51 protein-coding genes (1 of these 51 cut by a window edge) are annotated in these 56260 nt (G+C 73.3%); 11 read left to right on the top strand and 40 right to left on the bottom strand.

Features of this window, described 5'->3' with window-relative positions; genetic code table 11:
- Window positions 1-475: 475 nt before the first annotated feature.
- The 9 genes from IEZ06_RS27415 to IEZ06_RS27455 all read right to left on the bottom strand — a co-directional run bounded on the left by IEZ06_RS27415 (window position 476) and on the right by IEZ06_RS27455 (window position 10068).
- Entirely contained in the window at window positions 476-2173 is a 1698-nt protein-coding gene (locus tag IEZ06_RS27415) for a sensor histidine kinase (protein ID WP_189239570.1), read from the bottom strand.
- Between the two features lie 246 nt (window positions 2174-2419).
- Entirely contained in the window at window positions 2420-3346 is a 927-nt protein-coding gene (locus tag IEZ06_RS27420; protein WP_189239571.1) for a type II secretion system F family protein, read from the bottom strand.
- A 4-nt stretch (window positions 3347-3350) separates the two neighbouring features.
- Window positions 3351-5345 carry a type II secretion system F family protein gene (locus IEZ06_RS27425; RefSeq protein WP_189239572.1) on the bottom strand — a complete coding sequence of 665 codons (1995 nt, stop codon included), beginning with the start codon at window positions 5343-5345 and terminating at the stop codon, window positions 3351-3353.
- Window positions 5342-6778, bottom strand: a complete 1437-nt coding sequence (locus IEZ06_RS27430; RefSeq protein WP_189239573.1) for a TadA family conjugal transfer-associated ATPase — start codon at window positions 6776-6778, stop codon at window positions 5342-5344. The genes IEZ06_RS27425 and IEZ06_RS27430 overlap by 4 nt, the downstream gene beginning before the upstream one ends.
- A 6-nt stretch (window positions 6779-6784) precedes the next feature.
- Entirely contained in the window at window positions 6785-8008 is a 1224-nt protein-coding gene (locus tag IEZ06_RS27435; protein ID WP_189239574.1) for a CpaE/TadZ family protein, read from the bottom strand.
- 33 nt (window positions 8009-8041) lie between these two features.
- Window positions 8042-8803 (bottom strand): Flp pilus assembly protein CpaB, encoded by a 762-nt coding sequence (cpaB, locus tag IEZ06_RS27440; protein ID WP_189239575.1) that lies wholly within the window; start codon window positions 8801-8803, stop codon window positions 8042-8044.
- Between the two features lie 85 nt (window positions 8804-8888).
- Window positions 8889-9248, bottom strand: coding sequence for a TadE/TadG family type IV pilus assembly protein (locus tag IEZ06_RS27445; RefSeq protein ID WP_268245633.1), 360 nt, complete (start codon window positions 9246-9248; stop codon window positions 8889-8891).
- Between the two features lie 38 nt (window positions 9249-9286).
- Window positions 9287-9466 (bottom strand): Flp family type IVb pilin, encoded by a 180-nt coding sequence (locus IEZ06_RS27450; RefSeq protein ID WP_189239577.1) that lies wholly within the window; start codon window positions 9464-9466, stop codon window positions 9287-9289.
- 227 nt (window positions 9467-9693) lie between these two features.
- Window positions 9694-10068: a response regulator transcription factor gene (locus IEZ06_RS27455; protein ID WP_189239578.1), complete on the bottom strand. Its 375-nt coding sequence runs from the start codon at window positions 10066-10068 to the stop codon at window positions 9694-9696.
- 263 nt (window positions 10069-10331) lie between these two features.
- On the opposite strand from IEZ06_RS27455, the gene IEZ06_RS27460 reads away from it, so the two are divergent.
- Window positions 10332-12239, top strand: a complete 1908-nt coding sequence (locus tag IEZ06_RS27460) for a sensor histidine kinase (protein ID WP_189239579.1) — start codon at window positions 10332-10334, stop codon at window positions 12237-12239.
- Window positions 12240-12365: 126 nt separating this feature from the next.
- The gene (locus tag IEZ06_RS27465) at window positions 12366-12608 is read left to right on the top strand and encodes a DUF7455 domain-containing protein (RefSeq protein WP_189239580.1); all 243 of its coding nucleotides are present in this window, start codon (window positions 12366-12368) and stop codon (window positions 12606-12608) included.
- A gap of 214 nt (window positions 12609-12822) precedes the next feature.
- Here IEZ06_RS27465 and IEZ06_RS27470 read toward each other — a convergent pair whose 3' ends face one another.
- Entirely contained in the window at window positions 12823-15018 is a 2196-nt protein-coding gene (locus IEZ06_RS27470) for a sensor histidine kinase (RefSeq protein ID WP_203872329.1), read from the bottom strand.
- A 283-nt stretch (window positions 15019-15301) separates the two neighbouring features.
- On the opposite strand from IEZ06_RS27470, the gene IEZ06_RS27475 reads away from it, so the two are divergent.
- Both IEZ06_RS27475 and IEZ06_RS27480 read left to right on the top strand, forming a co-directional pair.
- Complete coding sequence (locus tag IEZ06_RS27475; RefSeq protein ID WP_189239581.1) at window positions 15302-16540, top strand: EAL and HDOD domain-containing protein; 1239 nt, start codon at window positions 15302-15304, stop codon at window positions 16538-16540.
- 686 nt (window positions 16541-17226) lie between these two features.
- Window positions 17227-18060 carry a nitroreductase/quinone reductase family protein gene (locus IEZ06_RS27480; RefSeq protein ID WP_189239582.1) on the top strand — a complete coding sequence of 278 codons (834 nt, stop codon included), beginning with the start codon at window positions 17227-17229 and terminating at the stop codon, window positions 18058-18060.
- Between the two features lie 54 nt (window positions 18061-18114).
- On the opposite strand, the gene IEZ06_RS27485 is transcribed toward IEZ06_RS27480, so the two are convergent.
- Window positions 18115-19176: an NAD(P)/FAD-dependent oxidoreductase gene (locus tag IEZ06_RS27485; protein ID WP_189239583.1), complete on the bottom strand. Its 1062-nt coding sequence runs from the start codon at window positions 19174-19176 to the stop codon at window positions 18115-18117.
- A gap of 133 nt (window positions 19177-19309) precedes the next feature.
- A complete protein-coding gene (gene helR, locus IEZ06_RS27490) occupies window positions 19310-21436 on the bottom strand; it encodes an RNA polymerase recycling motor ATPase HelR (RefSeq protein ID WP_189239584.1) in 2127 nt (708 codons plus the stop codon).
- Window positions 21437-21926: 490 nt separating this feature from the next.
- Here helR and IEZ06_RS37330 point away from each other — a divergent pair, with 490 nt between their 5' ends.
- The gene (locus tag IEZ06_RS37330) at window positions 21927-23618 is read left to right on the top strand and encodes a histidine kinase N-terminal 7TM domain-containing diguanylate cyclase (protein WP_189239585.1); all 1692 of its coding nucleotides are present in this window, start codon (window positions 21927-21929) and stop codon (window positions 23616-23618) included.
- Between the two features lie 68 nt (window positions 23619-23686).
- Here the strand turns inward: IEZ06_RS37330 and IEZ06_RS27500 are convergent, their stop codons facing one another.
- Window positions 23687-24148 (bottom strand): VOC family protein, encoded by a 462-nt coding sequence (locus tag IEZ06_RS27500; protein WP_189239586.1) that lies wholly within the window; start codon window positions 24146-24148, stop codon window positions 23687-23689.
- 161 nt (window positions 24149-24309) lie between these two features.
- Here IEZ06_RS27500 and IEZ06_RS27505 point away from each other — a divergent pair, with 161 nt between their 5' ends.
- Window positions 24310-25332, top strand: coding sequence for a helix-turn-helix transcriptional regulator (locus IEZ06_RS27505; protein ID WP_189239587.1), 1023 nt, complete (start codon window positions 24310-24312; stop codon window positions 25330-25332).
- Between the two features lie 110 nt (window positions 25333-25442).
- On the opposite strand, the gene IEZ06_RS27510 is transcribed toward IEZ06_RS27505, so the two are convergent.
- Together IEZ06_RS27510 and IEZ06_RS27515 are read right to left on the bottom strand one after the other, a co-directional pair.
- The gene (locus IEZ06_RS27510; RefSeq protein WP_068904064.1) at window positions 25443-25919 is read right to left on the bottom strand and encodes a chemotaxis protein CheW; all 477 of its coding nucleotides are present in this window, start codon (window positions 25917-25919) and stop codon (window positions 25443-25445) included.
- Window position 25920: 1 nt separating this feature from the next.
- On the bottom strand, window positions 25921-28209 hold the full coding sequence (locus tag IEZ06_RS27515) for a chemotaxis protein CheW (protein WP_189239588.1): 2289 nt from the start codon (window positions 28207-28209) through the stop codon (window positions 25921-25923).
- 648 nt (window positions 28210-28857) lie between these two features.
- Between IEZ06_RS27515 and IEZ06_RS27520 the strand changes: the two genes are divergently transcribed.
- Window positions 28858-29094 carry a hypothetical protein gene (locus IEZ06_RS27520; RefSeq protein WP_189239589.1) on the top strand — a complete coding sequence of 79 codons (237 nt, stop codon included), beginning with the start codon at window positions 28858-28860 and terminating at the stop codon, window positions 29092-29094.
- An 85-nt stretch (window positions 29095-29179) separates the two neighbouring features.
- On the opposite strand, the gene IEZ06_RS27525 is transcribed toward IEZ06_RS27520, so the two are convergent.
- From IEZ06_RS27525 to IEZ06_RS27535, 3 genes are all read right to left on the bottom strand, one after another.
- Entirely contained in the window at window positions 29180-30778 is a 1599-nt protein-coding gene (locus tag IEZ06_RS27525; protein ID WP_203872393.1) for an ATP-binding SpoIIE family protein phosphatase, read from the bottom strand.
- Window positions 30768-31481, bottom strand: a complete 714-nt coding sequence (locus IEZ06_RS27530) for a class I SAM-dependent DNA methyltransferase (protein ID WP_189239591.1) — start codon at window positions 31479-31481, stop codon at window positions 30768-30770. The genes IEZ06_RS27525 and IEZ06_RS27530 overlap by 11 nt, the downstream gene beginning before the upstream one ends.
- A 340-nt stretch (window positions 31482-31821) precedes the next feature.
- The gene (locus tag IEZ06_RS27535) at window positions 31822-33069 is read right to left on the bottom strand and encodes a hypothetical protein (protein ID WP_189239592.1); all 1248 of its coding nucleotides are present in this window, start codon (window positions 33067-33069) and stop codon (window positions 31822-31824) included.
- A gap of 1180 nt (window positions 33070-34249) precedes the next feature.
- Here IEZ06_RS27535 and IEZ06_RS27540 point away from each other — a divergent pair.
- A complete protein-coding gene (locus IEZ06_RS27540; RefSeq protein WP_189239593.1) occupies window positions 34250-34939 on the top strand; it encodes a CHAP domain-containing protein in 690 nt (229 codons plus the stop codon).
- Window positions 34940-35075: 136 nt separating this feature from the next.
- On the opposite strand, the gene IEZ06_RS27545 is transcribed toward IEZ06_RS27540, so the two are convergent.
- From IEZ06_RS27545 to IEZ06_RS27615, 15 genes are all read right to left on the bottom strand, one after another.
- The gene (locus IEZ06_RS27545; RefSeq protein WP_189239594.1) at window positions 35076-36671 is read right to left on the bottom strand and encodes a DUF2334 domain-containing protein; all 1596 of its coding nucleotides are present in this window, start codon (window positions 36669-36671) and stop codon (window positions 35076-35078) included.
- Between the two features lie 319 nt (window positions 36672-36990).
- Entirely contained in the window at window positions 36991-38586 is a 1596-nt protein-coding gene (locus tag IEZ06_RS27550) for a DUF2334 domain-containing protein (protein WP_189239595.1), read from the bottom strand.
- Window positions 38587-38776: 190 nt separating this feature from the next.
- A complete protein-coding gene (locus tag IEZ06_RS27555) occupies window positions 38777-40012 on the bottom strand; it encodes a glycosyltransferase family 2 protein (protein ID WP_189239596.1) in 1236 nt (411 codons plus the stop codon).
- Window positions 40009-40338: a hypothetical protein gene (locus IEZ06_RS27560; RefSeq protein ID WP_189239597.1), complete on the bottom strand. Its 330-nt coding sequence runs from the start codon at window positions 40336-40338 to the stop codon at window positions 40009-40011. Before IEZ06_RS27560 ends, IEZ06_RS27555 begins: the two co-directional genes overlap by 4 nt.
- A 1184-nt stretch (window positions 40339-41522) precedes the next feature.
- A complete protein-coding gene (locus IEZ06_RS27565) occupies window positions 41523-42608 on the bottom strand; it encodes an EscU/YscU/HrcU family type III secretion system export apparatus switch protein (RefSeq protein WP_189239598.1) in 1086 nt (361 codons plus the stop codon).
- On the bottom strand, window positions 42605-43360 hold the full coding sequence (locus tag IEZ06_RS27570; protein WP_189239599.1) for a flagellar biosynthetic protein FliR: 756 nt from the start codon (window positions 43358-43360) through the stop codon (window positions 42605-42607). Before IEZ06_RS27570 ends, IEZ06_RS27565 begins: the two co-directional genes overlap by 4 nt.
- 13 nt (window positions 43361-43373) lie before the next feature.
- On the bottom strand, window positions 43374-43649 hold the full coding sequence (gene fliQ / locus IEZ06_RS27575) for a flagellar biosynthesis protein FliQ (protein WP_068904043.1): 276 nt from the start codon (window positions 43647-43649) through the stop codon (window positions 43374-43376).
- A gap of 30 nt (window positions 43650-43679) precedes the next feature.
- Complete coding sequence (gene fliP, locus IEZ06_RS27580) at window positions 43680-44567, bottom strand: flagellar type III secretion system pore protein FliP (RefSeq protein WP_189239600.1); 888 nt, start codon at window positions 44565-44567, stop codon at window positions 43680-43682.
- Window positions 44567-45106: a flagellar biosynthetic protein FliO gene (gene fliO, locus IEZ06_RS27585; protein ID WP_189239601.1), complete on the bottom strand. Its 540-nt coding sequence runs from the start codon at window positions 45104-45106 to the stop codon at window positions 44567-44569. Before fliO ends, fliP begins: the two co-directional genes overlap by 1 nt.
- Before the next feature lie 52 nt (window positions 45107-45158).
- Window positions 45159-45887: a flagellar motor switch protein FliN gene (gene fliN, locus IEZ06_RS27590; protein ID WP_189239602.1), complete on the bottom strand. Its 729-nt coding sequence runs from the start codon at window positions 45885-45887 to the stop codon at window positions 45159-45161.
- The gene (locus IEZ06_RS27595; RefSeq protein ID WP_189239603.1) at window positions 45887-46798 is read right to left on the bottom strand and encodes a flagellar motor switch protein FliM; all 912 of its coding nucleotides are present in this window, start codon (window positions 46796-46798) and stop codon (window positions 45887-45889) included. Before IEZ06_RS27595 ends, fliN begins: the two co-directional genes overlap by 1 nt.
- 242 nt (window positions 46799-47040) lie before the next feature.
- Window positions 47041-47499 carry a flagellar basal body-associated FliL family protein gene (locus IEZ06_RS27600; RefSeq protein ID WP_189239604.1) on the bottom strand — a complete coding sequence of 153 codons (459 nt, stop codon included), beginning with the start codon at window positions 47497-47499 and terminating at the stop codon, window positions 47041-47043.
- 27 nt (window positions 47500-47526) lie between these two features.
- On the bottom strand, window positions 47527-48429 hold the full coding sequence (locus IEZ06_RS27605; RefSeq protein WP_189239605.1) for an OmpA/MotB family protein: 903 nt from the start codon (window positions 48427-48429) through the stop codon (window positions 47527-47529).
- Window positions 48429-49205 (bottom strand): motility protein A, encoded by a 777-nt coding sequence (locus IEZ06_RS27610; protein ID WP_068904030.1) that lies wholly within the window; start codon window positions 49203-49205, stop codon window positions 48429-48431. The genes IEZ06_RS27605 and IEZ06_RS27610 overlap by 1 nt, the downstream gene beginning before the upstream one ends.
- 2 nt (window positions 49206-49207) lie before the next feature.
- A complete protein-coding gene (locus IEZ06_RS27615) occupies window positions 49208-49498 on the bottom strand; it encodes a flagellar FlbD family protein (protein WP_189239606.1) in 291 nt (96 codons plus the stop codon).
- Window positions 49499-49698: 200 nt separating this feature from the next.
- Here IEZ06_RS27615 and IEZ06_RS27620 point away from each other — a divergent pair, with 200 nt between their 5' ends.
- From IEZ06_RS27620 to IEZ06_RS27630, 3 genes are read left to right on the top strand one after another with little or no spacing between them, the layout of a single operon-like run.
- A complete protein-coding gene (locus tag IEZ06_RS27620) occupies window positions 49699-49923 on the top strand; it encodes a hypothetical protein (protein ID WP_189239607.1) in 225 nt (74 codons plus the stop codon).
- Window positions 49920-50231, top strand: a complete 312-nt coding sequence (locus IEZ06_RS27625) for a hypothetical protein (RefSeq protein ID WP_189239608.1) — start codon at window positions 49920-49922, stop codon at window positions 50229-50231. Before IEZ06_RS27620 ends, IEZ06_RS27625 begins: the two co-directional genes overlap by 4 nt.
- 32 nt (window positions 50232-50263) lie before the next feature.
- The gene (locus IEZ06_RS27630; RefSeq protein ID WP_189239609.1) at window positions 50264-50539 is read left to right on the top strand and encodes a ribbon-helix-helix domain-containing protein; all 276 of its coding nucleotides are present in this window, start codon (window positions 50264-50266) and stop codon (window positions 50537-50539) included.
- 78 nt (window positions 50540-50617) lie between these two features.
- Here IEZ06_RS27630 and flgF read toward each other — a convergent pair whose 3' ends face one another.
- From flgF to IEZ06_RS27665, 7 genes are all read right to left on the bottom strand, one after another.
- Complete coding sequence (gene flgF, locus IEZ06_RS27635) at window positions 50618-51457, bottom strand: flagellar basal-body rod protein FlgF (protein WP_189239610.1); 840 nt, start codon at window positions 51455-51457, stop codon at window positions 50618-50620.
- 1 nt (window position 51458) lies between these two features.
- The gene (locus IEZ06_RS27640) at window positions 51459-51911 is read right to left on the bottom strand and encodes a flagellar hook assembly protein FlgD (RefSeq protein ID WP_189239611.1); all 453 of its coding nucleotides are present in this window, start codon (window positions 51909-51911) and stop codon (window positions 51459-51461) included.
- Window positions 51912-51947: 36 nt separating this feature from the next.
- Window positions 51948-53249 carry a flagellar hook-length control protein FliK gene (locus tag IEZ06_RS27645; protein WP_229798772.1) on the bottom strand — a complete coding sequence of 434 codons (1302 nt, stop codon included), beginning with the start codon at window positions 53247-53249 and terminating at the stop codon, window positions 51948-51950.
- Between the two features lie 20 nt (window positions 53250-53269).
- A complete protein-coding gene (locus tag IEZ06_RS36730; protein WP_203872324.1) occupies window positions 53270-54232 on the bottom strand; it encodes a C40 family peptidase in 963 nt (320 codons plus the stop codon).
- Window positions 54229-54666 carry a flagellar FliJ family protein gene (locus IEZ06_RS27655; protein ID WP_189239613.1) on the bottom strand — a complete coding sequence of 146 codons (438 nt, stop codon included), beginning with the start codon at window positions 54664-54666 and terminating at the stop codon, window positions 54229-54231. The genes IEZ06_RS36730 and IEZ06_RS27655 overlap by 4 nt, the downstream gene beginning before the upstream one ends.
- A gap of 119 nt (window positions 54667-54785) precedes the next feature.
- Window positions 54786-56090: a FliI/YscN family ATPase gene (locus IEZ06_RS27660; protein ID WP_189239614.1), complete on the bottom strand. Its 1305-nt coding sequence runs from the start codon at window positions 56088-56090 to the stop codon at window positions 54786-54788.
- Window positions 56087-56260, bottom strand: the final stretch of a protein-coding gene (locus IEZ06_RS27665; RefSeq protein WP_189239615.1) for a FliH/SctL family protein. 492 nt of this gene lie beyond the right edge of the window; the window shows 174 of its 666 coding nt (coding positions 493-666); the start codon falls outside the window, past its right edge; its stop codon occupies window positions 56087-56089. The genes IEZ06_RS27660 and IEZ06_RS27665 overlap by 4 nt, the downstream gene beginning before the upstream one ends.

Raw genomic sequence — 56260 nt, forward strand, 5'->3', positions numbered from 1 at the left:
GGGTCAGGGCGGCGGCGGTGGTCAGGGCGCGGGCGGCGAAGCGGGTGGTGAGGGTCATGGAAGCGGATGTCCTTTGCTGCGGCGACGAGGTCTGCGGCCGGTGGTGCCGGTGGCCGGTGCGGGCCCGTGTCGTAGCGGCCTACGACATCCAGTAAGCCGCCTGGACGTAGCGGTGCCAGTGCGGGACGGGTGCAGCCCGGTTGCCGGGACCGGGAAGTTCTAAAGTCCCGAAACCACCGGGGATCCCGGACCTCTCACGCGCCCGGGAACCGCGCCGTTCCCCGGGGGAGGCGGCGTGGCGCACGGGCCGTTCCCTGGGGGAGGCGGCGTGGCGCACGGGCCGTTCCCTGGGGGAGGCGGCGTGGCGCACGGGCCGTTCCCTGGGGGAGGCGGCGTGGCGCACGGGCCGGGCTCCCGATGACCGCGCGCTCGGGGCGGGAGACGCGGGTCCGGGCCGCCCGGGCGGCCTCCCGGGTCATGGCTGCGGTCCGGCGGCGTCGGCGGCGTCGGTGTCGGTGTCGGGGCGGGCGACGGGCAGGGTGAAGAAGAAGGTGGTGCCTCCTGCGGGCCGGGCTTCGGCCCAGATGTCACCGCCATGCCGGGTGATGATGCGCTGCACCAGGCTCAGGCCCATGCCGACGCTCTGGTAGGTGCCGGTGGGGTGCAGCCGCTGGAAGGGCGCGAACAGGTCCTCCAGCTGGCCGGGGTCGGGCGTGACGCCGTCGTCGTGGACGAGGTAGGTGGAAAAGCCCTCCGGTCCGGGCCGGTGCCCGACCTCGATATGGGCGATCGCCCTCTCCCGGGTGGATTCGACGGCGTTGTCCAGCAGGGTGGTCACCGCCTGCCGCAGCAGGGCGGGATCCCCCTGGCAGGGCGGCAGCTCGGCCAGGTCGAACCGGATGTCGCGGCCGGTCCGGCGCTCGGCCAGGTCCGCCCACACCTGGCCGGTGAGCGCGGCCAGGTCCACCCGCCGCAGGTCGACCTGACCGCGCTGCAGCCGGGAGAACGACAGCAGGGCGGCGATGAGATCGGCCATCCGGTCGGCGTTGGAGCGGATCTTCTCCACGAACAGGGCCGCCTCCTCGGCGGACATCCGCCCCGGGTAGTGCTCGGCGAGGACCTCGGCGTAGGCGCTCATCGCGGTCAGCGGGGTGCGCAGGTCGTGCGAGATGCTGGCGGCCAGCAGCTCCAGTTCGGTGTTGAAGGCGTGCAGTTCGGCGGCCTGGCGGCGCAGCTGCCGCTGCCCTTGGCGCCGCCGGTGCGCGATGTGCCCGATCGCCGCGGCGGCCACCAGGCCGAAGAGCGCGGCCGCCAGCAGGACGACCCCGAAGCGCCGCTGCGTCTCGTCCGCCGGGGCGTAGAGCCTGCGGTGCGGGGCCTCGGTCACCAGCCGCCAGCCGCCCGGCCAGACGGGGGCGGAGGTGTAGTGCCAATCCTCGCCCGCCGCGCGGTAGTCGCCGGCCGGGCTCCGCTCCAGCGCCGCGGCCAGGGGCGGGACGAGCCGGGACAGGGAGACGACCTGCGGGCCCAGGCTTCTGGTGGCGGCCACCACGTTGCCGAACCGGTCGACCAGGTAGGCGTGGCCGCCGGGGGGGACGACCGCCTCGCGCAGGTAGTCGCCGAGCGGGCTGTCGGCCGCGACGAGCCCTCCGGAGAAGACCCGCCGCCCGTGGGGGGTCGGGAACGGCACGGCGATCGCGGTGAGGGAGCGGCCGGGGACCACCACCGACGCGTACACGTCGGAGACGGTGATCCGGTCCCGCTGCAGGGCCAGGCGGACGTGCGCCAGGTCGTCCGTCAGGTCCCGGCCGACCAGGGCGGGCTGCTGCGGCCAGGAGAGCAGGACGCGGCCGCGGTCGTCGAACAGGATCATGGACGTGTAGCCCAGCCCCGCCCCGAACACCTCCAGCCGCTCCTGGCTGACGGTCCGGTCGGCCAGGGCCCTGGCGGCGTCCTGCCGCTGCCTGGTCGCGAGCCCGGTCAGGTAGGACCGGGTGAAGGCGGCCGCGACCTGGGTGCGCTGGGCCAGGCCCCCGTCCTCGGCGGCCCGCAGGAACCGGCCGGCCCACGTCCACGTGCCCGCCGCGAGCGCCACCAGCAGCAGCCACACCACCGGGCCGATGAGCACGGCGAACCGGCCGCGCAGTCTGCTCTGGCTGTCGGCCTCGGCCACGGCACCTCCGGATCCATCGCGACCTGACATTCCCGTGCCGCTCGGCGGACCGGCGACCGGCTCGCCCCGGGCGCGAAGACGAGGACGAGGACCAGGACGAGCCGATGATGACACTCGGTAACAGTCGAACACACAAAGCCAACCACTGCTCCCACGGGTCGGACGCCGCCTCCGGCCGGTCCGGGAACCCTCGTCCGAGGGAGCGCGGACCGCCGGCGGCGTCACGGAGTGGGCCGGTCCGGCCGCTCAGGTGCCGAGGAGCTCCATGATGCGCAGGGCGCCCGGGCCGATGATGATCACGAAAAGGGCGGGGAAGAGGCAGAACAGCAACGGGAAGAGGATCTTGATGGGGACCTTCTGCGCGGCCTCCTCGGCGCGCTGGCGGCGGCGCAGCCGCATCTCCCTGGACTGCTCGCGCAGCACGTTCGCGATCGGCACGCCGAGCTCCCCGGCCTGCACCACCGCGGCGGCGAAGCCGCGCAGCTCCACCACGGTCGTGCGGCCCGCCATGGCCCGCAGCGCGTCGCTGCGCGGCTTGCCGATCTGCATCTCGCGCAGCACCCGGGCGAACTCGCCCGCCATCGGCCCCTCGGCGTTGGACCGCACCTGCGCCACGGCCGCGTCGAAGCCCAGGCCCGCCTCCACGCTGACGGTGAGCATGTCCAGCACGTCCGGGAGGGTCCTGGCGATCTCCTGCTGGCGGCGCACGCCGAGGTTGTAGACCAGCAGGTCGGGCAGGAGGAACCCGGCGGCCGCGCCCGCCGCCGCGCCGATGAGCGCCCCGGAGCCGCCGAGGCCGGAGCCGTACAGCGGGCCCAGCAGGGCGCCGCCCGCCAGACCCATGCCCTTGGCCTGCATGACCCGCTCGGCGGGCCATTTCGACGGGTTGCCCGCGTACGACAGCGAGCGGTGCAGCCGGGCGACCAGCCCGCCGGGGGTGAGCCGGCGGCCGAGTTCGCCGAACCTGGCGGCGAGCGGGCGGAGCACGCGGTCGGCGAACGGCTCGGCCGCGGGCTCGGGCGGTGCCGCGCCCGCGCCGTAGACGTCCTCGACGGCGGCCAGCCGCGCCGCCGCCACCCTCCGCCCGCCGCGGCCCGCGGTCAGCGCCCTCCAGGCGAGCACGACGGCGCCGATCAGCGCCCCGAACCCGGCCATCAGCGTCAGTGCCCCCACCGGCTCAGACCTCCACCTTGATCAGGCGGCTCATCCAGAAGGCGCCGACGGCGACCAGCAGCACCGCGGCGCAGAGCATGACGACGCCGAGCGGCTCGGTGTAGAGGGGGCGCACGTACTCCCCGCGGATGAGGAACATCCAGGCGCCGATGCCGATCGGCAGCGCGATCAGGACGTAGGCCGACAGGCGGCCCTCGGCGGTGAGCGCGCGCACGTGGCGGCGGAGCCGGGCGCGCTCGCGCATGGTGTCCACCGCGGTCGCCATGATCTCGGCCAGGTTGCCGCCGACCTCGCGCTGGATGCGGATGGCCATGACCAGCCAGGACAGGTCCCGGCACCGGGTGCGTCCGGCGGTCTTCTCCAGCGCGTCCTCCAGGTCGACGCCGAGCCGGGTCTCGGCCAGGGCCCGGCCGAACTCGGTGCTGACGGGTTCGGCCGACTCCCGTACCAGGGCGGCCAGCGCCTGCCCGAGGGAGAATCCGGAGCGCAGCGAGCCGACGACCAGCTGCAGGGCGTCGGGCAGGTGCTCGGCGAACAGCCGGGCCCGCCGGTCCGCCCGGTGCCGCCGGTACAGCTCGCAGCCCGCCCAGGCCGGGCCGGGCCCGAGCAGGATCCCGGCGGCGGGGGACAGCAGCAGGCCGAGCAGGAGGGCGCCGCCGAACGCCACGCCGACCCGCAGCAGCGTCCACTCGTGGGGCAGCAGCTTCATGCCCGCCTCCTCGAGCCGGGCGGTGATGCGCTCGTGGCGTCCGCGGGCGCGCACCACCTTCTCGGTGAGGGCCAGGGCCGCGCCCGGCACGCCGAGGACCGCCCCGCCCGCCGTGCCGGGGCCGCCCGCGGGTACGGCGCGGCGCTGCGTGAAGCGCTCCAGCTGGGCGAGCCGGTCGGCGGGCAGGCCGCGCCGGGGCCGGGCGAACGCCGCGGCGGCCGCCGCCAGGGACAGCAGCAGCGCGGCGCCCCCGGCCGGATAGAGCCAGGCGGGCGGCCCGGCGGGGGCGGTGACGGCCGCGGGCGGAGCGGCGGAGGGGGCGGCCCGGGGCCCGGCCGCGAAGGTCACGGCCGTGGTCGCGTTCGCGGCCTTCCCCGCGGTCCGCACCTCGACGGTCAGGCGCGCGGTCCGGCCGGCCAGGGAGCCGGGCACCCGCACGGTGACCCGGACCGGCGCGGAGAACGAGGCCGCCGCCGACAGGAACGCCGCCGCCAGCTGCCCGCCCTCGGCGGCGCGGCGGACCCGGCCGCTCCCGGACGCGGCCAGCCGCCGCAGCGCCTCCTCGTCGGTCCCCGCGCCGAACGCCACCACGTCGACGGGGACCGGGTCGCGCCGCAGGTGCAGGGCGAGCAGGTTCAGGGAGGTGCCGGAGGCGGTGTCGGCCCCGTCGGACAGGACGAGCAGCCGCCGGTCGCCGCCCCGGCCGGCCAGCAGCTCCCGGCCGGCGGCGACGCCGTCGTACAGGGCGGTGCTGCCGGACGCCCGCAGGCCGCGCACCGCCGCGGTGAACGCCCCGCGGTCGCCGGTGGGCTCCAGCAGGGTCTCGGCCCGGTCGCCGACCCGCACCAGGCCGAGCCGGACGTCGGCGGGCACGGCGCGGGCGTAGCGGAGCGCGGCGTTGCGCGCCTGGGTCATGGCCGGACCGGACATCGAGCCGCTGGCGTCGAAGACGATCACGACGCTCCTGGCCGGTCCGGGCGCGCCCGCGGTCCCCGCCGGTTCGGTGGTGGCGGCCAGCCGTACGGCCCCGGCGCGCACGGTGATCTCCGCCTCCTCCAGGGAGACGCCTTCGGGCAGGTCGCGGGCCGTCAGGTAGAACTCCGCCGCGCCGGGGACGACCCGTACGGCGCTGACCGCCAGCGAGGGATCGTCCGCCGCCGCGGTGCCGGAGAGCGAGGACGCGGCACCGGGTGCCGCCGCGGCGGGTCCCGGCGGCAGCAGGGCCAGCACGGCCAGTACCGCCGGCACCAGGCCGAGCGCGACGGCTCTCGCCGCGGCCGCCGGATTCACCGGGCGCCGCCGAAGAGTCCCGGCGGGATGGTGACGCCCGCCTTGGCGATCTCGTCGAGGAACGACGGCCGCAGCCCCGTGGGCACCAGCGTGCCGCGGTAGCGGCCCGTCTCGTCGATCCCGGCGCGGTAGTCGAAGGCGAAGATGTCCTGGAGGGTGATGATGTCGCCCTCCATGCCGGTCACCTCGGTGACGTGGGTGATCCGGCGCACGCCGTCCTTCATCCGGGTCACCTGCACGATGACGTCGACGGCGGAGGCGATCTGCTCGCGGATCGCCCGCGCGGGCAGGTCCACCCCGGCCATCAGCACCATCGTCTCCAGCCGGGCCAGCGTGTCGCGCGGCGTGTTGGCGTGCACGGTGGTCAGGGAGCCGTCGTGGCCGGTGTTCATCGCCTGCAGCATGTCGAGCGCGGCGCCGTCGCGGACCTCGCCGACGACGATCCGGTCCGGGCGCATGCGCAGCGCGTTGCGGACCAGGTCCCGGATGGTCACCTCGCCCCGGCCCTCGGTGTTGGCGGGGCGCGACTCCAGGCGCAGCACGTGCTTCTGGCGCAGCTGCAGTTCGGCGGCGTCCTCGATGGTGACGATGCGGTCGCCGGCCGGCACGAAGCCCGACAGCACGTTGAGCGTGGTGGTCTTGCCCGAGCCGGTGCCGCCGCTGATCACCATGTCGAGGCGGCCGCGCACGCAGGCCTCCAGCACCTGGGCCACCGGCCGGGTGAACGTGCCGAAGGCGATCAGATCGTCGACGGTGTAGGGGTCGGCGGAGAACTTGCGGATGGTCAGCAGCGAGCCGTCCAGCGCGATGGGGGCGACGACGGCGTTGACCCGGCTGCCGTCCGGCAGGCGGGCGTCGACCATCGGGCTGGCCTCGTCGACGTGGCGGCCCACCCGCGAGACGATGCGGTCGATGACGCGCCGCAGGTGGGCGTCGTCGGTGAAGCGCGCGCCGACCTCCTCGATGCGCCCGGCGCGCTCCACGAAGACCAGTCCGGGGCCGTTGACCATGATCTCGGTGACGTCGGGGTCGCGCAGCAGCGGTTCCAGCGGGCCGTGGCCGAGGATGTCGTCGGCGACCTCGGCGGCGACGCGGGCCCGGTCGGCGGCCGTCAGCGGCGTCTCCTCCGCGGCCAGCACCTCGCCGATGGTCTCGCGCACCCTGCGCCGCAGGTCGTCGTCGTCGCCCATGTCGGCGTACATCTGCGGGCCGAGCACGTCCAGCAGCGCCTGGTGGGCGCGGCGGCGCACCTGCGCGAGCGGGTCCTCCGGCCCGGCCTGCGCCTGCGCGGGCGTCCCGGTCCCGTCCCGGCCGTTCCGCGGCCCGGGGTCGGCCCGGTGACCGGTGCGGTGGCCTGCGCGGTGGTCGGCGGGGTGGCCGGTCTGCGGGGCGCCGGCGGCCTGGCGCCGGGCGATGCGGTCGCCGAGTCCCATCCCGTGTCACCCGCCCTTGCGCCGCAGCAGTCCGCGCCGCCCGCGCCCGCGCCGGGGCTCCTGCGCCGGTGCGGCGTGCAGGTGCCGGACGGCGAGGTCGGCGACGGCGCGGCTGACCGGGTGGGCCGGGTCGCCGGCGGCGAGCGGCACGCCCCGGTTCAGCGAGAGCGGAACGTCCGCGCTGGAGGGGACGTGCGCGTGCGGCGGGACCTTCAGCACCCGCTCGACGTCCTGCGGGGTCAGCCCGACCGGTGAGCCGGACCGGTTGAGGGTCACGACGCGCCGCTCGGCGGGCTGGCCGAGCAGGTCGAGCGTCTCCAGCGCGATGCGGGTGTTCTTCAGCGTCAGCACGTCGGGCGCCGAGAGCACCAGCAGGTGGTCGGTCAGGTCGAGGGCGGCCAGCACGGGGTCGGAGAAGTGCGGGGGCGTGTCGACGACGACGTAGTCGAACATGCCGCGGGCCAGCCGGAGCACCTCGCCCACCAGGGCGCCGTCGATCTGCTCGCCGTCGGTGGGGCGCATGGGCGCCAGCAGCGTCTCCAGACCCGGCCGGTAGGGGGTCAGCAGCGAGCGCAGGCCGGTCTCGTCGAGCCGGTCGGCCATGGCGACGGCGTCGGCGAGCCCGCGCTCGGGGGTGAGCTGCAGCGCGATCGCCACGTCGCCGAACTCCACGTCCAGGTCCACGAGCAGGACCCGGTGGCGGCCGTCGGCGGCGAGCGTCACCGCGAGGTTGGTGGCGATCGCGGTCTTGCCGCAGCCGCCCTTGGTGGCCAGCACCGTGACGATCCGGCCTGGCCGCCCGCCGGGCCCGCCCTCCGCGCCGGCGGCCGGGAGCGCGCCCGGCGCGCCCGGGGCGTTCGGCCAGGGGGCGGCGGCCAGGTGCCGCGACAGTTCCAGCGAGCGCTCGCACGCCTGCCGTACGGCCTGCGGGTCGCCGGGGTCGGCGATCTCGCGGATCCCGGCGCGCAGCGCCTCCCGCAGCAGGGCGGGGCCGGCGTCGGCGCGCAGCAGCACCACGCCGGTCGCCGGGCCGCGCAGCCGCTGCTCGGCGGCGAAGGCCGTCGCCTCGGCGGTCCCGGCGCCGGGGCCGAAGACCACGAGCGGCTCGCCGGGGTCGGCGGCCAGGAGCGCGGCCAGCTCGTGCGGGTCCGCCGCGATGCGGGCGGGCGGGTCCAGGAGCGCGGCCAGCCGCGCCGCCTCGGCGGGCCGCGGCTCGTACAGGACGGTCAACGCCGCCTCCCTCCGGTGGTGCCGCCGCTCCGGTCAGCGGAACAGCGAGCGGTTGTCGACGCCGGCGCCGGGGCCGACGTCGGTGGTGTCGGTGAGCAGGCCCAGGTAGAGGGTGCCGGTCTGGGCGGCGTGCACCAGCCGTTCGGCCTCGTCCTGGTTGACGGCCACGGTGACCAGCAGGGTCCGCTCCACCTCCTGCTCGGCGGTCTCGGGCGCGGCGGGGCGCGGGCCGACGGCCAGCACCTCGACGCGGGGCAGCAGCACCCGGGTGGCCCGGTTGACGGTGTGCCCCTCGGCGAGCCGGTCGCCGGAGGGCACGCCCTGCTCGCCCTTGAGGACGTTGAAGGTGTCGAAGACGGCGACCCGGGTGCCGGGGCGCACGTAGCCGGCGACGTCGGCGGCGGCGCTCAGCTCCACCGCGACGGCCATCCTGCCCTCGGGGATCTCCAGCCCTCCGGCGGCCGGGCTCGGCTCGGCGAACGCACCGCGCAGCAGCAGCTGGCGCGGCTGGATCTCCGCGGTGACCCGCAGCGCGTCCAGGGAGGCGTCGAGGGCGCCCAGCGCGTCGGCCGGGACGGTCTCGGCGGGCATCCGCACCGCTTCGGCGTAGCCGCCGGTGCGCACGCGCTCGCCGGTGGTCCCGGCCGGGATGCGTTCGGCGGCGACCAGTACGGTGACCGCCTTCTTGCCCGCCAGCGCGCGGGACTCGGCGCCGGAGACGTAGGAGAGCACCGCGGCGGTGCCCAGCGCGGCCAGGGCCAGGGCGGCCAGCAGCATGAGGAGCCGTGACCTCACCGGCGTGCCCGCCCGGACGGCGCCGCGGCGGAGGCGCCCGCGAGCCCGCTCGCGAACGGGCTCGCGAACGGCCTCGCGGGCGGGTTCAGCCGAGACATGGCATGACTCCTCTGCCGGACAGGGTCACCGGCCCGTCCAGGCCGCCGCCGAACATCGTGGCGAGCCCCGCCACGGGGGTGATGAACTCGAAGGCGTGCCCGACCTCGACGACGGCGTCGGCGTCGGGGCCGGGAGTCGCGGAGCAGCCGGTCGCCGTGACCGTCAGGGGTGACAGGCCCTGCGCGGCCGACCGCACGCGGGGCCCGGCGGAGTGGCCGAGGGCCACGGCCCTCGCACCCTCCCGGGCCGCCTCGGTGAGCGTGATCTGGGCGTTGAACATCCGCCCGAAATCGATGATCGCGAACAGCAGGAACAGGATCACCGGGAGCATCAGCGCCGTCTCCACGGAGGCGGCGCCGCGCTCGCCGGAGGAGCCGCCGACGGTCAGCCGATCTGCCCGAGGATCTCGTTGAACTTCAGGTCGAGGCCCTGGCCGAGCAGGATCACGGTGCCGACGATGACGGCGGCGATGAGGGCGACCATGAGGCCGTACTCCACGGCGGTGGCGCCGCGCTCGGAGTCGTCGCGCAGGGCCTGGAGCTTGAGCAGGAGACGGGTGGTCATGGGTCACTCCTCCGTGAGTCACGCGCGGTCGGCGGCAGGACGCCGCCGACTGTTGCTTTCCGTAAGGTGACCACTACGGTAAGTCCTGTTTTGTTGCGAAAATGGTTATAAGACGGGTGCAGGTTGGTTGCACGCTACTTTTCGCGTTTGATTACCCACGAACCGTAGTCGGGTCCGCGCGGCGAGGCTTCCGGGACGGCGGTCCGGGGCCAGGGACGGGAGCGGGCTCAGGGACGGGAGCGGGCCAGCAGGGCGCCGACGCGGGCCGCCAGCTCGCGCGGACTGAACGGCTTGATCATGTAGTCGTCGGCGCCCGCCCGGAAGCCCTCCTCCACGTCGGCCTCCTGCGCCTTCGAGGTCAGCATGAGCACCACCACGCCCTCCATGCCGGGCATGGCGCGCAGCCTGCGGCACACCTCCGGTCCCGGCAGGCCCGGCATCATCCAGTCGAGGATGACCAGGTCCGGCCGCTCCTGCTCCAGCGCGGCCAGTGCCTCGGTCCCGTCGTTGGCCGCGCGCACCGTGTGGCCGCTCTGCTCCAGCCGGAACACGGTCAGGTCCCGGATGTCGACGTCGTCCTCGACGATCAGAATGCCAGCCATGATCAACTCCACGACGGTTCGCTGCCGGGAACTGCCCCGATCGGCGGTTCATACCCGGTCCGGCGCTTTTAGCCGCAGCCCGGCCGGTCCCGTGATCCTCGACCGGCTCCCGCCGGTCCCGCGGTCCTCAACTGGCCCCCGCCGCGTCCGATGGACAGGAAGAGGCGTCCTCGGCCGGACGCCGCCTGCGCCGTACCCGACCGGCGGGGCGGCGGCGCCGCGGAGGAGGGCGCCGCCGCCGTCCTCCCGCCGATAGGACCACCATGCCTCTGCCCGTTGTGCGCCGTCTCCGCCGGCCGGGCCGCACCGGCGGCGTGGTCCCGGCCTGCGTCCTGCTGGTGTCCGGACTGGCGGTCTCCTTCCTGATGGCGGTGACCCTGGCGGGCGCGCAGGGCCGGCAGGCCGACGAGCGCATGGACCGCCACCTGGAGGCCGTGCGCGCCGCCGTGGCCGGGGAGGCCTACCGGCGCGCGGAGACCCTCGGCCACCTGGCGGCCTCGGTGGGCGTGCAGGAGGACCTGACCGCCCAGGACTTCGAGGCGCTCACCTTCCGGCTCGCGTTCCGGGGGATGCCCGGCATCACCGACGTGGGCTACGTCGTCTCCGTCCCCGACACGCAGGTGCAGGCCGTACAGCGGGCCTGGCGGCGCAGGGGGGCGGCGAACCTGAGCCTGCGGCCGGTGGGCACCGCCGAGCACCGGTTCGTGGTGCTCGACCGGAGCCTGGACACGGTCTCGCCCGCTCTCGGCTCGGACCTGATGGCCGCCCGGGAGCCCTCCGAGGCGCTGGACGCCGCCCGCGCCGGCGGGCAGGTCACCGCGAGCCGCGCCTACGTGCTGCTCCGGGACCGGATGCTGCCCGCCGCCCGGCAGCAGACGTCGTTCCTGCTGGTCGCCCCGGTCTACGGCGCGGGCGACGCGCCCGACGCCGGGCTGCTGCGCGGCTGGCTGGCGATGGGCGTGCGGGGCGGCGACTTCATCGACGGCACGCTGCGGCAGGTCTCCCAGGGCAGGGTCAACGTGACGCTCTCCGACGTCTCCGTGCCGGGCGGGGAACGCCCGATGGCCACCGTACGGGCCGGGGAGCCGCTCGCCGGCGCCCGCCTGCACCGCGAGACCAGCATGGACGTCGCCGGCCGTACGTGGCGGCTCCAGGTCGACCCCACGACGGGCCTCGTCTCCGCCGCCGAGCGCCGCCTGCACCTGGTGGTCCTGGTCGGCGGGGCGGTGATCAGCCTCCTGCTGGCCGGTCTGGTGCTGATCCTGGCCACCTCGCGGGACCGGGCGCTGGCGCACGTGGAGCAGGCGACCGCGGCGCTGAGGGCCGACATCGCCGAGCGCCGCCGGGTGGAGGCCCGGCTGCGCGAGCGGGAGACCGAGCTGGAGAGGTTCGCCGCCGTCGCGGCCCACGACCTGAAATCCCCCCTCACCGTGATCGCGGGCTACTCCGAGCTGGTGGAGGACCACCTCGCCGACGGCGCGGGCGAGCAGGTGAGCGGCTGGCTGCAGCGCATCCGGGGCGGCACGGGCAGGATGCAGCGGCTCATCGACGACCTGCTCGCCTACGCCGGGGCCGGGGACGCCTCGCTGGAGCCGGCCGAGGTCGACCTGGAACGGCTGGTCGCCGACATCGTCATGGACCGCACCGCCCATCTCCGGCACGACCGGCCGCACATCGAGATCGGCCGCCTGCCGGTGGTCACCGCCGACCCGGCCCGGCTCCGGCAGGTCATGGACAACCTGATCGGCAACGCCGTCAAGTACGTCCGGCACGGCACCGTGGCGCAGATCGACATCAGCGCCGAGCGCGACGGGCCGATGTGGCGCGTCACGGTCGCCGACCACGGCATCGGGATCGCCCCGGACCAGCGCGACGCCGTCTTCGCCGCCTTCGGCCGGGCGCGCGGGAGCGAGGGCTACCCGGGCACGGGGCTGGGGCTGGCCATCTGCCGCCGGATCGTCGACCACCACGGCGGGGAGATCCGGGCCGAGGAGAACTCCGGAGGCGGGACCCGCTTCGTCTTCACCCTGCCGGTGGTCCCCGGCGTCCCCGGCCGGGACGCGCTCACCGAGGACGGGACCGGCGGCGCCGGCGGCGGTCCCGGGGGCGGCTCCGACGGGGGCGCCGACGGAGGGCCGCTGTACTCCGCCCCCGGACCCGACCGCCGTTAGGGCGGGCGGCCGCGGCGGCGGGCGACCGGATCGGCGCACCTTTCTCAAGTGCCGCCGCGGGCGGCCGATGGTAGCGGGGACCGACTCCGTATGACTCGAAGACCTAGAACCGCATGGGGGGCAGTGATGACGATCACGGCTGAGATGATTCCGCAGACCGACCCGCTGCAGATCGCTGACCGGTGTGACCAGTGCGGAGCTCAGGCGTTCGTCCGTGTCGTCTTCCGCCGGAACAAGGACCTCCTGTTCTGCGGGCACCACTACAGCAAGCACGAGCCGGCGCTGATGACCTCCTACCCGTACGCGGTGGTCTACGACGAGCGCCGCAGGATCAACCAGAAGCCGAGCCTGTCCGCCAACGCCGACTGAGCTCCGCACCGGCACCGGGCCCGTCCCGGCCGGACCGCCGCCGGGCCCTCCCGGCCGGCGCACCGTTCCTCCCGGCCCCCGGCCGGCGCCGCTCACCCGCGGACGCCGCCCGGGGGCCGTCCGGCGTCCGGCGGCCGGGGACTCTCAGGGGCCGTCCGGCGTCCGGCGGCCGGGGACTCTCAGGGGCCGTCCGGCGTCCGGGGGCCGGGGACTCTCAGGGGGCGGCCGGCAGGGTGAAGTGGAACCGGGTCCCGCCGCCGGGGTTGTCCCGGGCGCCGATGGTGCCGCCGTGGCGTTCCACGATGCGCTTGCAGATGGCCAGGCCCAGACCGCTGCCGGTGTAGCCGGCGGTGTGGTGGGCGCGGTGGAAGTTCTCGAAGACCGCCTCGTGCTGCCCGGGCGGGATGCCGATGCCGCGGTCGGAGACCTCGACGCGGACCCACCCCTCCTCCTCCGCGGGCCCGGCGGTGACGGTGATCTCCGGTACGGCGCCCGGCGCGACGTACTTGGTCGCGTTGCCGATCAGGTTGTCCAGCAGCTGGCGCAGGAGCACCGGGTCGGCCTCCACCCTGGGCAGGTCTCCGACGTGGAAGCGGGGCCGCGGCCGCTGCTCCCTGCCCGCCGCCGCGTCGTCGCCGCCGCGCGTGGCGATGACCTCCCGCACGGCCTCCCCCAGGTCGACCGGGACCGGGGACAGGGCCGCGGCCCGGGAGACGCTGTGCGTGAGCAGGTCGTTGATCAGGTTGCGCATGCGGGCGGAGGCGTGCCGGATGCGGGCGATGCTCTCGACGGCCATGTCCGGCGCGCTGCCGGGCACGGTCTCGGCGGTCTCGTCCAGGACGTCGATCCAGCCGTCCACGGCCGACAGGGGATTGCGCAGGTCGTGCGCGACGACCCCGGCGAACGCGGCGAGCTCGTCGCGGTCGCGGCGTTCGGCGGTGACGTCGTGGAAGACCACCACGACCGCGGCCTCGCCCTCGACCCCGGTCCCGATGGGCAGACGGGTCGCGCTGACGCTGAACATGCGGCCCTCGGGCATGGCGCGGTTGCGCACGAGCAGGTCCACGGCGCGGATCTCCCGGCCGGCCAGGGCCTGCCGGTACGGCAGCTCCGCCTCGTCCATGGGCGTGCCGTCGGGGTGGAACAGCCCGAAGTGCCCGACGTCGACGCCGGCCGTGCCGGGAGCGGGGGCGTGGACGGGGACGGGGACGTCGGGCGGTCCCAGGTCGTCGAGCAGGCCCGCGGCGGCGCGGTTGCGCATGAGGAAGCGCCCCGCGGAGTCGATGACGACCAGCCCGTCGTGCATGGCGTCCACGATCGTGGCCAGGAGCCCGGCCTGCGCGGAGGCCGACTCCTCGGCGGCGGCGAGCCGCCGCAGGAGCGCGTCGCGCTCGTCGCGGCCGAGCGCGAGCGCGAGCCCGACCACGGCGACCATCGCGACGAAGGCCTGCGCGACGAACGCCCGGACGGGCGGCGAGCCGATCGTCGCGAACGGGCCGTGCCCGTACAGGGTGAACAGGATGGCGGTCGCGCCGACGAGCAGGTCGTGCAGGACGACGAAGGTCGTGTTGAAGCGCAGGCCGGCCCAGACCGTCACCACGAGCAGCGGGAACGCCAGGGGCAGGCCGTGGTTCAGGCCGAACGCCACGACGTACGCCGTGGCGGACGCCAGCACCAGGGCCGCGTACTCGGCCTTCCGCCACCGGGGGGCCGTGCGCAGCGCGTCCCGCGCGGCGGACCAGGCGGAGCCGGGCCCGGGGCGCAGGGGGTGGACGCGGAACAGCGCCGCCAGGCGCAGCCCGACCCCGCCGATCAGCACGATGCTGACGATGTTGCGCGCGATCCACACCCACGTGCCCAGCCACGACACGTGGGCGCCGATCAGCCACATCCCAGCCGAGACGACGGCCGCCCCGCAGAGCGTGGCCCCGGCCGCGGCCTGCAGCAGCCGCCACAGCTGCCGCACCCGGACGAGCTCGCCCAGGCCCTCGGCCGCCCAGGACTCCGGGGATAATCGCCCGAACAGGATCAGGAACGCCCCCACCTGGGCCAGGTTGGCCGCCGCGAAGCAGGCGGCGAGCCCGAGGGGGGCACCGGTCCACAGGTTGGCGGCGAACGTGCACACCGCGAACGCCGCCAGGTCCGGCCACCGCCTCCGGACGCGGCGCTGCGCCAGGAACCACAGCACCGACACCCCCGCGGCGGGCCACACCAGGCTGAGGGTGGTCCCCTCGATCAGGGTCATCCGGCCGGCGAGCGTGGCCGCCAGGTACAGCGCGGCGAACACGGCGGTACGGCGCAGCGCCGCCCCCGGCGGCACCCCGCCCGCCGGACCGGGCCGCGGTTCCGGCGACCGGTCCGGTCCGGCTCCGCGCCCGGCGAGCGGTCCTGCCTCGGTGTGCGATGCCACAGAGGTCTCGTCCCCCGGAGCGGGCCGCGGTAACGGGACGGCCCGGGCCGCAGGCCCGCCGGGGACGGGAGCGGTTCCGGAGCGGACCGGGAGCGGGACCGGCGGCGACCGGAGCGGACCGGGAGCGGGACCGGAGCGGCCGGTCGTGTCCGCGGCCGACGCCCCGCCCCGTTCGGGCCGCCCCGGTAGCGTCGTCAGTCCGCGGAACCGCCGATCTGCGGGCCGTACCCCATTTCCTGCGGAGATTCCTCACATGCAGCCCTGTCCCGACGATGAGAATCACATGCATCTCGCCGACGCGCCGGTCGACAGCGGCTGGCACCGCATCCACATCGGACGCCAGCCGATCCACGACGGGGACGGCGCCCTGGTGGCGTACGAACTCCTGTTCCGCTCCCATTCGCAGGCCAAGGGAGCGACCGCGCGCGGTGCCGAGGCGACCAGCCAGGTGATCGTCAACGCGTTCAGCGAGTTCGGCCTGGAGCGGCTGGCGGGGCCGAACCTGTGCTTCATCAACCTGACCCGCGAGTTCCTCGTGGGCGAGCTGCCGCTCCCGTTCGACTCCGGATCCGTCGTGCTGGAGGTCCTCGAGACCGTCCGGATCGACGACGAGGTGATCGAGGGCGTGCGCCGGCTGGCGGCGCAGGGCTTCGCCATCGCCCTGGACGACTTCGTGCTCGGCAACGACCACGAGCGCCTGCTGGAGGTGGCCTCCTACGTCAAGCTGGAGGTCTCCGGGATCGACCCCGAGCTGCTGCGCGAGCGCATCGCGGTCTGCCGCGCCTACGAGGGTCTGCACCTGGTGGCCGAGCGGCTGGAGACCGAGGAGGACCTGGAGTTCGCGCGCGGGCTCGGGTTCGAGTTCTTCCAGGGCTACCTGCTGGGCCGGCCCCGCGTGCTGTCCCTCGACACGCTGGAGCCCAGCCGGCTGCGCCACCTGGAGCTGATCAGCAAGCTCGCCGACGAGGACACCGACATCGATGAGATCACGGAGATCATCAGCTCCGATCCGGCGCTGTCCTACCGCATCCTGCGCGCCGCGAACTCCGCCGCGACCGGCCTGTGGAGCGAGATCTCCTCGATCAACGACGCGGTCGTGATCCTGGGCACCCAGCGCCTGCGGCACTGGGTGACGCTGATGCTGCTCAGCGACGTCGTGGGCGTCGACGGCGACGTCGACAACGAGCGCATGTCCCACGTCCTCATGCGGGCCCGGCTGTGCCAGTTGCTCTCCCGCTCGCTGGGCCTGCCCAGCGACAAGGCCTTCACGGTGGGGCTCCTGAGCGGCATCGCCGACCTGCTGGGCGTGCCCGCGGAGGAGCTGATCGCCCACCTGGCGCTCAGCCACGACGTGTCGTTCGCGATCGTCGAGGAGGGCGGCCCGCTCGGCAGCGTGGTGACCACCGCGCGCGCCTACGAGTCGGGACGGCTGCCCGAGGCCGACGACGCGCACGGCGAGGACCTGGCGCACGCGTACCTGAAGGCCGTCGACTGGTCGATGAACATCGTCACCGGCGTCTGAGGCGGCGGGCCGTACGACCGGTCCGCGCGCCGGGCCGTACGACCGGTCCGCGTGCCGGGCCGTACGACCGGTCCTAGCGCCGGGAGGACGCCGGAGGCTCGCCGGCCGGTCCTCCGCCGCGCCGGGCCGAATCGCTCCGGAGCGGCTTTCCCCGGGACGTGTCATCCGGCATTCCGGAATCCGCCGTGTCGTATCCGGCGGGAAATTCACGTTGCCTCAGGGCGTTTCCGGCATTAAGGTCATCTCTGTGACTGCCGGGTCGGCCATGGGCCACAAGCGAGTGGGGCACCCGGCCGAGGCGTGAGCGCTCGGCCGGCCAGAGGCCCGCCTTTCTTCTTTTCTCCCGCGCTTTCCGCGCGACGTCTCCGCACGCCCTGCCGCGATGTCCCGCCGTGCGCCCGTCCCGCCGTCCTCCGGCGGTTCACGGGCCTGCCGGCGAGGCGATCCGGGGCGGGGCGATCCGGCGGCGGGCGTCACCGGCGCGGTGACGGGCCCCGGTGGCCGGACGATCGGTGCGTTTCCTGCTGTTGCCTGATTTCCGGGTCCTCGCGTACATCCGCATATCCCCGAATTTCCCGCACCGCGGCCGAGGCCGCCCGCGATGCGCCTTCCCCGCCCGCCGGGCGGTCATTCGCCATGCCCGCGCACGGCCCGCGGAACCATTTCCCCAGGAGAAGAAACAGAGAATGCCGAACGATTTCAACCAGCAGGTCATCGAGGAGTTCCGCGCCAACGGCGGACGGGTCGGCGGTCCCTTCGAGGGCGCCCGGCTGCTCCTGCTGACCACCACCGGGGCGCGGTCCGGCACCCCGCACACGACCCCGGTCGGCTACCTTCCCGACGGCGGTGAGCGGGTCCTGGTCATCGCCTCGGCCGCCGGCGCGCCGAAGCACCCGGCCTGGTTCCACAACCTGGTGGCCGACCCGCGCGTCACCGTCGAGGACGGCGTCTTCACCTACGAGGCGGAGGCCGTCGTGCTGGAGGGCGCCGAACGCGACCGCGCCTTCGCCCGCGCGGTCGAGGCCGACCCCGGCTGGGCCGCCTACCAGGACCGGACGTCGCGCGTCATCCCCGTCGTCGCCCTGCGGCAGGTCGCGTTCAGCGGCATGCCCGCGCCGTCGTGGGGCGAGACGCTGAGGCTGATCCACGGCGCGTTCCGCCGGGAGCTCGCCCTGATCCGCAAGGAGGTCGCCGAGTCGGGCCCCGGGCTGGGCGCCCAGCTCCGGGTGAACTGCCTGACCTTCTGCCAGGGCCTGCACCACCACCACACCAACGAGGACGCGGGGATGTTCCCCGCCCTGGCCGCGCAGTACCCCGAGCTCGCCCCCACCATGGACCGGCTGGACCGGGAGCACCGCAGGATCGCGGCCCTGATGGAGGAGCTGCAGCGGGTGCTCTCCGGCGACGGCCCGGACCCCAAGTCGGTGCTCTCCGAGGTCGAACGGCTCGCGGACGAGCTCGAGGCGCACCTGGCCTACGAGGAGGAGCAGCTGATCCCGCTCCTCGACGGCGCGGCCTGACCCGGCCCGGCGACCGGCGGCCGGGGCGGGCCGCCCCGCCGGTCGCCGGCCGGGTCACAGGCCGTGCCGGCGGTCGCCGGGCACGGGCTGGGCGACCTCCCGCCCGGCCTCCGCGGAGGAGGCGGCGCGGCGGGCGGCGACGGCCCGGCGGGTGGCCTCGGCGATCAGGTCGGCGTTGATCGCCGCCCCGGCGCGCACCCCGGCGGCGGCGGCCGCGATGACCGTGTCGGTCAGGGTGGTGACGTTGCCGGCCACCCATACCCCGGGCACCCGTGTCGCCCCGGAGGGGTCGGCGTCGATGCGGTCGCCGACGACGTGCCCGGCCATCTCCGCGGCGACGGGTTCGAGGCCCAGGCCGGCCAGGACGCCGCCGCGGGCGGCCAGCCGGGCGGTGGTGACCACCGCCCGGCACGGGACCGTCCGGCCGTCGGCCAGGGTCACGCCGGTGAGCCGGTCGCCGGTCACCGCCAGCCCGGTCACCTTCCCGTCCACCACGGTGACGTCCCGGGCGGCCAGCTGCTCGTACTCCTCGGCGGTGAACGCGGGCGCGGTGTGCTGGAACAGGGTCACGTCCCCGCTCCACTGCCGCCACATCAGCGCCTGGTGGACCGCGAGCGGCCCGACGGCCACGACGCCGATCGCCTGGTCGCGCACCTCCCAGCCGTGGCAGTACGGGCAGTGCAGCACCTCTCGCCCCCACCGCTCGGCCAGGCCGGGCACGTCCGGCAGCTCGTCGACCAGGCCGGTGGTCACCAGCAGCCGGTCGGCCACGACCGAGGACCCGTCGTCCAGGCCGACCCGGAAGCCGCCGTCCGCCAGGCGCTCGGCGGTCACGGCGGTCCCTTCGGCGATCTCGCCGCCGTAACCGGCCACCTCCCGGCGGCCCGCGGCCAGCAGCTCCGCGGGCGGCAGGCCCTCACGCCCCAGGTAGGTGTGGACGCCCTCCGCCGGGGCGTTGCGCGGGCTGCCGGAGTCGACGACCAGCACCGACCTGCGTGCCCTGGCCAGGGTCAGCGCCCCGCTCAGCCCGGCGGCCCCGCCGCCCACCACCACGACCTCGTAGCGCCGCCCGCCGCGGGCGGCGGCGCCCTCGACCCGTTCTGTTCTCTCGTTCATGGCAAGCACCTCCGTTCACCGGAGAGCATCCGCCCGCCCGCCACGTTCCGGCAAACTTTGTTGCCACTATGGCAAAAAGATCGACCGGCCGGTCGCCTGCGGGCCCGGCCGGACCCGCAGACGACCGGGGACGTCAGGGGCTCGTGAGGACGACGAGCCGCTGGGTCGCCCGGGTCATCGCGACATAGCGGTCGACGGCTCCTTCGACGCCCTCGCCGAACTCCTCCGGGTCGACGAGGACGACCAGGTCGAACTCGAGCCCCTTCGCCAGCTCCGGGGTCAGCGACCGGACGCGGGACGTCTCCCGGAACCCGGGGTCGCCGATGACGCAGGCGGTCCCGTCGGCATGCGCGGCGAGCCAGGCGTCAAGGACCGGCCTCAGCTCCGCAGCGGAGCCGTACGCGACGGGGACGCCGCCGCTGCGGATGGAGGTCGGCACGTTGGCGTCCGGGAGCGCGGCCCGGATGACCGGCTCGGCCTCCGCCATGATCTCCTCCGGCGTCCGGTAGTTGATGTTCAGGGAGGCCAGGTCGATCCGGTCGAACCCGACCCGCTCCAGCCGTTCCCGCCACGACTCGGTGAATCCGCGCCTGGCCTGGGCGCGGTCCCCGACGATGGTGAAGCTCCGGGACGGGCAGCGCAGCAGCAGCATCTGCCACTCCGCGTCCGTCAGTTCCTGGGCCTCGTCCACGACGATGTGCGCGAACGGGCCGGCGAGCCGGTCCGGTTCGGTGCCGGGCAGCTCGGTCTCGTCGACCAGGGCGTCCTTCATGTCCTGCCCGCGCAGCATCGACATCACGAGCATCTCGGAGTCGTCGGCCTCGATCAGGTCGTCGACGACCCGCGCCATGTGCTCGCGCCGGGCGGCGACGGAGGCCTCCCGGCGCCGCCTGCGCCGCCACGCCTCCGGGTCGCCGAGCCGCTGCCGCGCCGCGTCCAGGAGCGGCAGGTCGGACACCGTCCAGGCCTGGGCGTCCGCGCGCTGCAGCTTGCGGACCTGGCCGGGATCGAGCCAGGGCGCGCACATCCTCAGGTAGGCGGGCACCGACCACAGGTCCCCGACCAGGTCGGCCGCCTCGATCAGCGGCCACGCGCGGTTGAAGACCGCCAGCAGCTCCCGGTGGCGCAGCAGCGACCTGCGGAGCAGGTCGGCCGGGACGTCGTCGTCGTGCTTGTCCGCCAGGATCGTGAGCAGCTCCTCCCAGATCCGGTCGCGCGCCTCGTTGTGCGGGGTGCCGGGTTCCGGCGCCTCGAACGCCTCCGCCCAGTCGGCGGCGCTCAGCCGGACGTCGGCCCAGTGGGTCGTGACCGTCATCGCCTCGGTGGGCGGGTTCTCGTAGAACCTGACGGCCGGCTCGATCGCCTTGACCATGTCCGCGGACGACTTCAGGCGGGCCGCCTCCGGGTCGGCCTCGACCGCCGCCGCGGCCCCCTCGGGGACGAGGTCCCGCAGGGTGCAGGTCTGCACGCCCTCCTCCCCGAGGCTGGGCAGGACGTCGGAGACGTAGGCCAGGTAGGGCCGGTGCGGGCCGACGAACAGCACGCCGCCCCGGCGGTGCCCCAGGCGGGGGTCGGAGTAGAGGAGGTAGGCGGAGCGGTGCAGCGCGACGACGGTCTTGCCCGTGCCGGGGCCGCCGTCGACGACCAGGGCGCCGCGGGAGCCCGCGCGGATGACGGCGTCCTGGTCGGCCTGGATGGTGGAGAGCACGTCCCGCATCCGTGCCGACCGGTCACCGCCCAGGCTGGCGATGAAGGCGGACTGGTCGTCGAGCGCGGCGTGCCCTTCGAACCCGTCCGAGGTGAACACCTCGTCCCAGTAGTCACTGATCCGGCCGCGGGTCCAGCGGTACCTGCGGCGGCTCGCCAGCCCCATCGGGTCGGCGTGGGTGGCTCCGAAGAACGGCTCGGCCGCGGGCGAGCGCCAGTCGACCAGCAGCCGCCGGCCCGCGCTGTCGGTGAGGCCGAGCCGCCCGACGTAGACGGGCTCGGGGTCGTCCGCGCCGACCATGCGCCCGAGGCACAGGTCCAGGCCGAAGCGGCGCAGCGTGCGCAGGCGGGCGGTCAGCCGGTGGATCTCCATGTCCCGGTCCACCGCCTGCCGGCCGCCTCTGCCGGGCGCCCTGCGCTCGGCGGCGAGGCGGTCGGACAACTCGGCGATCGACTGCTCCAGGCTCTCCGCGACGGCCGCGAAGTGCCGCTCGTCGCCGGCGACGAGCGCCGGATCGGCCTTGGCGGACAGATGGCCGGGAAGGTCGAACACGCCGGTGGCCGGAGGGCTCGCGGCATCGCCCCGCCTCGGGGCCGCCCCCGCCGGTCCGGCGCCCCCGCGTCCATGTGCCGACTGCGGAACACGCACTTCGTACCCCCGTTTTCTCGCAGGTCCTGGCATCGGCCGCCCATTCTGCGGCATGCCCGGGGCCTTGCCGCAAGCCCCCGGGTGCGCTATAGGTTGAGAGTGGAAAGGAGTGAACACTCCCCTTTCCCCTCATCGTCCGCCCCGGGCGGACGGTCCCCTCCCGAAGCCGCGGAGTCCCCTCGCAATCGCGAAGCCGCGGAGTCCTCTCGCGAAGCCGCGGCGCGCCGTTCCGGCCCGCCGCCGCAGACCCGGAGGACCACCGAATCCCACCCTCCGTGCCGGTCCGCGCACCGTGTGTCCACCGCGACGCCGTCAATCCCTCATGTCGAGGCGCGGACGTGCCGATGGGAGTTCGCATTTCCGGCAGGCACAGCGGTGAGAGGAGGCGGCGGCGATGGGGGAGCCGTTCCGGGCCCTGCTCTTCATGCTGTCGGCGGTGGTGGCGTTCGTCGTGGCCGCGGTCGGCTGGCGGCGCAGGCGCGTGACACCGGCGGTGGGCACCCTGGCGGTCGTCGCCGCGGGCATCGGCGTGTGGTCCACGGCGGACGGCCTGCTGGTGCTCAACGAGGACCTCGAAGCCCTCCAGTCGCTGCTGATCATCAAGTTCGCCGCCGTCTGCGCCATGCCCGCGGGTTTCCACTGCCTGTCGCTGGCCGTGGTCGACCGCGCCTGGCGGCTGTCGCGCCGTACGGCCCTGTGGCTGGCGGTCGAGCCCGCGCTCGTCCTCGCCGCGCTCCTGACCAACCCCTGGCACCACTGGTTCATCGCCGTCCTGGACCCCACCGGCCTGGGGGTCGACACCGGAACCGGCGTCGGCCCGCTGTTCTGGGCGCACACCGCCTACAGCTACGCCCTGCTCGCCACCGGCGTCGGCCGCCTGTTCGGAGCCTGGCTGCGCGGCTCCCGCCTCCATCGCGGCCTGTACGGCTCCACCCTGCTGGCCACCGTCCCTCCCCTCCTGCTCAACGTGGTGAGCACGCTCGGCGTCGTCCGCGTCGACTACCTGACCCCGGTCGGGTTCTGCGTCACCACGGTCGTGGTCTACTGGTCGCTGGTCCGCCGCTCCCTGCACGAGCTCGTGGCCGTGGAGCGCACCCACGTCTTCGACATGATCAGCGACATGGTCCTGACGGCCGACCTCTCCGGCCGCATCCTCGACCTCAACCCGGCCGCCGACCGCATGCTCCGGAAGCTCGACCCCCGCCTCCCCGCCCGCCTCGCCGGCACCTCCGCCGCCGACGTCTTCGGCGCGATGCCGGTCGGCGACGGCATGGAGGTGGACCACACGGTGGTGGATGCGGGGGGGTGTGGGGTGGATCTGAATGTGCGGGTCAGTGCGTTGGTGGATGCGCGGGGTCAGCGGGTGGGGTGGGCGTTCGTGGGGCGGGATGTGACGGCGTTGAACGCGCAGCGGCGGGCGTTGGTGGAGGCGAATGCGCGTCTTCAGGAGCAGGTGGTGATGATCGAGGCGTTGCGGGCGGATCTGGCCGAGCAGGCGGTGCGGGATGCGTTGACGGGGTTGCACAACCGGCGGTTTCTGATGGAGGCGCTGGGGCGGGAGATGCGGTTGGCGGTGGCGTCGGGGGAGGCGTTGAGTGTGGCGTTGCTGGACATCGATCATTTCAAGCTGATCAATGATCGTTATGGTCATGGTGCGGGTGATCAGGTGCTGGTGCGGTTCGCGAAGTTGGTGGGGGGGCGGATCCGGGCGGGTGATGTGGTGGCGCGGTACGGGGGGGAGGAGTTCGTGATCGTGTTGCCGGGGGCGTCGGGGGAGCAGGCGTTGGAGCGGGTGGAGGAGATCCGGGTGTGGGTGGCGGCGGGGCGGGTGCCGGCGGGGGGTCATACGTTGTCGGTGTCGTTCAGTGCGGGGGTGGCGGCGTTGTCGGGGGGGATGGATGCGGGGGAGTTGCTGCATGCGGCGGATGAGGCGTTGTACGCGGCCAAGCGGGCGGGTCGTAATCGGGTGATGCTGGCCGGGACCCCCGCGGCCCCCGGTGATCCCGGGGCCTTGACCGGGGTGGTCGTGAACGGGGCGGCGGTTGTCGGGTCGGGGAACGCGGCGGCGGAGACGGCCGCGGCCTGAGCGTCCGGCGGTACCGCCTGACCGTCCTGCCCGGCTTCCCCGACCACCGTGACCACGACCGGGCCGCGTCAGTCCAGGCAGAACTCGTTGCCCTCGGGGTCGGTCATCACGATGAAGCCGGCGCTCATCGGAGGAGCGGGCTCGAAGCGGCGCACCCGCTTCGCCCCCAGCGCGACGAGCCGGTCGCACTCGGTCTCCAGCGCCGCCATCCGCTCCTCTCCCTGCAGCCCGGGAGCCGCACGGACGTCGAGGTGGACGCGGTTCTTGCCGGCCTTGTCCTCCGGCACCCGCTGGAAGAACAGCCGCGGGCCGTGCCCGTCCGGGTCCTCGATGGCCGACGCCGAGTTGTGCTGCTCCTCCGGCACGCCGGCCCGCGCGAGGAAGTCGTCCCACGCGGCCAGCGGGTCGGCGCCCTCCGGCAGCTCGACCCCGGGCGGGCCGGGGTGCACGTAGCCCAGCGCGTCGCGCCAGAAGGACGACAGCGCCCGCGGGTCGTGGGCGTCGAAGGTGACCTGGATGTGGCGGCTCATCGTGTTGCTCCGTCCGTGGCGGGTCTCGTGTGCGGTCAGGCGGCGGCGTCCGGTTCAAGCCGGTTCAAGCCGGTTCAAGCCGGGTCCGTCCGCGTCCGTGACGTCATCCTGACACGCCTGGCGGACAGAATCGGTCCGCTATCTCTGGCAAAGTGGATCACATGGACGCGACGGGCGATGAGGGGCGGGGCACGACGGAGCGGGTGCTCACCCTGCTCGGACTGCTGCAGCAGCGCCGGCTCTGGACCGGCCCCGAGCTCGCCGACCGGCTCGGGGTCACGCCGCGCACGGTACGGCGCGACGTCGAGCGGCTGCGCACGCTCGGCTACCGGGTCCAGGCCGGCCAGGGGGTCGGCGGCGGCTACCGGCTCGGCCCGGGACAGGACCTGCCGCCGCTGCTCCTCGACGACGAGGAGGCGATCGCCACCGTGCTCTCACTGCTCGCCGGTGCGGGCGACACGGGAGGCGCGGTCGCCGGCTCCGGAGACGCCGCGCTCCGCGCGCTGACCAAGCTCGACCAGGTGCTGCCCGCCCGGCTCCGGCAAGAGGTGCGCGCGCTCTCCGGCGCGGTGGAGTCCTTCGGCGGAGGCCGTACGCCCGTCGACCCCCAGGTGCTCATGACGCTGGCCGGAGCCTGCCGTGACCAGGTCGAGGCCGGTTTCGGCTACCCGTCGGGGAGCGAGGTGCTGCCGCGGCGGGTCGAGCCCCACCGCCTGGTCGCCTCCGACCGGCGCTGGTACCTCCTCGCCTACGACCTCGACCGCGACGGCTGGCGCAGCTTCCGCGTCGACCGGATGACCGAGGTGTCCGCCCGGACCTGGCGCTTCCGCCCGCGGGCGGCGCCCGACGCGGCGGCGTACGTGCAGGAGGGTGTAGCGAGCCGGGTCTACCCGCACCGGGCGCGCTTCCTCGTGCACGCGCCGGCCGACGCGGTGCGCGCGCAGGTCCCGGCGTCGGCGGCCGTCGTGCGACGGCGGGGGAGCGGGCGGTGCGAGGTGCTCAGCGGCGGCGGCAGCCTCGACTCCGTGCTCATGCACGTGCTCGCGCTGGGGCACGACTTCGAGGTGATCGAGCCTCCGGAGCTCCGGAGGCGCTGCCGCGTGCTGGCGCAGAAGCTGCTGTCGGCCGGCGCGGCGGCCCCGCCGGAGCCGGATACGGAGGAGCCGGGCGCGCAGGAGCCGTGAGCCGCGGCACCGCCGGCGGAACGACCGCGGGGCGCGGGCGCACCCGAAGGTGCTCCCGCGCCCCGCATCCCTGAAGGGGCCGCCCCCCGCAGGCCGTACGGCTCGCCGCCTCAGGCCGAGCGCGCCATCCGCGCCTCGTCGGCGTGCTGCGCCGGGACCGGCACGGTCGTGTCGGCCGCGCGCCGCGCGTCGAGGGCCAGCATCAGCCGGTCCTCCAGCTTGAACGTGCCGACGATCAGGTGCCGGTAGGCGCCCGCGAGGGTGTCCGGCGGCGGCTCGAAGGCCTCGTCGTCGAGCTCGATGACCTCGCCGATGCGATCCACGAGCAGGCTCACCCACTCGTCGTCCACCGAGACGATGACGTTCATCGCCGGGACGCTCAGGTCCCGGGGCGGCAGGCCGAGCTGGACCCGCAGGTCCACCGCGTCGATGACCTGACCGCGCAGGTTGAACAGCCCGCCGACCGAGGTCGGGGCGAGCGGGACACGGGTGTACTCGTGGAAGCGCAGGACCTCCTGCACCTGGGCCACGTCGACCCCGAAGAGCTGATCGGCCACCTCGAAAGTGGCGTACTGGCGACTGGGCATCTCAGGCTCCCACCATGGATTCGGACATCTCCGCGTAGAACCGGGGGTCGGCGGCGAGGATCGCGCGCCGCACGTCGAGCAGTTCGGTGACCCGCTGCTGGATCACCGCAGAGCCGGTCAGGCCGTCGTCGTCGAGGTCGCTGCGCGACTCGATGTGGTCCTCGACGATGTCGACGATCTGCTGGACGACCAGGGCGACGCTCCGCCCCCGCTCGGTGTAGACCACCGCGGGCACGGTCTCGCCCTCCTCCACGTCGTAGCAGCCCAGCAGCGAGGCCAGGCGGATGACCGGCAGGATGTGGTCGCGGTACTGGACCACCTCCCGGCTGCCGACCCGCTCGATCCGCTGCACCGGGAACTCCTCCAGGCGGGTGACCATGTCGAGCGGGATCGCCACCCGGCGCTCCCCGATGCCGGCGATGAGCAGGCGCTCGATGTGGCTGTCGCGGGGACGGGAGTCGGCCTGGTCGACCTGGGCGCGCTCGACGGCCTCGGCGGCCAGGTGCGCCCGGCGGGCCAGCGACGGGATGTCGAGGATCAGCGCGACCTTGCCGTCGCCGACGATGGTGGACCCGGCGTAGACGCCGACGTCCTTCATCCGCCCGCTCAGCGGCTTGACCACGATCTCCTCGGTGTTCAGGACCCGGTCGACGACCAGGCCGAAGCGCCGGCCGTCGGCCTGCAGCACCGCGATGTAGACGTCGCGGTCGCTGTTGCGGACCGGCAGGCCCAGCGTCTCGTCCAGGCGCACCAGCGGCAGGAGCTTGCCCCGCAGCCGGTAGACCGGCGCACCCGACACGTGCTCGATCGTCTGGCCGGACTGGCCGTCCACGAACACCAGCTCGTCCACGCCCACCTGCGGGATGGCGTAGCGCTCGGCGCCGCACTCCACGGTCAGGGCCTGGATGATCGCCAGCGTCAGCGGGATGGTCAGCCGCCACGTGGTGCCGGCCCCCAGCGTCGAGTCGACGTCGACGGCGCCGCCGATCTGCTCGATGTTGGTCTTCACCACGTCCATGCCGACACCGCGGCCGGAGACGTTGGTGACCTTCTTGGCGGTGGAGAAACCGGGCCGGAAGACCAGCGCGATGATCTCGCGCGAGTCCATCCGGGAGAGCTGGTCGCGGGTGACGACGCCGCGGTCCAGCGCGGTCTGCGCCACCCGGTCGACGTCGATGCCCGCGCCGTCGTCCTTGATCTCCACCACGACGTGACCGCCCTCGTGGGCGGCGCGCAGCGTCAGCGTGCCCTGCGGGTCCTTGCCCTTGGCCACGCGCTCGGCGGAGGTCTCGATGCCGTGGTCGACCGCGTTGCGCACCAGGTGCGTCAGCGGGTCCTTGACGGCCTCCAGGAGGCTGCGGTCGAGCTCGGTCTCCTTGCCCTCCATCGCCAGCTTGACCTGCTTGCCCATGGCGCCGCTGAGGTCGCGCACGACGCGCGGCAGCTTGGACCAGATGTGGTCGATGGGCTGCATGCGCGTCTTCATGACGCTCTCCTGCAGCTCACTGGTGATCAGGTTCAGCCGCTGGGTGGTGCGCACCAGGGCCGGGTCGGAGATCTCGCTGACGCCGCGCACGATCTGGTTGCGGGTCAGCACCAGCTCGCCGACCAGCCGCATCAGGGTGTCGAGCAGGTCGACGTCCACGCGGATGGAGCTGTCGGCGATGCTGCGCTTGTTGTTCTGGCCGGTGGGCTCGTCGGGGGCCTGGCCCTTGGCCGCGCGGACCGGTACGGCCTCGACGGCCTCCACGGTCTCGGCGGCGGGGGCTTCGGCCGCCTCCGCCTTCTCGGGCGCCTGCGCCGGCGCGGCGGGCTCGGCGGACTCCACGACTTCGGCGGCCTCGGCGGGCTGCGGGCCGGCCTTGGGCGCCGGAGCGGCGGCCTGGGCCGGCTTGGGCGCGGCCGGGTCCTCGATGCACGCCGCCACCATGGCGATGACCGGCTCGACGTCGACGTCGCCCTCACCGCCGTTCTCCTCGATCGAGCCGAGCAGGGTGCGCACGGTGTCCACCATGGCCAGCAGCGCGTCCGCGCTGGCGGGGTTCATCCGCTGGGCCCCGTCCCGGAGCCGGGACAGCAGTGACTCGCCCGCGTGGGTGAGCGTCTCCAGGCGGTGGAACGCCAGGAACCCGCTTGTGCCCTTAATAGTGTGGATAGTCCGGAAAATGCTGGAGAGCATCTCCCTGGAGCCCGGGTCCTGCTCCAGAGCCACCAGGTCCCGGTCCAGCTGATCCAGGTTCTCGTGACTCTCGACCAGGAACTCCTGGATGATGTCGCCCAACTCGTCCACGACGTTCCTCTCCCTCTCTCATACGCAGCCCTTCCATCGGCCTCCGCCGACGCCACCTGAGGAAGACCGGGAACCGGAACCGCCTTGTCCGCCACCTTTTCCGGGTTTCCCTCAGGACGCCGGCCGGGATGCCGATGCGGGGTCATCGAGCCTCTCGCTCGAGCCCGCGACGGCCGCTCCGGCGGCCGCCGCCCGCAGCGGCAGGGACGCCGCACGCGGGGGAGCTCCCGGGTGCCACGGAAGGGACACAGGATGCGCCGCAACGGCGATCGATCGCACCGGCGTGCCCGCGCGACGACCCCCACCGGTCCGCCGGCCCGCGCACTGCCGTACGGCACGGCCCCGAGCGCCGGAGCCGTCACCGCCCCGCGCCCGGCCTTCCGCCCGGCCGCCCGTCACCCCGCCCGCCCCGGTCCCGGTCCCGGCCCGCGGAGCGTCCGGATTCCAGGCCACGGCCTGCGACCTTCGACGCACCGCCCCTGAAGCGTGCCCGGTGCCCGTGGCGATGCCCCGCCGCAGGCACCGGGCGCAACCAATCCGCGCCCGCAGCGCAACCGGGAACGTGACCCGGATCACAGTCAATGGCACTAGATTGAAGCGTCGACGGAGAGCCATCCGACGCCAGGCGGATGAGGAGATGACGACCTGATGACCATCGAGCTGAACAACACCGTCCGAGCCGAGGCTCTGGCCCTCGCGCCGGTGTCCGCCTCCGTCCTGCTGGACCGCGCGGACGCGGACGCCGTGATCTCCCAGGCGATCGTCCTGCACGGCGGCGAGGAGGGCTGCGCCGCGGCGCTGGCCCAGGAGTTCGGGGAGCACCCGGAGCTGGCGGTCCAGCGGATGCGCTGGGCCAGCTCCATCGTGGGCCGGCTCTACGGCTGATCGCCTCTCGTTGTGCGACCCTTCCGAATTTACAATGTAAAGACGTGAGGGTCGCACAACCGTTTTCCCCGCCCGGCCGGGGAGCTCAGACGGCGCAGGTGAACCAGACGGTCTTGCCGCCGGCGACCCGGGTCGAGCCCCAGCGCTCGGCCAGCCCCGCCACGACGTGCAGGCCCCTGCCGGACTCGTCGAGGTCGCCCGGGGAGCGCAGCACCGGGAGCCGGTGGTCGTCGTCGCCCACCTCGAACAGCACGACGTCGGTCAGCACCAGGCGCACCGAGACGAGCCGGGTGGCGTGCCGGCAGGCGTTGGCGACCAGCTCGCCCGCCGCCGCCTCCACCCGCCCGCTGAGCCGTTCCAGCCCCCACTCGCGCAGGGTCCGCCGGACCAGCGCCCGGACCTGGCCCGGCGTCCGGTTGTGCGGTTCCAGGAACCAGCCCGCGACGTGCTCGCTGGGGATGCCCCGGAACCGCGCCATGAGCAGGGTGACGTCGTCCTCGGTCCCGGCGGCCTGGGCCATCAGGGCGTCGCACGTCTTCTCCAGCGGGCCGTCCGCGGCGGCGGCCGTGGCGCGCAGCCGCTCCAGGCGGTCGCCGATGTCGCCGCCGCGGCACTCGACCAGCCCGTCGGTGTAGAGCACGAGCGTGCAGCCGTCCTCCGCCGCGATCTCCGTGGTCTCGATCGGGGGCCGGCCCAGGCCGATCGGCAGCCCGGTGGACGGGCCCGGGTCGAGCAGCTCCGCGGTGCCGTCCCGGCGCACCAGGACGGGGGGCAGGTGGCCGGCGCTCGCGATGGAGCAGCGCCGCACGACGGGGTCGTAGACCGCGTAGAGGCAGGTCGTGATGGAGTCGTCGGCCAGGCGCCTGGCGATGTCGTCCAGCGAGCGCAGCACCTGGTCGGGCGGGAGCTCCAGGGCGGCGAGGGTCTGCACCGAGGTGCGCAGCTGAGCCATGATCGCCGCGGCCTCCAGGCCGTGGCCCATGACGTCGCCGACGACCAGGGCGACCCGGCAGCCCGAGAGCGGGATGACGTCGAACCAGTCGCCGCCGACCAGCATCCGCTGGTCTCCGGGCCGGTAGCGGTGGGCGAGGTCCACGCCGGGCAGCGGGGGAGGGGGCACGGGCCGCAGGCTCTGCCGTACGACCTCGGTGACGGCCTCGTGGGCGAGCTCCACGTGGGCGTGGTGGACGGTCAGCGCGGCGACGGCGGCGAGCTGACCGGCGACCAGGGCGTCGGCGCCGTCGAACGGCGGCCGGGCGGGGCCGCGGGTCAGCACCGCACCGCCCACCCGCCGTCCTCGGGCCTCCAGGGGTACGGCCAGCGCGTGCGTGCCGGGCCCGGTGTTCCGCCCGCCGTCCTGGTCGCCGGTCCGTGTGCCGGGGGAGGGACCGGCGACGACCGCCGCGAGGTGCGCGGCCGGGTCCGGGGTGCCGGGGGCGCCGGTGGACAGGGCGGCCGCCCGGTGGTGGCCGCCGGGCGGGCGGCAGGCGGGTCCGGGCGGGTCCGCCAGGTGCACCAGGGCGGCGTCGGCCAGGTGCGGCACGAGCTCCGCGCAGAGCCGCCGGGCGGCCGCGGCGGGGTCGTCCGCCTCGGCCAGGCGTGCGGTGGCCCGGTGCAGGAACACCAGGGCCGGTGGTACGGCGGGCGGGATCGGGGGGCGTTCCGGCGCCGGTTCAGCCGCCACGGCGCCGGCAGTTGAGGAAGAGCTGGACTTCGGGCGGGGCCTGCGTGGTGGCGGGGGCGTAGGAGATGGTGTCGGTGCCGAGGACCTCGAAGCCGGCGTCCTCGACGACGGCGCGCAGGTCGTCGCGGAGGTATCCGGTGACGCGCACGGGGGCGCCGAGGAACTGGAAGCCCACGTCGTCCATGTCGATCTCGACCATGGACAGGGAGAGCAGCCCGCCGGGGACCAGCAGGCCGTGCAGGCGGCGCAGGGCCGTCGCGATGTCGCGGCGCGGCAGCATGAGCAGGGAGAAGAAGGCGACGGCGGCGTCGAAGGAGCCGGTCCCGCCGCCCGGGTCGTCGCGGAGGGCGCCGTCGGAGTCCAGCAGGTCGGCCTCGAGGAACCGGGCCCCGGGCACGTTCTTGCGGGCCAGGTCGAGCATGACGGGTGAGATGTCGATCCCGGTGACGGCCATCCCGGCGTCGGCCAGCTGCCGGGCGGTGGGCAGCCCGGTCCCGCAGCCGGCGTCCAGGACGCGGGATCCGGGCGGCAGCCTGCGCAGCAGCCAGGCTCCGGCCCGCTCCTGTCCCTCCTTGTGCGGGAAGGCCTCGTCGTAGCGTTCTCCGATGCGGTCGAACGCCGCGGCCTGCAGCGCGCGGTACTCCTCCCGTCCCGGCTCCGGCGGGGCGCTCCCCGGGGTGGATGCGGAATCTGACTCGGCCATTTTCCCGCCTCGTTCGTCTCGGAGTCCTCTGGACCCAAAGACATAGTGGATCTTGGTTGCCGAGTCAACATATTCTCCCGTAAATGGCCGATTCAGGCCTTTGTCCGGTCAACGGGGTTCGCACTCCGGTGCGGTCCGCCCGCGGAGCGCACCGGGAGGCAGGAGGAGGTCGCGCCGGGTGCGGGGGCGGACGGGCCGCGCCGGGAGGGTGCGCCCGCCGCGGTGCCGGGTCGCCCGCGCCCGGTCGTCCGGCTGCTCCGTGCACTGATGCCATATCTGGACATTTACGATGATGGAGCCTTTACAAGGTAGATTTACACCGTTCGGGATAAGCGGTGCGTCACGAGACCGAAGCTCCGATCGCCGCGTCGGCCGCCGGAACCGGAGGGCCCCAGCCGCGGCGGAGCCGGTCGGTGCCGGGCCGGGAGGCCCGTGAGGGGGCCTGCCGGGGGACGGAGGCCTTCCGGCGCTCCCGGGAGGCGGCGGCGACGGCCTCCAGCCGGGCCCGCAGCGGCCCGATCAGCTCCGCGGGCGGGTCCACGCGCCGGGCCTCCAGCCGGGCCCGCTCCTCGGCCCTGGCGGCCTGCTCGGCCCGGCGCCGACGGTCGGCCCTGGCGATGACCTGGGACGGCAGCGGCGCGGCGAGCCGGCCGGTCTCCTTGTCGAACCAGGTCGAGACCCGGTGGCGGACCCAGCCGACGAGGTTGCGCGGCGGGTCGGTGTTGATCCACGGCCGCCCGTCCGGCCGGTGGTTGATCACGTACTTGGCGTCGGCGAGGGTCGCTCCGGCGGCGAAGAGGGGGCGCAGCAGCGACCGCAGGTATTTCGCCGACAGGCCGCGCAGCGTCTGGTCCTCGTAGCGCAGCCGCTCGCAGGCATCGAGTCTGTCCGATTTTCTCCCCGGCGTGACGGTGTTCGACCAGAGCCGCTCGGGTTTCGTGGCCGGAGGGCTTGCGCTCGGCCGTCGCGGTCGTGTATCACGCGCGTCGCGCGCGCTTAGGGGTTCACTTGCTCGCGGTGAAAAACCTGAAACCCGGGGGGTGCAATTTTCGCGCACAGCCAGCGTTTCCACAGGCCAGGGGGCCTCTTTCCACTCCTCCTGGGACATGGCGGGGAAGGGCTCGCGGATCATGGGCTGGGGCTCGGGCTCGCGGATCAGCTCCGCCACCTGCTCGTCGTCGAGCCCGAGGGTCCGCAGTGCGTCGATGGGGATGGTGAGGAGGTATTCGGCGGCGAGGTTGCCGAGGCCGTCGTCGAGCAGGCCCCGGAAGGTGCCGGACCGGTAGCGCGGGGTCGAGCCCTCGGTGATCTGCAGCAGGTAGCCGCGCTCCTTGGCCCAGGCCAGCCTTCCGGCGAAGGTGCGGCGGCAGACGCCGGCGTCGTTGGCCATGACGCTCCAGGTGCCGCCGCGCTTGGGCGAGGTGATCATGTGTCCGTCGATGCGGACGGCGAGGGCCCGCATCGTGGCGTTGGTGTTGCGCCACCAGTCCGTGCGGCGCTGGGCCTCCTGGGGGTCGGCCGCGACGGCGGCGAGCCAGAGGTCGACGGAGGGCGCGACGATCAGGTCGCCGCCGACGATGTTCAGCATCCGGCGGACACGCCGGGGAGTGTTTTTGCCAATGGGGGACATAGAAAAGCGAAACCGTATATTCTGGGGGACGGGTCGAGATCGGGACACGCGGAGACGACAGTTTCCGGGCGTCACTGGCCGACCCGGGGACTCATCGTCTATGGTGGTCTCCAGGTGTAAAGACCCAGACGACATACAGAATCGAGCTCGGAACGCAAGGGCGCGATCCAGAACCGTCTACGGCGGTCCAGGGCCGACGCCGGTGCGAAACGATTTCGAACCTGGTCATCTGGTGTGTGTATTGGGGAAGTCCCTCGCGTACGGTTTCTGAGGCCTGGTAGCGCGGGGGCTTCCGCATTTATGGGCCGCTGTCGATCAGCGGTCGTAGATTAACCCTTCAGGGTCTCCCTCCGTGTGCAAACGGTAAAGTTCACGCCGCTGCGTGCTGCCGTCCCTCGATGAGTGGGAGCGGCTCCTGAGCCACCGGTCGCGGAGGCGGGGCCAGAACGTAGTCATGCTCACGTGCGAGCACCGTGACGATGTACTCGTTCACAGAACATCCGCGCTGCTGGGCGGAGGCTTTGATGTCTCCGAGCAGGTCTACGGGCACCCGCAAGGGGTGCTGCTTCACAGGTCCCCACTTCGGATCAGGTCCGCGTTTGCTTCCACTCATGACTGCAGTTATATCGAATTGGCGAATCTCCGATGGAGCAGTTCCCCCGGCGCGTCGCGAAAAAGATTCGATGTTCTCCGGCCTGGGTCCCGAGTGCTCGCATCAAAGGTGAATCGCATACCTTTTAGCGATTTTATCCATACGTCCCGTTGTGCGCTTCCCGGTCTGGAGGGCGCACCGGGCGCGGGCGGGCTCGTGCCGGGGCGGCGGCCGTTCCCGTCCGCCGCCCCGGCGTTCGCGGAAGGCCTCCGCCCCCTTCTCCGCGGGCGCGGGCGGGCGCCCGCGGCGGATCCGGGAAATCGCGGCCGCCGGGCGGGAGAAAGGCGGTCATCGGCCGTTCCCGGACGGATCTGAGGGCTTCTCGAGGGCGGCAACCGTTCTGCACCTTGCGTGCACTTTGTGTGCTACATCCGGACGGCTTACTGGAGGGAGTCGACCGGACGACGGTCGCAACGGCCTGAAAACCCGAGCACCGCCCTCCGGCCGAGGGATGACCTGCACCCTGACGAAGGATCTTCTCTTCCCATGACTGCCACCACCGCCCGCACCCGCACCTTCACCGCCGCCCTCGGCCTGGCCCTGGCCGCCGGGACCGCCCTGACCACCGGTACGGCCCACGCCGACACCGCGCCGCAGGCCCCGGCCCCCGCGCAGGCCCCCGCGCAGGCCGCGGTGAAGGCCGCCGCCGCGGCTCCGGCGCAGCCCCGGGCCGCGAAGCCGCAGGTGACGGCGGACGACCTGCTGAAGGTCGCCCGGACGCAGGTCGGCGTGGAGGAGAACTCCGACGGCGGCGGCACCAAGTTCCACAAGTGGTACATGAAGTCCCAGCGGGCGCAGGAGACCGTCGAGCGCGACGGCGGCAGCGTCAAGGCCTACTCCGACGCCCCCTGGTGCGCGATGTTCGTCTCCTGGGTCGGCGAGCAGACCGGCATGCGGCCCACCGTCGGCTGGGACGCCTACACCGTCACCTACGCCGAGTGGTTCGAGGCCAACGGCAAGTGGGGCAAGAAGGCCACTCCGGGCGCGGTCGTCTTCTTCGACTGGGAGCAGGGCGACGACCTGTCCGGCATCGACCACGTCGGCCTGGTCAAGAAGGACAACGGCGACGGCACCATCTCCACCGTCGAGGGCAACACCGGCAACGGCAAGGTCGAGGAGCGCGTCCGGCCCAAGTCCCAGGTCGCGGGCTACGGCTACCCGCAGTACGCGTCCTGACGCGGCGGCACCGCCGCGGAACCGGGCGGCGAGGCGGAACGCGGGGCTTCCCGGGACGGGGATCCGCGCGGTGCGCACAAGGGGGAGGGGACACGGCACACGCCGTGTCCCCTCCCCCTTTTCCCGCCGCCGGTGCTCACATCGCGGAGGCCGGCACGAAGGTGTAGCCGAGCTTCTTGACGCCGTCGACGGTCTCCAGCAGCCACTTGGTGCCGAGGTAGGGGTGGTAGAAGAAGCTCGCCACCCCGTCGCGCACGGCGAGGTTGGCCCGGGCGGCCTTGACCAGGTCGGCCGGGAGGACCACCGGGTGGTTGTTGAAGGACTCCGGCTCGATGTTGCCGACGTTCTCCGGGATCACCTTGGAGCCGTAGACGTCGGTGACGGTGTAGGGGAAGAACTGCCCGGCCATGTGGTCGTACTGCGGCGCCGTGCCCGACAGCGTGCCGGCGAAGTAGAGGCTGCGCTCGTAGCGGGCCTTGAACCCGGCCCGGCGGACGGCCTCGTAGTCCACGGCGGACCCGGCGTAGTGCGGGAACTCGAAGTACTGCGGCACCGGGAGCCGGGCGGCGCGGAACTCCGCCTTCATCTTCTCGATCCGGTCCGCCGCCCAGGCGGGGGAGTCCTCGGCCACGGGGCCGTCGTAGCGGACGTAGTTCTGCTCGTCGACGTGCGCGGTGTAGAACTCGAAGTCGTCGCCGCTGGTGCCGTTGTAGGGGTTGGGCGCGTCGGTGTACTGGTGGGTGTAGCCGTGGGCGATCATCGTGCCGCCGTTGGCGAGCATGTACTTGATCGCCGCGACCACCAGGGGGCGCTGCCGGAGCGCGACGGCCTTGCCCGGCTCCTTGTAGACGGTGTAGACGCCGAAGGAGTAGGGGATCTTCCGGCGCTTCAGCTCGACGGCGATCTTCATCAGCTCGGCCGGCTCGGCGTTGGGGCCGATGTCCTCCAGGCGGAGCAGGGCCCGGTGGCGCTCCTTGGTCTGCGGGGCGAGCGCGTCGAACAGCAGGTCGGAGAAGACGAGGTAGCGGTCGGAGGCGGTGGTGTAGGCGAAGGGGATCTCACCGATGTAGGTCAGCTCGCCCGAGCGGATCGCCCACGGGATCCGCGTGCCGTCCTCGCGCACGGCGGTGGCCAGCACCTTGGCCTTGGTCTCGTCGATCGAGGCGTAGTCCATGATGCCGGAGGCGTTGCGGCCGTCGCGCGACAGGTCCCTGCCCTTGTAGACGACGCCCTCGACGGTGCTGAAGTCGAACTGCGACCACATCCAGCCGTAGTCGGCGGCGAAGGTGGGGGTGGAGGCGGTGAGCTGCCAGATGTTGTTGTTCATCCAGATCACCGGGCGGTCGGCGTCGCGCACGTCGGCCAGGAACGCCTCGGGCAGCGGCTCGTCGTAGGTGGAGCCGACGTAGACCACCGCGGTGTAGGCGTCCATGGCGCCGGCGGTGTACGCCGAGACGGGCAGCGCGGCGAACGTGCCGAAGTGCCCGGTCAGGTTGGCGGTCTGGGCGGCGTACAGCTCGCCCAGCCAGCCCCACTGGCCGGTCGTGTCGTACAGCACGAGCGTGGAGCGGCCGGTGCCGGCCAGACCGCCGGTGAAGGCCTTGGCCCTGGCGGACGCGGCGGAGGCGGAGGCGGCCGGCGTCGCGAGGCCGGTGGTGAGCAGCAGCACGGCGCACAGCAGGGCCGCCAGCGCGGGCGGGACGGCCCTGCGCCGGAGGGATGAAGCGGGCATACGGGAAGACCCCCACAACGAAGCGAGATCGACGCCGCCGGGGCGTCGCATGACAGGGTGTGGGTTCGGTCTCGCCATTGGCTCCCCGGAACGGCTAGGCGGCCGAATTCCTACGTGCGCCGTCAGGCGCCGTTGAGGCCGTCCCGGATCATCGCTTACCCCGTGAACTACCGCGGCATATGCCCCTACCTGCGGGTTCTCGTTCAGAGTAACTTTCGGTCACCAATGCGGCAAATCGATCACCGCGTTCTTCACCCGGAGTGACAGGGCCGCACGGCGGCCGCGCGGTGGCCGCCGTGCGCCCGGTCCTCGGTACGGCCTACATCGCGCTCGCGGGCACGAACGTGTAGCCCAGGCTCTTGATCCCGTCGATGATCTCGCCGAGCCGCCCGGTGCCGAGGTAGGGGTGGTAGAAGAAGCTCGCCACCCCGTCGCGGACGACGAGGTTGGCCTCGGCGGCCTCGACCAGGTCGGCCGGGAGCACCGACGGGTGGTTGTTGTAGCCGGTGGGGATGAGGTTGCCGAGGTTCTCCGGGATCACCTTGGAGCCGTAGACGTCGGTGACGGTGTAGGGGAAGAACTGCCCGGCCGAGTGGTCGTACCGTACGGCGGTGCCCGACAGCGTGCCGGCGAAGTACAGGCCGCGCTCGTAGCGGGCAGTGAAGCGCGAGCGCACCGCCCGGTAGTCCTCGGCCGACCCGGCGTAGTGCGGGAACTCGAAGATCGTCGGCACCGGGAGGCCGGAGGCGCGGAACTCCGCCGCCGCGGCGTCCAGGCGGCCCTGCGCCCATTCGAAGGAGTCGCCGGCGACGGGGCCGTCGTAGACCACGTAGTCCTTCGCGTCGACGTGGGTGGCGTAGAACTCGAAGTCGTCGCCGCTGGCGCCGTTGTAGGGGTTGGCCTCGGTGCCGTACTGGTGGGTGTAGCCGTGCATGATCATCGTGCCGCCGTTGGCGAGCATGTACTTGATCGCCGCGACGACCTCGGGCCGGTCCCGCAGCCGGATCTCGACGTCCTTCTCCGGCTCCCGGTGCAGGGCGTAGACGCCGAAGGAGTAGGGGACGCCGCGCTTCTTCAGGTCGGCGGCGATCGCCATGAGGTCGGCGGGGTCGGCGGCGGGGCCGATGTCCTCCAGGCGGAGCAGGGCCCGGTGGCGCTCGGCGGTCTCCGGGGCGAGCACGTCGAACAGCAGGTCGGCGAAGGCCAGGTAGCGGCCGGCCGTCACGGTGTAGGCGAAGGGCATCTCGCCGACGTAGGTCAGGTTGCCCGAGCGCACCGCCCAGGGCAGGCGGACGCCGTCGGTCCGCACGGCGGTGGCCAGGACCTTCGCCTTGGTCTCGTCGAGCGCGGTGTAGGCCATCACGCCGGCGGTGTTGGCGGTGTCGCGGGCGAGGGTGCGGCCCTTGTAGACGACCGTGTCGATGGCGCCCTGGTCGAACGAGGACGGCGCCCAGCCGTGGTCGGCGGCGAAGGTGGGACTGGAGGCGGCCAGCTGCCAGATGTTGTTGTTCAGCCAGACCACCGGGCGCACGGCGGCGCGCACGTCGGCCAGGAACGCCTCCGGCAGCGGCTCGTCGTAGGTGGAGCCGACGTAGACCACGGCGGTGTAGGAGTCCATCGTGCCGGCGGTGTAGGACGTCACCGGCAGCGCGGTGAACGTGCCGAAGTGCCCGGTCAGGTTGGCGGCCTGGGCGGCGTACAGCTCGCCGGTCGGCGCCCACTCACCCGTCGTGTCGTACAGCACGAGCGTGGAGCGGCCGGTGCCGGCCAGACCGCCGGTGAAGCCGCCCGCCCGGGCGGTGGCCGCGGACTGCGGGGCCGAGCCGGCGGCCAGGAGCAGCCCGGCGGTCAGCGCCGCCAGCACGGTCAGGGCCAGCGCGCGGAGGCGGGAGCGGGAGCGGGGCGATGCGGTCATGTCAGTCCCGGGACGAGGCGGCGGTCGGGTGGTCCGGTCCGGCGGCCGGATGCGGCGGCACGGGCCGGGGAGCGGTGTGGAGGCGGGGGCGGGGGGCGGTCCGCGCCGGGATGCGGCCGGGTGCGGTGCCGGGGAGTACGCCGGGGGGAGCGTGCGGGGCGGAGGCGGTCCGCGCCGGGTGCGCTCCGCGTCAGGTGCGGGCGGTCTTGAGCCAGGTCTGGCGGCCGGAGAGGGCGCGTCCCACCGCCCACCAGCCGGCGGCGAACCACTGGTAGCCGTAGAGCACGAACGCGTGCCCCAGCAGCAGGGAGCGCAGCAGGCCCAGCTCGCGGTCGCGGCGCCAGTACACGTAGCCGTAGATCAGGCCGACGCCGAAGGAGAGCGCGTACCAGGCGGCGAACACGGCGGGCGAGACCACGCTCTGCCCGGCCTGCAGCGAGGCCAGCGCCAGGGCCGCGCCGGAGGCGAGGAACGCCAGCGGCAGCAGCGAGGTCAGCAGCAGGAACCACGGGCTGAGCAGGTGGTAGACCAGGTCCGGCGCGGCGGCGAACGGCGCGCGGCGGATGACCAGCGGCAGCAGCCTGCCCGCCTGCAGGTGGCCCTGGAACCAGCGCGAGCGCTGCCGTACCAGCCGCCTGGGCGACAGGACCGCCTGCTGGTGCACGGCGGTGGTGTGGCAGAACCGGTTCTGCCAGCCGGTGGCGAGCATGCGCACGCCGAGGTCGAGGTCCTCGGTCAGGCAGTCGCTCCACGGGTCGGCGCCCAGCCGGGTGAGCGCGCTCAGCCGCATGAACTGGCCGTTGCCGCCGAGGCCGACGCTGCCCAGGTGGCGGCGGCCGTTCTGGAAGACGTCGGTGTAGACGACGAACTCCATGTCCTGCAGCCGGGCCAGCAGGCCGGTGTGCCGGTTGTACATCCGCACGCCGACCTGGACCGCGCCGGTGCCGGGGTCGGCGAAGTACGGCGTGACCTCCTGTAGGGCGTCGGTGTCCAGGCGCCCGTCGGCGTCGAGCACGCACACGACGACCCGGTCGGGGTCGCGGCCGGCCAGCAGCCCGGAGTCCAGCAGGTGGGCCAGACCGGCGTTGAGGGCCGCGCCCTTGCCGCGGCGGGCGTCCGGCAGCGTGCGCTGCAGCAGCCAGATCCGGCCGTCCTCGGCCGCGGCGGCGCGGACGATGTCGGCGGTGGCGTCGGAGGAGGCGTCGTCGACGACCAGCACCGCGAGGTCGCCGGGCAGGCCGCGCAGCCGCTGCAGGCTGGCGGCGAGCACCTTCTCCTCGTCCAGGCAGGCCATCAGGAAGACGTAGAACGGCGCGGGCCCGGCGGACCCGGGGCGGCGCACGCCCCGCGACAGCACGAACATCACGCAGGTGTAGCCGAGCCCGAGCACGATGACCGCCGAGCTCAGCCAGAGCAGGGGGCTCATCGCAGCAGCTCCGCCACCTGGCTCTGGCCCTCGGCGCCGGCGGCGGCGGCGCGGCGGGCGCGGCGGTCGGCCCGCGGCAGGGCGCGGCGGCGGCGGGCGGCGTCGACGCCGCGCAGCACGGCGCCGGCGGCCAGCAGGACGGCCATGGCCAGCAGGAAGAGACCGAAGCCCGCGCCGGTGATCATCAGCAGGGTGCGGGCCACGTCCGCGGCGGGGGACAGGGCGGCGTCGGCGGCGGAGGAGCCGGAGTGCAGGGGCGGGAGGGCGACGGAGCCGGCCACGCTCATTCCGGCGCCGGTGAGCGCGAGGGCGCTGTTGGCGTACATCTCAGGCACCCCCGGCGGTCGCCCGGAGGGTGGAGGCGGAGCGCGGAGCGCACGGCGGAAGCGCGGAGCAGGCGGGCATGACAAGGACTCCCACGACGAAGAAGAACCCGGACGCCTTCGGTGGAAGGGCGTCAGATGACGGCTGGGTTCGGTCTCGCCATTGGCTCCCCGGAACGGCTAGGCGGCCGAATTCCTACGTGCGCCGTCAGGCGCCGTTGAGGCCGTCCCGGATCATCGCGTACCCGATGAATGCCGCAGGCATATGCCCCTACCTGCGGCTTCCCGGTCACACTAACTGTCCGTCACGAAAATGGCAAACCGGGCGTCAAATATATTACGTAGCGTGATACTCACACACGGTGACAAAATAGGATCTTCTTCGCATATATGGACACCGCACTCGGTTCCCCTCGGGTTCGGGAACTGCCGGGCGGCCCGCGAGCAGAATCAGAACGGCCGGGGGCGACCCGGCTTTCCGCGGACGACCGAGGCGGCGGGGCGCCATCGCCGCAGGGGCACACGGAACCAGGGCGGTCGAGCCCCGAGGGTCAGTCGGATTCCCCCAGGCGGCCCTGCACACCTGGAACCTCCCGGCTCAACGGTCCGATCGGCCCGCAGATCGGCGAAATCCCTCCGAACCGATGTTCGAAGGGCTAACATTCTGCAGTCAGATGAGCACGCACGGTCCACGCCCTGTGCGGTGCCCAGAAAAAGGCTTACCCCGGGGGGCTTGCTCGGCAGAGGCGTCCCCGGGGCACACATCACTCATGTGTAGCAGACCATGAGCGGCGCGGAAGGGAATCATTGAGCGGCACCCTTTTCCGAAAGGTCTGCGACGCAGTGTCGATCGAGCGCCTTCAACCGTTCCTGAGAACGTGCGGCGGCACGCTTGATCACGCTCTCCGCCTCTACGCATGGAACATAGAGATCTCCAGCGCCTTCCACGGTCCTCTCCACTGCCTCGAGATCGTTCTCCGCAATGCCATGGACCGGGAGTTGACGGCGCTCTTCCAGCGCTCCGACTGGTGGAACGCCCCCGAGCTCGACCTGGCGCCACACGCCCGGCGCGGTCGTGCCGACCCGGTTCTGACAGGGGATCGACGGTCTCTCCGGCGGGGGGCGTCCCTCCCGTCCGGAGAGACGGCCGCCGCCTCCCCCGGGCGGCGAGGCGGTGGGTGCCGTTCTCAGGCGGCGAGGCGGTGGGTGCCGGCGGCGGAGCCCTTGGCCTTGAGGGTCATCACGAAGGCCAGCACCTTGGCGATCGCGCCGTACATCTCGGCCGGGATCTCCTGGCCGATGTCGCAGCTCTTGTGCAGCGCGCGGGCCAGCGGGACGTCCTGGACCATCGGGATGCGGTTCTCGGCGGCGATCTCGCGGATCTTCGCCGCGATGGTGCCGGAGCCCTTGGCGACCACCCGGGGGGCGCCCTTGGCCGGGTCGTAGCGCAGCGCCACCGCGACGTGGGTGGGGTTGACCAGGACCACGTCGGCCGTGGGGACGTCGGCCATCATGCGGTTGCGGGCCATCGCCTGCTGGCGGGCGCGGATCTGCCCCTTGACGTGGGGGTCGCCCTCGGAGCGCTTGTACTCCTCCTTGACCTCCTGCTTGGTCATCCTCAGCTGCTTGCCGATGCGGCGGCGCGCCATCGCGTAGTCGGCGGCGGCCAGCGCCAGGCCGGTGGCGCCCGCGAAGCGCATCAGCGACAGGATCGCGTCGCCGGCGCTGGACAGCAGCACGCCCAGCGGCAGGGACCCGGAGGCCAGCAGGATCGGGATCAGGTCGCGGATGGCCATGTAGGCGATGCCGGTCAGCGTGGCGGTCTTCATCAGCGCCTTGACGCTCTCCCACAGCGCCTGCCCGCCGAACATCCGCTTCAGGCCCTGCAGCGGGTTGAGCTTCTTGAACTGCGGCTTGAACAGCTTGGTGGCCGGCTTCAGGCCGCCCTGGCCCGCGGCGGCGGCCAGGGTGATGACCACGGTGGCGGCCGCGATCGGCGCGACGGCCAGCATGGCGTCGCCCAGGCCGGAGATGAGGATCTGCAGCCCCAGCGCCGGGTCGGGGTTCTCGATGACCTCGCCCACCCGGAGCATGATGCCCTCGGCCGCCTCGACCGAGTCCTCCAGCACCATCGGCATGAGCACGCCCGCCGCCAGCATCGACGCCCACGCGGCGAAGTCCGGCGTCCGGGCGATCTGCCCTTCCTTCTGCGCGTCCTGCTTCTTCTTCGCTGTGGGCTGCTCGGTCTTCTCGCCGCCGCCTCCGCCGCTCATCCGTTCGCCAGTCCCGTCATCATGCGCACCGCGCGGTCGGTCAGCCCGTCGATCACGCCGGGCAGCACCGAGATGGCGATGCCGGCCAGGGCCAGGGTCAGGAAGATCTTCACCGGGAATCCGAGGGAGAAGGCGTTCAGGGCCGGAGCGGCCTTGCTGAGCAGGCCGAGCGCGAGGTCAGCGATGAACAGCACCGCGATGATCGGGCCGGCGATCTGCAGGGCGGAGACGAACAGGTCGGCCAGGCCGCCGGTGACCAGCTCGCTGAGGGTCTCCAGCGAGAGGGCGCCGTCCAGCGGGAGCAGCCGGTAGGTCTGGGTGAAGCCCAGCAGCACGAACTGGTAGCCGCCGCTGACCAGCAGCAGCGTGGTGCAGAGCAGGCCGTAGAACTTGCCGAACACCGAGTTGGCCGACATCGACATCGGGTCGAAGGCGGTGGCCAGGGAGAAGCCGCCGAAGATGTCCAGGAGGTCTCCGGCGGCCTGGACCGCGGCGAAGACCATGGCGGTCAGGAAACCGAGGGCGACGCCGACGACGGCCTGCTCGGCGGCGACGACCAGCATGGCGGCGGGGGAGACGTCGGAGATCTGGGCGGCCAGCTTGGGGGCCAGCGGCAGGGCGATCGCGACGGAGAGCAGGGCCTTGACCGTGCCGGGGATCGCCTTGTTGTTGAACGGCGGGCTGATCAGCAGCCAGGCGGCCGACCGGACCGAGGCCAGCAGCAGCGCGACCAGCGTGGTCTCCGACAGCATCCCCTCCACCGGCTCAGCCGCCGTGGATGAGCTGCGGAACCTGGTCGAACAGCTGCGTGGTGAAGGCCACCATCTCGTGCAGCATCCAGTTGCCGCTGAAGATGAGGGCCACGCACACCCCGGCCGCCTTGGGCACGAAGGAGAGGGTGACCTCCTGGATCTGGGTCACCGACTGGAAGAGCGAGATGACGAAACCGATGAGTAGCGCGGTCACCAGGATCGGGGCGCCCAGCTTGGTGGCGAGCGTCATGGCCTGGGTGCCGATGTGCAGCACCTGGGTGTCGGTCACGGTCGTGGAGGTCCTTACCTGGAAGCCGGGCTACTGGTAACTGCCGACCAGGGACGTCACGATGAGTCCCCAGCCGTTGACGAGCACGAAGAGCAGGAGCTTGAAGGGCATCGCCACCGTGACCGGCGGGAGCATCATCATGCCCATCGACATCAGGGCGGCCGAGATGACCAGATCGATGATGAGGAACGGCACGTAGATGACGAACCCGATGATGAACGCGGCCCGCAGCTCCGACAGGACGAACGCCGGGATGAGCGTGGTCATCGGCACCGCGTCGGCGTTGGCCGGCTTCGGCTGGTCGGCGATCTTGGTGAAGAGCGCCAGGTCGTCCTTGCGGGTGTGCTTGGTCAGGAACTCCCGCACCGCCGGGGTGCCGGCCTCGACGGCCTGGGAGACGCTCTTCTCGCCCTTGAGGTAGGGCTGGATCGCCTTGTCGTTCACGTCCGAGGCGACGGGGCCCATGATGAACAGGCTGATGAAGATCGCCAGACCGGCCAGCACCTGGTTCGGCGGGACGTTGGCCAGGCCCAGCGCGTTGCGGGTGATGCTGAGCACCACGAAGATCTTGGTGAAGCTGGTGCAGAGCAGCAGGATCGCCGGCGCCACGGACAGCACCGTCAGGCCCAGCATGAGGACGATCGACTGGCTGGGCTTGCCGCCCACGCCGTTGAGGTCGATCGTCACCGAGTCCTTGCCGGGGCCGGTCGGGCCCTTGGGGCCGGGCGAGGCCAGCGGGGCGAGCGCGACGGGCCGCGCGGCGGAGGCCGTACCGGTGGCGGCGGCGGCCGCGGTGGCGGTGGCGGTGATGGCCGCGGGCCGTACCGGCTGGGTGGCCGCGGACGCCGCCGACGCGCCGAGCACGAGCGTGCCTGCCACGGCCAGGCCGGTCAGGGCCAGGCTGAGGATGCGCTTCATCAGTTGCGAGCCGTCCGTTCGCGCAGGAGTTCCAGGGCGGTCTTCCAGGTCCGGGGCGAGAGCGCCGATCCGGCCAGGGCGCCGGTCCGGGCCGGCTCGGTTGCGGGGAGGGCTCCGGTGGCGGCGCCCTTCGCGCCGGGCCGCAGGGCGGCCAGCGAGCGGGGCAGCGCGCCGAGCCCGGCGAGGGGACCCTGCCCGGCCGTTCCCGCATCAGCCGGAGAGGAGTCGGCTGACGGGAGAACGGCCGGCAGGGAGACGGGGATGCGCTGCTCGGACTGCTCTGCGTAGCGCTCCACGGCCTCCAGGTCCGCCTCGGCCAGGAGGGTCACCTGGCCGTCGGTGACGCCGAGCACCAGGGCCCGGTCGGTCACCCGGACGACCGCGACGGAGGAGTTGCGGCTCAGCTGCTGGCGGGCGACCACGGTGAGCAGTCCCCCGCTCCTCCCGGCCAGCGGCTTGCGGGCCACCTTCGACAGCCCCCACACCAGGAGCAGGACGACCAGGAGCGAGAACGTGATTCTCAGAACGGTCTCGAACATTGCGGGGTGCTGCTCCTACGTCGGGACGGTCTCGGGCGGACGGCGGACGCGGCTACTGCCGGTCCCCGCCGGGGGAGAGGATCTCGGTGACGCGGATGCCGAAGTTCTCGTCGATCACGACGACCTCGCCGCGCGCGACCAGGCGGCCGTTGACCAGCAGGTCCACCGGGCTGCCCGCGGCGCGGTCCAGCTCGACCACGGCGCCGGGCGCGAGCGAGAGCAGCTCCCGGACGGTCATCCGGGTGCGGCCGAGCTCGGCGGTGACGCTCATCTCGACGTCGTGCAGCAGGTCGAACCGGGCCTTGGCGTTGCCCGTGGAGCGGGCGGCCGCCGGGGCCGGCCACGGGACCGCCACCAGCGCGAGCACGGCCCGCACGGCGCCGTCCTCCAGCAGCGGCACGAAGACCGGCTCGCCGCGGTTGGCGAGCGCGCCCAGGCCGACCTCGGGCTCGGTGGCCAGCGCCGGCTCCAGGACGACGGGGCCCAGCTTGCGGGCCGCCGCCTCCAGGGCGGGCTGCACGGCCTTGGACAGGTCGAGCTCGCCGAGCGGGCTCTGGCGCAGGGCGTCGACCAGGTCCTGGCCGACGACCACCGCGACCTCGCCCTGCGTGGCGCCGGAGAAGCGGGCGCACACGGCCTGGCCGGCGGGCAGGTCCTGCGGCACGGTGAAGACGGGGGTGCCGACTTCCAGGGCGCCGCCGGTGGGCAGCAGGGCCAGCGCGGCCTCGGCCGCGGCCATGCCGAGCTCCACGCGGGGGGCGACGGTGATCGTGGTGGTCATCAGTGGGCTTCCATTTCGTTCTGCGGCGTGGGCACGACGAGGCAGGCCAGGCGCGGGCCCTGGCTACCGGGCACTGCGTGGGCGAAGGTGATGTCCGCGGCCGTCACCGACAGCGGCGCCGTCACGGGGTGGCCGAGCGGCACGACGTCGCCCGGCTCCAGACCGATGATCTGCTCGGGGCGGAGCCGTACGGCCTCGAAGCGGACCGCCACGTCGATGGGCGTGGTGCCGAGCGCGGAGGCCATGTTGCGGTGCGCCTCCTCGCGGGCGGCGCGCTGGCCCGAGCTGAGCGTGATGTCGTTGTCGTTGCCCTGGAGCTTGGGGAAGATCGAGGCGAACGGCATGCAGATCGTCCCCAGGCACTCCTCGGTGCCCACCCGCATGTCGAAGGAGGCCACGATGACCGCGTCGGCGGGGGCGCAGGCCTGCACGAACTGCGGGTTGTAGTCGATGACGCCCAGCTTGGGGTGGATCTCGGTGATCGACTCGAACGCGTAGTGCATCTCCTCCAGGACCCGGGTGAGCAGGTCGCGCAGGAGGGGCGTCTCCATGTCGGTCAGCGGGCGCTCCGCCTGGGCGCCGCCGGGGCCGCCGAGCAGGTGGTCGATGCTGGCCATCGCGGTGCCCAGCGAGAACTCCATGATGGCGGTGCCGGGCAGCGGCTCCAGGTCGACGGTGGCGACGATGGTCGGGTTGCCCAGCGCCGAGATGTACTCGTCGTAGGTGAGCTGCTGGATCGAGACCAGCGACACCTGGGACACGACGCGCAGGCTCGTGGTGAGCAGGGTCGTGTACTGGCGGGCGAACGTCTCGTAGGCGATCTGGAGCGTGCGGACGTGCTCACGGGAGAGCTTGATGGGACGGCGGAAGTCATAGGGCTGCGGATCGGAGGTCTTCGCCCGGCGGGACATCCGTCCGAGCAGGCGGGGCGTTGAGGCCGAAGGCTGCGACTGACTCACGAGATCTCACATCGGCCGTTATCCAACCGGTATGAGGAAATGCCGGAAATCGGGTTCACCTCGTGGCGAGGGTCCCGTTCCCGCGGCGGGGGTCGCGTGCGTGCGCTCCCCCGCCGGTCTGCGTCCTGCGGCGGTGCCACCGCGGGCCGTACGGCGATGCGGTGCCCGCCGCGCGTCGTGCGGCGGCGCGGCGCCTACTGCATGACGAACTCGGTGAAGTAGATGTCCATGATCTCGCCCTCGTAGGCCTTCTCGACCTTCTCCACCAGCTCCTGCTTGGCCAGGTTGCGTGCCTTGTCCGAGGAGAGCTCGTCGACCGCCTTGTTGCTGAACTGGTCGATGGCCAGGTCCAGGGCCTTGCTCCCGTCGGGGGCCTCGGCCACCTCGGCGGTCGCCTGCAGGGCCAGCTTCAGCTTCAGGAAGTGCCCGTCGGCGAGGTTGATCGTGATCGCGTCGAGGGCGGCCACGGCGCCGGGCTCCGGCGCGGGCTCCTTCTCCTCCCCGCCCCCGGCGAACAGCAGGAAGTAGGCCGCCGCCGCGGCGGCGAGGACCAGCACGACCCCGCCGGCGAGGAAGAGCGTCTTCTTGGACTTCTTGCCGCCCTCCTTCGCCTCCTCGGCGTCCGGCGCGGCCTTGAGCTTCGCGGTGGCCATGGTGTTCGTCTCCTGGTTGTGAGTCGGTCAGCTCGTGCTGGACTGGCCCGCGGCCGACGGCAGCAGGGCCTTGGTCGCGCCGTCGAGGTCGGACAGGACGACCACCTCGACGCGGCGGTTCAGCGTCACCGACCGGGGGTCGGTGTCGGGGTACAGGGGCCGCTGGTCGGCGTAGCCGGCGGCGTTCAGCCGCTTGGCCGGGATGCCCCTGGACACCAGCCGGCGCACCACCGTGGAGGCGCGCGCGGTCGACAGCTCCCAGTTCGACGGGTACGGGCCCGACGAGACCGGCAGCCAGTTGGTGTGCCCGTCGACCTCGACGGAGTTCTTCTCGCCGCGCAGCGCCGGTGCGATCGAGTCGATGATCTTCCGGCCGTCCCGCAGCAGCTCGGCGCTGTTGTTGCCGAACACGACGGAGCTGGTGACCACGGTCACGACCAGGCCGCGCTCGTCGATGCGGAACTGCACGCTGTCGGCGGCGTTCTGCTTGCGCAGCGCCTCCTGGATCTTCTTCTTGATCCGCTCGAACTTCTCGACCTCCGCCGAGGCGTTCTTCGCGCGGGCCGAGGCCCGGGCGCGGTCGAGGGCGGCCAGAGCGTCGCGGGCCTTCTGCTCGGCCTCGCCGTCGGCGCCCTTGCCCAGCACGGACGAGAACTCCATGGGGGCCGACTGCCCGCCGCCGGCGTCGCCGGTCACCGCGCTGCCCGGCGCGGTGAAGGTCACGGCGGGCTGGCCGAAGGCCATCGACAGGCTCGACTTGAGCGCGTTGAACTTGTTCTGGTCGACCTGGCTCATCGCGAACAGCACGATGAACAGCGCCATGAGCACGGTGAGCATGTCGCCGTAGGTGACCAGCCAGCGCTCGTCGGCGTGGGCCTCCTCCTCATGGCCTCCGCCGTGTTTCTTGCGGCGGTGGGGCTTGGTGCTCATCAGGCGGCCTTCGCCTTCTCGGCGGTGTTCTCCCCCGGGGGCAGCAGGCTCTTGAGCTTCTGGGAGACCAGGCGCGGGTTGGTGCCGGCCTGGATGTTGGCGATGCCCTCGATGGTGAGCTCCATCTGCGCCGCCTCCAGCTCGCTGATGCGCTTGAGCCGGTTGCCGATGGGCAGCCACAGCACGTTGGCGCTGGCCACGCCCCACAGGGTGGCGACGAACGCGGCACCGATCATGTGGCCGAGCTTCGAGGGCTCGCTCAGGTTCTCCAGCACGTGCACCAGGCTGACCACGGTGCCGATGATGCCGATCGTGGGGGCGTAGCCGCCCATGTCGGTGAAGATCTTCACGCCGGCCTTGTCCGCCCGGCGCTTGGCGTCGACCTCGGCCTCCAGGATCTCCCGGAGCTCCTCGGGGTCGGTGCCGTCGATGGCCAGCTCCAGGCCGCGGCGCAGGAACGGGTCCTCGACCTCCTTGACCGCGTCCTCCAGGGCCAGCAGGCCCTCGCGGCGGGCGCGCTCGGAGAGCTTGACGATCGAGTCGACCAGGTCGGTGCCGGGCGTGGGCTTGGCGGTGAGGGCGCGCTTGATCTGCCCGACGATGCCGGTGGCGTCGCTCAGCACGCCGCCCGCCATCGCCACGCCGAAGGTGCCGCCGAAGACCAGGATCATCGGGGCGAGCAGCATGATCGACATCGGGTTGGAGCCCTCGAGGATCATCATCACGAAGATGGAGACCACCGCGATGCCGATGCCGGCCAGGGTTGCCGGATCCATGGTCAGCGCTCCTGTCGGTGAAGGCGGACGACCCGCTGCTGGTCGGCGTCGGCGGAGCCCGCGCCCGTGGCCGGGAGGCGGTGCGTGCCGGAGGAGACGAGGATCTCGGCGTCGGCGATCAGTTCCGCGCGGTAGCGGCGCACCAGCCCGAGGAACTCGCTGAGGGACTCGGCGATGATGTACTTGGTCCCGTCCACGAGGGTGATCACCGTGTCGGGGGTCTGGTCCGCCCGCTCGATCAGGTCGGGGTTCAGTGCGAACTCCGGGCCGTTGAGGCGCGTAAGAAGGATCACCGAGGTCCGTCCTTGAGGTCGTCAGGGGTCGACGGGCCGTAGCCGGGCCGCGTTACCTCTTCCATCGGCCGCCCGCCGCGCGGCCTGAGAAAACCAGCGGGACCAAGGTCCCCTCTTTCGAGCAGCGCGAGCATTTCTCGCCGCGGCTGACCGGCCCGACATCATGGACGTCACCTCGTCATCGACATACGATGATTCCTATGAGGATTTCCAAGACGTACACCGTGGACGAAGCTATCGTGGCCGCCGTGGAAACCGAAGCGAAACAGAACGGCACCAGCGCCAGCGAAGTCGTAAACACCTTGCTACAGCGCGGGCTGCGCGCACGACGCTTCGCCCGCATCGCAGCCCGTCACAACCAGCATCTCGACCCTTCGTACCTTGACACCGCACTGGCCGAACGCGAGCAGGCCCGTACGGCATGACCGGTCCTGCTCCCAGGTTCGGCGACATCTGGACGATCAAGCACAGCCTGGTCCTTCCGCCGGAGCCTCGTCTGATCGTCTCCGCCGACGACTTCAACGAGGATTTCCATGTCGTCCTCACGGCTCGGATCAAAGACGTGGACCTGCCAGAGGATGACCTCACCGAGCCGATTCGCGGATACGGAGCCGCGCTGCTGTACATGGTCGAGTGGTTGCCGCGCACTTCGCTGCACGAGTTGGTGGCCGCCGTCCCCGCCGACCGTCACGATCTTCTCGGGCAGCGCGTACGCCTGCCCTTCGGCCCTTGACTGATCACGGTGCTCCTGAGGACGGTGCCGACATGGCTGTGAAGCTCTCGATCACCCTGCCCGGTGACCTGTACGAAGAGATCAAGATGTTGGCCGGGCAGCAGGGCACGACCGTCTCCGGCTGGTTCGCCGAACTCGCCCGGCAATACCTCGACGACGACCGCCGCTCCCGCGCCGTACTGGCGGAGAGGATCAGGCATGACCGGGTCGCCGACCCCGAAGGCCACGCCGAGATGGCTGCCGATCTGCGGAAGCGGATGCGTGACGCCCAGGAGGCCGCCCGGCGCAGAGCCGCCGGGGCCGCGTGAACGCCGAAGGTCCCGGGGCGCGGCCGTGGCCGGGTCCCGGGACCTTCGCGGTGGGTCCGCCCCGAGGGCGGGGAGCGCTTAGCGCTTGAGGTTGACCAGGTCGTTCAGCAGCTCGTCGGAGGTGCTGATGACCTTGGTGTTGGCCTGGAAACCGCGCTGGGCGATGATCAGGTTGGTGAACTCCTGGCCGAGGTCGACGTTGGACATCTCCAGCGCGCCGGTCTGCAGGGCGCCCATGCCGCCGGTGCCCGCGGTGCCGATGGTGGCGTCGCCGGAGTTGACGGTGGCGCGGTAGGCCGAGCCGCCGGCCTTCTCCAGGCCGCCCGGGTTCACGAAGTTCGCCATGGAGACCTGGGCGAACGTGCGCTTGGTGCCGTCGGCGAGCACGCCGACGAGCGAGCCGTCGGGGGAGATGGTGAAGGACTCCACGTCGCCGGGGAGCGTGATCGGCTCCGGCGCCCCGGTGGGGGGCACCGGCACGTTGCCGGTCGCGGCGTTCCAGCCGAGCACGAAGTTGCCGTCGGTGGTGACCATGGAGCCGTTGGCGTCGAAGTTGAACGAGCCGGCGCGGGTGTAGAGCTGCTCGGTGCCCTTCTGCACGGCGAAGAAGCCGTCGCCCTGGATCATCAGGTCGAGGTTGCGCCCGGTGGTCTGCGCGGCGCCCTGGCCGAAGTTCGTCTGCACGCCGGCCAGGCGCACGCCCAGGCCGACCTGGGCCGGGTTGGTGCCGCCGGCGCCGGGGGCGCCGGGCTGCGGTGCGCCCGCGGCCTGCATCATCTGGCTGAGGGTGTCCTGGAAGACGGTCTGGGAGCCCTTGAAGCCGGTGGTGTTGACGTTGGCGATGTTGTTGCCGGTGACGTCCATCATCGTCTGGTGGACGCGCAGGCCGCTGATGCCGGAGTACAGGGAACGGAGCATGTCACTTTCCTTCGGTGGATTCGGTGCCGCTCGGGACGGCGCTGGTGACTTCCTTGACCGAGGACAGCGGTACATCCGTGTTCCCGACCCGCAGGGTCGGGGTGCTGCCGAAGGAGGCTGAGGTGACCACACCGACGGCGTCCGTGCCGTCTGGTCCGGTGTAGCCGACGGTCTTGCCGACGAGGCTGCTGGCCGACAGCTGCAGCTGGGCCGCGAGCAGTTCGCCCTGCTGCTTGACGAGCTCCTCCATCCGCTCCACCTCGGTGAACTGCGCGGTCTGCGACATGAACGCGGAGGTGTCGGTGGGGTTGCTCGGGTCCTGGTAGCGCATCTGGGCGACCAGGAGCTTCAGGAACGTGTCCTTGTCGAGCCTGCTGTTGCCGCTCGACGTGGTGGCCGCGCTGGTCGCGGTGGTCGTGGCGCCGGCGCTCACGGCCCCGCTGATGGTGGTCACGTACGGATTCCTCCGGATTCCCTGTGAGAGGCGGTGCTACAGGCGGACGTTGAGCATGCGGGATCCCGGTCCGTCGGCCGGGAGGCCGGCGGCGGGCGCGGGGGCGTTCTGGTAGCCGTCCCCGGTGCGGCCGGTGCCGGTGGCGCCGGCGGCGGCCCGGCCCTGGTGGCCCTGGTCGCCCGGGTGGGAGGACTGCTGGGTCTGCTCGCCGGGGCGGCGGCCGTCGCCGGGGGCCTCGCGCTGCAGGTCCAGCGTGCAGGCGGAGAACCCGCCCTCCTCCAGCTCCTGGCGGAGCGAGGGCAGGGCCGAGCGCAGCGCGTCGAAGGCGCCGTCGCTGGTCCCGGCGAGCTGCAGGTGCACGGCGCCGTTGCGCAGTTCGGCGACGACGCTGACCGGGCCGAGGTCGACGGGGTGCAGGTGGACGGTGAGCCGGTGGATGCCGTCCGGGTCCTGCCGGAGCGGCAGCACGTGGACGGCGATCTGGGAGGCGGGGGTGGCGGGCTGCTGGGGGGCGGGTGCGGAGACCCGTTCCGGCCCCGTCACCTGCGTGGTGGCGGTGGCCTGGAAGACGGCCTGTCCGGTCGCGCCGGTCGCCTCGGCCGGGCCGGTGGCGCCGGTGCCGGTGCCGGTGCGGCGGGAGGCGTCCTCGCCGGTGGAGGTGCCCGCGCCGGAGCCCGCGGCCGGAGCCGCGACGGCCTGTCCGGACGTGCCCTGCGGTGCGGGGGCGTCGACCGGGGCGGCGGTGGTCTCGGTGGCGGCCGTCTCGGCGGCGGTGCCGGTCTCGGCGGCCGTCGTCGCCGTGGCGGACAGGGCCGCCTGGACGGCGGAGGCGGGGGTCTCCGCACCGGTCGGGACGCCGGCGGGCGCGGCGGGGGCCGCCGCGGCGGGGGCGGCGAGGGCGGTGGTCGCCGCCTCGCCCGCCGTGGCGGTGGGGAGCCCCGCGGTCTGCGGGAGCGCGAAGGACGGGATCTGCGCCGGTACGGCCTGGCCCGGGAGGTTCGACTGGGCCGGGACGGACGGCTGCGCCTGGGCGGCGAGGTCGGCTCCTGCCTGCTGCTGCGCCTGGAGCCGGGTCTGCAGCTGGGCGGCGAGCAGGGCCTGCGCGGTGAGCGGGCCGCCGGCCGGCGCCGCGGAGGCCGTCTGGGCGGGTCCGCCGGAGCCGGGGGTGCCGCCGGGGGCGCCGGGAACGGGCAGGACGCCCTGGGGCAGGGGGCCTCCGGCCGCGAGCAGGGCGAGGAGGGCGGCGAACGCGTCGCCGGCGCCGCTCTGGCCAGTCTGTCCCTCGCCGGAGGGAGCCGTCGTCACCGACGGGCTCCCCGCCAGGGGGATCGAAGGCACAGTCAAGATCGTCTCTCCTGCTATCCGATGCCGTTCATGACCGGCTGGATGGTCCGGACGTAGGCCTGGGCGGGATCGAACAGGCCGTTGCCCAGCTCATCGGCAACGCCGAGGGACATCTGCGGCAAACCGGTCGATCCGCTGAAACTCGTGGTGCCTGCGCCGTACCCGGCCTGGATCGCGGCCGGGGCGGCGGCCGGCGTCGCCGCGGCCTGGAACGCGGACGCCGTCGCGGTCGCGGCCCGGACCGCGGCCGGGGCGGTGGCCGGGGACGCCGTGGAGGGTGCTGTCGGGGATGCCGTCGCCGGGGTGGCGCCCGCGGCCTCGTCGCTCAGGACGCGGCGGATGTCGGTGGGCTTGCGGTAGTAGTCGTCCATGTCGACGATCTTGACGACGTCGCCGGTGCGCGGGGCGTGCAGCATCTTGCCGTCGCCGACGTAGATGCCGATGTGCGTGGCGGGGGAGCCGAAGGTCAGCAGGTCGCCAGGGAGGGCCTGCTTCAGGCTCGGGATGCTGCGGCCCTCGTTCTGCTGGTCCTGCGAGACGCGCGGCAGGGAGACGCCCAGCTTCTTGTAGACGAGCTGGACCAGCCCGGAGCAGTCCAGGCCCCGCTCGGGGTCCGTGCCGCCCCACAGGTAGGGGACGCCGAGGTACTTGCGGGCCTGGTCGACGACGTCCTGGCCGGTGACCCCGCCCGAGCCCTTGCCCGAGCCCTCGGCCTTGGCGACGGCGCCCGCCGCGGAGGTCGCCTGGGTCGCCTGGGTGGTCTGCGCGGCCTGACCGGTCCCGGCGGCGGCCGTGCCGCCGGGAGCGGTGGTCCCGGAGGCGGCGGTCCCGGAGGCGGCGGCGCCGGACTGCCGGGCCGTCTTGAGCGCCGCGGCGAAGTCGGCGGCCGAGGCGGCCGAGGTGGTGGCGGCCGCGGGGGCCGCGCCGAACTGGGCCTCCAGCTGGCCGACCCGCGCCACGATGTCCATCAGGCTCATCGGTCGTTCTCCCTGTCGGTGCGGCGGCGGTCGAGCGGGAGGTCGTCCACGGCGCGCTGGTCGGCCGCCGCGTCGGCCTGCCGCAGGGCGGCCTGGTGGCGCTCGGCGAGCTTGTCCACCATGCGGCGGCGCTGGGAGGCGGCGCTCCAGGTGTCCACGCTGGCGCCGACCCGCCGCGCGGCCTCCTCGGCCTTCTGGATCTTGAGTGAGAGCTCCCCGGCGACCGCGCGGCGCGCGGCCATCGCCGCGACGAACGCGGCGGCGTCGGACGGGTCCGGAATGATCATCCGGCCCTGCAGCTCGGCCTCCTTGGCCTCGACCTGGCGGTCGGCGGCCCCGGCCTCGGCGCGGGCGCGGGCCACCCCGCCCTTGGCGGCGTCCTCCTGGGCCTTGCGGGCCCGCAGGATCGACGACAGACGGAAACGTGGGCTCATCTCGAATCTCCTTGGATGCCGGGTTCCGGCCGGGGGAGGCGGTCACGCGGGGTCTTGCCGGGGAGGGACCTGCGGGGCGGGAGGCCGTACCGGAGCGGAGGCCTGGGCGCGGTCCCCGCTCAGGCCAGCAGGGCCCGGAGTCCCTCCCACGCCTGCGCGGCCGTGGTCTGCTCCTCCATGTCCTGGCGGAGGAACGCCTCGATGCGCGGCCACAGCGCGCGGGCCAGGTCCGCGTCCGGGTTGGTGCCGGGCACGTACGCGCCGATCTCCACCAGCTCGCGGATGTCGCGGTGGGCGGCGAGGACGCGGCGCAGCGCGATGGCGTCGGCGCGCTGCTCGCGGCTGGTCACCGCGCCCGCGACGCGGGAGACCGACTCCAGCACGTCGATCGTCGGGAAGTGCCCGGCGGTGGCCAGGCGGCGGTCCAGCACGACGTGGCCGTCGAGGATCGAGCGCGCCGCGTCGGCGATCGGCTCGTTGTGGTCGTCGCCGTCGACCAGCACCGTGTACAGGCCGGTGATGCTGCCGTCGATCCCGGGTCCGGCCCGCTCCAGCAGCCGGGGGAGCATCGCGAACACCGACGGCGGGTAGCCGCGGGTCGCCGGGGGCTCGCCCGCCGACAGGCCGACCTCGCGCTGGGCCATGGCGGCCCGGGTGAGGCTGTCCATCAGCAGCAGCGCGTCGCGGCCCTGGTCGCGGAACCACTCGGCGATCCGGGTGGCGGTGAAGCAGGCGCGCAGGCGCACCATCGGCGGCTGGTCGGAGGTGGCCACGACCACGACGGAGCGGGCCAGGCCCTCGGGGCCCAGGTCGTTCTCGATGAACTCGCGGACCTCTCGGCCGCGCTCGCCGACCAGCGCCACGACGGTGATCTCCGCCTCGGTGCCGCGGGTGATCATGGACATCAGGCTGGACTTGCCGACGCCGGAACCGGCGAAGATGCCCAGGCGCTGCCCGCGCCCGGCCGTGATCATCGTGTCCATGGCCCGCACGCCCAGCGGCATCGGCTCCAGGATGCGGCGGCGCTGCAGGGCGGGCGGCGGCTCGTTCTCGACCGGGACCATCTCCAGGCCGGCCAGCGAGGGGCCGCCGTCGAGCGGGCGGCCGAGACCGTCCAGGATGCGGCCGCGCAGCGCCTCGCCGACCGGGACGCGCAGCGCGTCGCCGGTGGCGGTGACGGGGCTGCCCACGCCGATGCCGGTCAGCGAGCCCAGCGGCAGGCAGCTGAGCCGGCCGCCGGACAGGGCCACCACCTCGGCCGGGACGGCCGCGGGGCCGTCGCCGAGGAGGACCAGATCGCCCACCCTGCCGGACACGCCCTCGACGTCGACCGAGAGGCCGACGACGGCCGCGACGCGGCCGGTCACGCGGGGCCGCGCGGCGGCGACGGCCGCCCGCAGGCGGGTGTCGATGGTGGAGATCACAGGCCCAGGGCCTCCTTGGCTCGCTGTACGGCGGTGCTCAGGCGCGCGTCCACGGCGGTCGCGTCGCTTTCGGCGACGGCGTCGCCGGGCTTCAGGCGGGGGTCGACGACCATGGTCACGGTCCGGCCGTCGACCTCGAAGGTGTTCTGCCCGGCGCCGACCATGGCGGC

The organism is Planomonospora antibiotica (assembly GCF_014647955.1).
GTDB classification, from domain to species: domain Bacteria; phylum Actinomycetota; class Actinomycetes; order Streptosporangiales; family Streptosporangiaceae; genus Planomonospora; species Planomonospora parontospora.

Bases quoted from the DNA above. Each gene is read 5' to 3' on its own strand.
- IEZ06_RS27430 (WP_189239573.1), bottom strand. From the start codon at position 6,778: ATGGGACTCGGCGACCGCATCGCCCGGCGCCAGGCCGCCGGCGCCCCG.
- IEZ06_RS27450 (WP_189239577.1), bottom strand. From the start codon at position 9,466: ATGACCACCCGTCTCCTGCTCAAGCTCCAGGCCCTGCGCGACGACTCC.
- IEZ06_RS27455 (WP_189239578.1), bottom strand. From the start codon at position 10,068: ATGGCTGGCATTCTGATCGTCGAGGACGACGTCGACATCCGGGACCTG.
- IEZ06_RS27460 (WP_189239579.1), top strand. From the start codon at position 10,332: ATGCCTCTGCCCGTTGTGCGCCGTCTCCGCCGGCCGGGCCGCACCGGC.
- IEZ06_RS27465 (WP_189239580.1), top strand. From the start codon at position 12,366: ATGACGATCACGGCTGAGATGATTCCGCAGACCGACCCGCTGCAGATC.
- IEZ06_RS27475 (WP_189239581.1), top strand. From the start codon at position 15,302: ATGCATCTCGCCGACGCGCCGGTCGACAGCGGCTGGCACCGCATCCAC.
- IEZ06_RS27480 (WP_189239582.1), top strand. From the start codon at position 17,227: ATGCCGAACGATTTCAACCAGCAGGTCATCGAGGAGTTCCGCGCCAAC.
- IEZ06_RS27485 (WP_189239583.1), bottom strand. From the start codon at position 19,176: ATGAACGAGAGAACAGAACGGGTCGAGGGCGCCGCCGCCCGCGGCGGG.
- IEZ06_RS37330 (WP_189239585.1), top strand. From the start codon at position 21,927: ATGGGGGAGCCGTTCCGGGCCCTGCTCTTCATGCTGTCGGCGGTGGTG.
- IEZ06_RS27500 (WP_189239586.1), bottom strand. From the start codon at position 24,148: ATGAGCCGCCACATCCAGGTCACCTTCGACGCCCACGACCCGCGGGCG.
- IEZ06_RS27505 (WP_189239587.1), top strand. From the start codon at position 24,310: ATGGACGCGACGGGCGATGAGGGGCGGGGCACGACGGAGCGGGTGCTC.
- IEZ06_RS27510 (WP_068904064.1), bottom strand. From the start codon at position 25,919: ATGCCCAGTCGCCAGTACGCCACTTTCGAGGTGGCCGATCAGCTCTTC.
- IEZ06_RS27520 (WP_189239589.1), top strand. From the start codon at position 28,858: ATGACCATCGAGCTGAACAACACCGTCCGAGCCGAGGCTCTGGCCCTC.
- IEZ06_RS27530 (WP_189239591.1), bottom strand. From the start codon at position 31,481: ATGGCCGAGTCAGATTCCGCATCCACCCCGGGGAGCGCCCCGCCGGAG.
- IEZ06_RS27535 (WP_189239592.1), bottom strand. From the start codon at position 33,069: ATGCTGAACATCGTCGGCGGCGACCTGATCGTCGCGCCCTCCGTCGAC.
- IEZ06_RS27540 (WP_189239593.1), top strand. From the start codon at position 34,250: ATGACTGCCACCACCGCCCGCACCCGCACCTTCACCGCCGCCCTCGGC.
- IEZ06_RS27545 (WP_189239594.1), bottom strand. From the start codon at position 36,671: ATGCCCGCTTCATCCCTCCGGCGCAGGGCCGTCCCGCCCGCGCTGGCG.
- IEZ06_RS27550 (WP_189239595.1), bottom strand. From the start codon at position 38,586: ATGACCGCATCGCCCCGCTCCCGCTCCCGCCTCCGCGCGCTGGCCCTG.
- IEZ06_RS27555 (WP_189239596.1), bottom strand. From the start codon at position 40,012: ATGAGCCCCCTGCTCTGGCTGAGCTCGGCGGTCATCGTGCTCGGGCTC.
- IEZ06_RS27560 (WP_189239597.1), bottom strand. From the start codon at position 40,338: ATGTACGCCAACAGCGCCCTCGCGCTCACCGGCGCCGGAATGAGCGTG.
- IEZ06_RS27565 (WP_189239598.1), bottom strand. From the start codon at position 42,608: ATGAGCGGCGGAGGCGGCGGCGAGAAGACCGAGCAGCCCACAGCGAAG.
- IEZ06_RS27570 (WP_189239599.1), bottom strand. From the start codon at position 43,360: ATGCTGTCGGAGACCACGCTGGTCGCGCTGCTGCTGGCCTCGGTCCGG.
- fliP (WP_189239600.1), bottom strand. From the start codon at position 44,567: ATGAAGCGCATCCTCAGCCTGGCCCTGACCGGCCTGGCCGTGGCAGGC.
- fliO (WP_189239601.1), bottom strand. From the start codon at position 45,106: ATGTTCGAGACCGTTCTGAGAATCACGTTCTCGCTCCTGGTCGTCCTG.
- fliN (WP_189239602.1), bottom strand. From the start codon at position 45,887: ATGACCACCACGATCACCGTCGCCCCCCGCGTGGAGCTCGGCATGGCC.
- IEZ06_RS27595 (WP_189239603.1), bottom strand. From the start codon at position 46,798: ATGTCCCGCCGGGCGAAGACCTCCGATCCGCAGCCCTATGACTTCCGC.
- IEZ06_RS27600 (WP_189239604.1), bottom strand. From the start codon at position 47,499: ATGGCCACCGCGAAGCTCAAGGCCGCGCCGGACGCCGAGGAGGCGAAG.
- IEZ06_RS27605 (WP_189239605.1), bottom strand. From the start codon at position 48,429: ATGAGCACCAAGCCCCACCGCCGCAAGAAACACGGCGGAGGCCATGAG.
- IEZ06_RS27610 (WP_068904030.1), bottom strand. From the start codon at position 49,205: ATGGATCCGGCAACCCTGGCCGGCATCGGCATCGCGGTGGTCTCCATC.
- IEZ06_RS27620 (WP_189239607.1), top strand. From the start codon at position 49,699: ATGAGGATTTCCAAGACGTACACCGTGGACGAAGCTATCGTGGCCGCC.
- IEZ06_RS27625 (WP_189239608.1), top strand. From the start codon at position 49,920: ATGACCGGTCCTGCTCCCAGGTTCGGCGACATCTGGACGATCAAGCAC.
- IEZ06_RS27630 (WP_189239609.1), top strand. From the start codon at position 50,264: ATGGCTGTGAAGCTCTCGATCACCCTGCCCGGTGACCTGTACGAAGAG.
- flgF (WP_189239610.1), bottom strand. From the start codon at position 51,457: ATGCTCCGTTCCCTGTACTCCGGCATCAGCGGCCTGCGCGTCCACCAG.
- IEZ06_RS36730 (WP_203872324.1), bottom strand. From the start codon at position 54,232: ATGAGCCTGATGGACATCGTGGCGCGGGTCGGCCAGCTGGAGGCCCAG.
- IEZ06_RS27655 (WP_189239613.1), bottom strand. From the start codon at position 54,666: ATGAGCCCACGTTTCCGTCTGTCGTCGATCCTGCGGGCCCGCAAGGCC.